The 56,858-nt window shown below is 61.5% G+C and carries 53 protein-coding genes and 2 pseudogenes (1 of these 55 running past the window's edge); 17 read left to right on the plus strand and 38 right to left on the minus strand.

Features of this window, described 5'->3' with window-relative positions; translation table 11 throughout:
* Positions 1-305 (minus strand): DUF736 domain-containing protein (locus C8J33_RS12400; RefSeq protein ID WP_245507164.1); only part of this gene is annotated, 305 nt, incomplete at its 3' end.
* 626 nt (positions 306-931) lie between these two features.
* On the opposite strand from C8J33_RS12400, the gene ltrA reads away from it, so the two are divergent.
* Entirely contained in the window at positions 932-2,458 is a 1,527-nt protein-coding gene (gene ltrA, locus C8J33_RS12405; protein ID WP_110803123.1) for a group II intron reverse transcriptase/maturase, read from the plus strand.
* A gap of 467 nt (positions 2,459-2,925) precedes the next feature.
* On the opposite strand, the gene C8J33_RS27905 is transcribed toward ltrA, so the two are convergent.
* The 14 genes and pseudogenes from C8J33_RS27905 to C8J33_RS12475 all read right to left on the minus strand — a co-directional run bounded on the left by C8J33_RS27905 (position 2,926) and on the right by C8J33_RS12475 (position 14,396).
* A complete protein-coding gene (locus C8J33_RS27905) occupies positions 2,926-3,414 on the minus strand; it encodes a hypothetical protein (protein WP_422038131.1) in 489 nt (162 codons plus the stop codon).
* A gap of 31 nt (positions 3,415-3,445) precedes the next feature.
* The gene (locus C8J33_RS27910) at positions 3,446-3,595 is read right to left on the minus strand and encodes a hypothetical protein (RefSeq protein ID WP_343289803.1); all 150 of its coding nucleotides are present in this window, start codon (positions 3,593-3,595) and stop codon (positions 3,446-3,448) included.
* A gap of 590 nt (positions 3,596-4,185) precedes the next feature.
* Positions 4,186-4,590, minus strand: a complete 405-nt coding sequence (locus tag C8J33_RS12420) for a type II toxin-antitoxin system VapC family toxin (protein ID WP_132664554.1) — start codon at positions 4,588-4,590, stop codon at positions 4,186-4,188.
* Positions 4,590-4,835 (minus strand): type II toxin-antitoxin system VapB family antitoxin, encoded by a 246-nt coding sequence (locus tag C8J33_RS12425; protein ID WP_110729215.1) that lies wholly within the window; start codon positions 4,833-4,835, stop codon positions 4,590-4,592. Before C8J33_RS12425 ends, C8J33_RS12420 begins: the two co-directional genes overlap by 1 nt.
* A gap of 83 nt (positions 4,836-4,918) precedes the next feature.
* Positions 4,919-5,113, minus strand: a pseudogene (locus C8J33_RS12430) (hypothetical protein); the annotation flags it as partial.
* Positions 5,114-5,397: 284 nt separating this feature from the next.
* A pseudogene (locus C8J33_RS12435) lies at positions 5,398-6,600 on the minus strand (plasmid partitioning protein); the annotation flags it as partial.
* Positions 6,601-6,714: 114 nt separating this feature from the next.
* Entirely contained in the window at positions 6,715-7,362 is a 648-nt protein-coding gene (locus C8J33_RS12440; RefSeq protein WP_422038263.1) for a plasmid pRiA4b ORF-3 family protein, read from the minus strand.
* 85 nt (positions 7,363-7,447) lie between these two features.
* Complete coding sequence (locus tag C8J33_RS12445) at positions 7,448-7,678, minus strand: hypothetical protein (protein WP_132664555.1); 231 nt, start codon at positions 7,676-7,678, stop codon at positions 7,448-7,450.
* A gap of 120 nt (positions 7,679-7,798) precedes the next feature.
* Complete coding sequence (locus tag C8J33_RS12450; protein WP_165917059.1) at positions 7,799-7,942, minus strand: hypothetical protein; 144 nt, start codon at positions 7,940-7,942, stop codon at positions 7,799-7,801.
* 268 nt (positions 7,943-8,210) lie between these two features.
* Positions 8,211-9,242 carry an ABC transporter ATP-binding protein gene (locus tag C8J33_RS12455; protein ID WP_110803096.1) on the minus strand — a complete coding sequence of 344 codons (1,032 nt, stop codon included), beginning with the start codon at positions 9,240-9,242 and terminating at the stop codon, positions 8,211-8,213.
* The gene (locus C8J33_RS12460; RefSeq protein WP_132664556.1) at positions 9,239-10,945 is read right to left on the minus strand and encodes an ABC transporter permease; all 1,707 of its coding nucleotides are present in this window, start codon (positions 10,943-10,945) and stop codon (positions 9,239-9,241) included. Before C8J33_RS12460 ends, C8J33_RS12455 begins: the two co-directional genes overlap by 4 nt.
* Before the next feature lie 55 nt (positions 10,946-11,000).
* The gene (locus tag C8J33_RS12465; RefSeq protein ID WP_110803098.1) at positions 11,001-12,023 is read right to left on the minus strand and encodes a Fe(3+) ABC transporter substrate-binding protein; all 1,023 of its coding nucleotides are present in this window, start codon (positions 12,021-12,023) and stop codon (positions 11,001-11,003) included.
* A 310-nt stretch (positions 12,024-12,333) separates the two neighbouring features.
* Positions 12,334-13,020 (minus strand): response regulator, encoded by a 687-nt coding sequence (locus C8J33_RS12470; RefSeq protein ID WP_110803099.1) that lies wholly within the window; start codon positions 13,018-13,020, stop codon positions 12,334-12,336.
* The gene (locus tag C8J33_RS12475) at positions 13,017-14,396 is read right to left on the minus strand and encodes a sensor histidine kinase (protein WP_132449364.1); all 1,380 of its coding nucleotides are present in this window, start codon (positions 14,394-14,396) and stop codon (positions 13,017-13,019) included. The genes C8J33_RS12470 and C8J33_RS12475 overlap by 4 nt, the downstream gene beginning before the upstream one ends.
* 230 nt (positions 14,397-14,626) lie before the next feature.
* On the opposite strand from C8J33_RS12475, the gene C8J33_RS12480 reads away from it, so the two are divergent.
* The 3 genes from C8J33_RS12480 to C8J33_RS12490 all read left to right on the plus strand — a co-directional run bounded on the left by C8J33_RS12480 (position 14,627) and on the right by C8J33_RS12490 (position 17,841).
* Positions 14,627-15,571, plus strand: a complete 945-nt coding sequence (locus C8J33_RS12480; protein ID WP_132664557.1) for a helix-turn-helix domain-containing protein — start codon at positions 14,627-14,629, stop codon at positions 15,569-15,571.
* A gap of 180 nt (positions 15,572-15,751) precedes the next feature.
* A complete protein-coding gene (locus C8J33_RS12485) occupies positions 15,752-17,500 on the plus strand; it encodes a methyl-accepting chemotaxis protein (protein WP_110807996.1) in 1,749 nt (582 codons plus the stop codon).
* A gap of 56 nt (positions 17,501-17,556) precedes the next feature.
* The gene (locus C8J33_RS12490; RefSeq protein WP_132664558.1) at positions 17,557-17,841 is read left to right on the plus strand and encodes an ArsR/SmtB family transcription factor; all 285 of its coding nucleotides are present in this window, start codon (positions 17,557-17,559) and stop codon (positions 17,839-17,841) included.
* Between the two features lie 46 nt (positions 17,842-17,887).
* Here C8J33_RS12490 and C8J33_RS12495 read toward each other — a convergent pair whose 3' ends face one another.
* The 5 genes from C8J33_RS12495 to C8J33_RS12515 form a co-directional block, all read right to left on the minus strand.
* Positions 17,888-18,289 (minus strand): response regulator transcription factor, encoded by a 402-nt coding sequence (locus tag C8J33_RS12495; RefSeq protein ID WP_110803104.1) that lies wholly within the window; start codon positions 18,287-18,289, stop codon positions 17,888-17,890.
* A 4-nt stretch (positions 18,290-18,293) separates the two neighbouring features.
* Positions 18,294-19,535: a PAS-domain containing protein gene (locus C8J33_RS12500; RefSeq protein ID WP_110807997.1), complete on the minus strand. Its 1,242-nt coding sequence runs from the start codon at positions 19,533-19,535 to the stop codon at positions 18,294-18,296.
* A gap of 457 nt (positions 19,536-19,992) precedes the next feature.
* Complete coding sequence (locus C8J33_RS12505; RefSeq protein ID WP_110803155.1) at positions 19,993-20,175, minus strand: hypothetical protein; 183 nt, start codon at positions 20,173-20,175, stop codon at positions 19,993-19,995.
* Between the two features lie 174 nt (positions 20,176-20,349).
* Positions 20,350-21,117, minus strand: coding sequence for a metallophosphoesterase (locus tag C8J33_RS12510; RefSeq protein ID WP_110807998.1), 768 nt, complete (start codon positions 21,115-21,117; stop codon positions 20,350-20,352).
* Positions 21,118-21,654: 537 nt separating this feature from the next.
* Positions 21,655-22,695 (minus strand): LacI family DNA-binding transcriptional regulator, encoded by a 1,041-nt coding sequence (locus C8J33_RS12515; protein WP_110807999.1) that lies wholly within the window; start codon positions 22,693-22,695, stop codon positions 21,655-21,657.
* Positions 22,696-22,784: 89 nt separating this feature from the next.
* Between C8J33_RS12515 and iolG the strand changes: the two genes are divergently transcribed.
* Genes iolG through C8J33_RS12535 form a run of 4 tightly spaced genes read left to right on the plus strand, consistent with a single transcriptional unit; the run spans position 22,785 to position 27,006 of the window.
* Positions 22,785-23,792 carry an inositol 2-dehydrogenase gene (gene iolG, locus C8J33_RS12520; protein ID WP_165910800.1) on the plus strand — a complete coding sequence of 336 codons (1,008 nt, stop codon included), beginning with the start codon at positions 22,785-22,787 and terminating at the stop codon, positions 23,790-23,792.
* A 26-nt stretch (positions 23,793-23,818) separates the two neighbouring features.
* Positions 23,819-24,733, plus strand: a complete 915-nt coding sequence (gene iolE, locus C8J33_RS12525) for a myo-inosose-2 dehydratase (RefSeq protein ID WP_110808000.1) — start codon at positions 23,819-23,821, stop codon at positions 24,731-24,733.
* Between the two features lie 24 nt (positions 24,734-24,757).
* Positions 24,758-25,930, plus strand: a complete 1,173-nt coding sequence (locus C8J33_RS12530) for a Gfo/Idh/MocA family protein (protein WP_132664560.1) — start codon at positions 24,758-24,760, stop codon at positions 25,928-25,930.
* A gap of 29 nt (positions 25,931-25,959) precedes the next feature.
* Positions 25,960-27,006, plus strand: a complete 1,047-nt coding sequence (locus C8J33_RS12535; RefSeq protein ID WP_132664561.1) for a Gfo/Idh/MocA family protein — start codon at positions 25,960-25,962, stop codon at positions 27,004-27,006.
* 7 nt (positions 27,007-27,013) lie between these two features.
* Here C8J33_RS12535 and C8J33_RS12540 read toward each other — a convergent pair whose 3' ends face one another.
* The 16 genes from C8J33_RS12540 to C8J33_RS12615 all read right to left on the minus strand — a co-directional run bounded on the left by C8J33_RS12540 (position 27,014) and on the right by C8J33_RS12615 (position 43,682).
* A complete protein-coding gene (locus tag C8J33_RS12540) occupies positions 27,014-27,919 on the minus strand; it encodes a MurR/RpiR family transcriptional regulator (RefSeq protein ID WP_110808003.1) in 906 nt (301 codons plus the stop codon).
* Entirely contained in the window at positions 27,916-28,305 is a 390-nt protein-coding gene (locus C8J33_RS12545; protein ID WP_110808004.1) for a tautomerase family protein, read from the minus strand. The genes C8J33_RS12540 and C8J33_RS12545 overlap by 4 nt, the downstream gene beginning before the upstream one ends.
* Before the next feature lie 21 nt (positions 28,306-28,326).
* Positions 28,327-29,139, minus strand: coding sequence for a 5-deoxy-glucuronate isomerase (gene iolB, locus C8J33_RS12550; protein WP_110808005.1), 813 nt, complete (start codon positions 29,137-29,139; stop codon positions 28,327-28,329).
* A gap of 14 nt (positions 29,140-29,153) precedes the next feature.
* Positions 29,154-30,071: a myo-inosose-2 dehydratase gene (iolE, locus tag C8J33_RS12555; protein WP_110808006.1), complete on the minus strand. Its 918-nt coding sequence runs from the start codon at positions 30,069-30,071 to the stop codon at positions 29,154-29,156.
* 27 nt (positions 30,072-30,098) lie between these two features.
* Positions 30,099-31,934 carry a 3D-(3,5/4)-trihydroxycyclohexane-1,2-dione acylhydrolase (decyclizing) gene (iolD, locus tag C8J33_RS12560; RefSeq protein WP_132664562.1) on the minus strand — a complete coding sequence of 612 codons (1,836 nt, stop codon included), beginning with the start codon at positions 31,932-31,934 and terminating at the stop codon, positions 30,099-30,101.
* Position 31,935: 1 nt separating this feature from the next.
* Entirely contained in the window at positions 31,936-33,873 is a 1,938-nt protein-coding gene (locus C8J33_RS12565; protein ID WP_132664563.1) for a bifunctional 5-dehydro-2-deoxygluconokinase/5-dehydro-2-deoxyphosphogluconate aldolase, read from the minus strand.
* A 77-nt stretch (positions 33,874-33,950) separates the two neighbouring features.
* Positions 33,951-34,736 carry a TIM barrel protein gene (locus C8J33_RS12570; protein WP_132664564.1) on the minus strand — a complete coding sequence of 262 codons (786 nt, stop codon included), beginning with the start codon at positions 34,734-34,736 and terminating at the stop codon, positions 33,951-33,953.
* Positions 34,737-34,744: 8 nt separating this feature from the next.
* Complete coding sequence (locus tag C8J33_RS12575; RefSeq protein WP_110802785.1) at positions 34,745-35,755, minus strand: Gfo/Idh/MocA family protein; 1,011 nt, start codon at positions 35,753-35,755, stop codon at positions 34,745-34,747.
* Between the two features lies 1 nt (position 35,756).
* Positions 35,757-36,659 (minus strand): sugar phosphate isomerase/epimerase family protein, encoded by a 903-nt coding sequence (locus tag C8J33_RS12580; RefSeq protein ID WP_132664565.1) that lies wholly within the window; start codon positions 36,657-36,659, stop codon positions 35,757-35,759.
* Between the two features lie 28 nt (positions 36,660-36,687).
* Positions 36,688-37,626, minus strand: coding sequence for a sugar ABC transporter substrate-binding protein (locus C8J33_RS12585; protein ID WP_132664566.1), 939 nt, complete (start codon positions 37,624-37,626; stop codon positions 36,688-36,690).
* A gap of 82 nt (positions 37,627-37,708) precedes the next feature.
* Positions 37,709-38,728 carry an ABC transporter permease gene (locus C8J33_RS12590; RefSeq protein WP_110802782.1) on the minus strand — a complete coding sequence of 340 codons (1,020 nt, stop codon included), beginning with the start codon at positions 38,726-38,728 and terminating at the stop codon, positions 37,709-37,711.
* Between the two features lie 28 nt (positions 38,729-38,756).
* On the minus strand, positions 38,757-40,295 hold the full coding sequence (locus C8J33_RS12595) for a sugar ABC transporter ATP-binding protein (RefSeq protein WP_132664567.1): 1,539 nt from the start codon (positions 40,293-40,295) through the stop codon (positions 38,757-38,759).
* Positions 40,296-40,359: 64 nt separating this feature from the next.
* On the minus strand, positions 40,360-41,301 hold the full coding sequence (locus C8J33_RS12600; protein WP_132664568.1) for a sugar ABC transporter substrate-binding protein: 942 nt from the start codon (positions 41,299-41,301) through the stop codon (positions 40,360-40,362).
* Positions 41,302-41,548: 247 nt separating this feature from the next.
* Positions 41,549-42,577 carry a LacI family DNA-binding transcriptional regulator gene (locus tag C8J33_RS12605; RefSeq protein WP_132664569.1) on the minus strand — a complete coding sequence of 343 codons (1,029 nt, stop codon included), beginning with the start codon at positions 42,575-42,577 and terminating at the stop codon, positions 41,549-41,551.
* 431 nt (positions 42,578-43,008) lie between these two features.
* On the minus strand, positions 43,009-43,443 hold the full coding sequence (locus C8J33_RS12610; RefSeq protein WP_132664570.1) for a type II toxin-antitoxin system VapC family toxin: 435 nt from the start codon (positions 43,441-43,443) through the stop codon (positions 43,009-43,011).
* Positions 43,443-43,682, minus strand: a complete 240-nt coding sequence (locus tag C8J33_RS12615; RefSeq protein WP_132664571.1) for a type II toxin-antitoxin system VapB family antitoxin — start codon at positions 43,680-43,682, stop codon at positions 43,443-43,445. Before C8J33_RS12615 ends, C8J33_RS12610 begins: the two co-directional genes overlap by 1 nt.
* A gap of 805 nt (positions 43,683-44,487) precedes the next feature.
* Here C8J33_RS12615 and C8J33_RS12620 point away from each other — a divergent pair.
* Positions 44,488-44,961 (plus strand): RNase H family protein, encoded by a 474-nt coding sequence (locus C8J33_RS12620; protein ID WP_245507165.1) that lies wholly within the window; start codon positions 44,488-44,490, stop codon positions 44,959-44,961.
* Positions 44,962-44,964: 3 nt separating this feature from the next.
* Here the strand turns inward: C8J33_RS12620 and C8J33_RS12625 are convergent, their stop codons facing one another.
* Entirely contained in the window at positions 44,965-45,291 is a 327-nt protein-coding gene (locus C8J33_RS12625; RefSeq protein ID WP_207904033.1) for a hypothetical protein, read from the minus strand.
* A 237-nt stretch (positions 45,292-45,528) separates the two neighbouring features.
* On the opposite strand from C8J33_RS12625, the gene C8J33_RS12630 reads away from it, so the two are divergent.
* Complete coding sequence (locus C8J33_RS12630) at positions 45,529-46,158, plus strand: hypothetical protein (protein WP_132664573.1); 630 nt, start codon at positions 45,529-45,531, stop codon at positions 46,156-46,158.
* Between the two features lie 27 nt (positions 46,159-46,185).
* Here the strand turns inward: C8J33_RS12630 and C8J33_RS12635 are convergent, their stop codons facing one another.
* Positions 46,186-46,551: a VOC family protein gene (locus C8J33_RS12635; protein WP_132664574.1), complete on the minus strand. Its 366-nt coding sequence runs from the start codon at positions 46,549-46,551 to the stop codon at positions 46,186-46,188.
* Between the two features lie 245 nt (positions 46,552-46,796).
* Between C8J33_RS12635 and C8J33_RS12640 the strand changes: the two genes are divergently transcribed.
* From C8J33_RS12640 to C8J33_RS12670, 7 genes are all read left to right on the plus strand, one after another.
* Positions 46,797-49,469, plus strand: a complete 2,673-nt coding sequence (locus C8J33_RS12640) for a LuxR C-terminal-related transcriptional regulator (protein ID WP_245507166.1) — start codon at positions 46,797-46,799, stop codon at positions 49,467-49,469.
* A gap of 120 nt (positions 49,470-49,589) precedes the next feature.
* Complete coding sequence (locus C8J33_RS12645) at positions 49,590-51,278, plus strand: hydantoinase B/oxoprolinase family protein (RefSeq protein WP_110802773.1); 1,689 nt, start codon at positions 49,590-49,592, stop codon at positions 51,276-51,278.
* Positions 51,275-53,338, plus strand: a complete 2,064-nt coding sequence (locus tag C8J33_RS12650; RefSeq protein WP_132664576.1) for a hydantoinase/oxoprolinase family protein — start codon at positions 51,275-51,277, stop codon at positions 53,336-53,338. The genes C8J33_RS12645 and C8J33_RS12650 overlap by 4 nt, the downstream gene beginning before the upstream one ends.
* Complete coding sequence (locus tag C8J33_RS12655; protein WP_132664577.1) at positions 53,339-54,424, plus strand: ABC transporter ATP-binding protein; 1,086 nt, start codon at positions 53,339-53,341, stop codon at positions 54,422-54,424.
* Positions 54,425-54,456: 32 nt separating this feature from the next.
* Positions 54,457-55,629: an ABC transporter substrate-binding protein gene (locus C8J33_RS12660; RefSeq protein WP_132449401.1), complete on the plus strand. Its 1,173-nt coding sequence runs from the start codon at positions 54,457-54,459 to the stop codon at positions 55,627-55,629.
* An 81-nt stretch (positions 55,630-55,710) separates the two neighbouring features.
* Complete coding sequence (locus C8J33_RS12665; RefSeq protein WP_110808017.1) at positions 55,711-56,568, plus strand: ABC transporter permease; 858 nt, start codon at positions 55,711-55,713, stop codon at positions 56,566-56,568.
* Positions 56,565-56,858 carry the 5' portion of an ABC transporter permease gene (locus C8J33_RS12670; protein WP_132664578.1) on the plus strand. The gene runs 507 nt beyond the window's last position, so only the first 294 of its 801 coding nucleotides appear in the window; the start codon lies at positions 56,565-56,567; its stop codon lies beyond the right edge, outside the window. Before C8J33_RS12665 ends, C8J33_RS12670 begins: the two co-directional genes overlap by 4 nt.

Below are 56,858 nucleotides of genomic sequence, written 5' to 3' on the forward strand. Positions count from 1 at the left end.
CAGAGGCTTGAGCTGCATGCGGGGAAACTCGCACGTGCAGTTCTTAGGGGGGCGCGGCCTGGAAACGGGCCGCGCCTACCCGACTCCAGCTTGACGGAGAGATATTCGCGCTGCGTCTCGCGGGCGGTCTTCTTCCAGGCCGCGCCGAACTCGGTGGCGCCGGCGAAGATGCGGAAGTCGGGGCCGCGCTCGCTGTCGCCCTCGGTGGCGACGAACTTGGCCTTGACGTTGAGGGTCAGGGTCTTGACCGCGCCGGTGAAGCCCGCGCCGTTTTCGTTCTTGGTGAAGGTGCCGATGGTCGCCATGGTCGTGTTCCGTGCGCCAAGAGTGACGGCTGGAAACCGTCACGCGCACTTTTTGCCCCTGCGGGGTGGGAAACCCCGACGCCAACGTGCCGCAAGTACGGGGGCTGAAGCAGACGGGTGAGGTAAGCCGGGTGCCTCCGGCAAGCCATAAATAAGCAGAACCCGTCAAAGTCGGAGGGTCAGGGACTTCCGCCCATGGTCCGTCCGGCAAGCATGCCTGCTATGGGAAGAGTAATCGAACCGATGTTTGAAGCCTCGTTGCAACATGGAACCTGTCAAACCGGAAGTGGGCAGGTCGGTCGAAAGACCGGAGGAGCGCCGATCCCCGCTGGATTACCGGGGATCAGGGGTGCGCGCTATCGCGCGCGTCAGCCAGCGGCCCAGCTTGCGGTGGCCGTTGGTCGGAATTCTCACGGGGTAAAGTCGGTCCCTACGGCAGGCGAAGGGACATCAGGTGAACTTGGGAACCTTGCCGTGTTCTCTCTCGCAGGATTGCGCGAGATGATCGAGGCGACCGATGATCGGCGCGGCAGGGGGCGGAGTCTTCGTAGTAGTCCGAGGGCGGGAAAGCCGTCCACATGGCGAAGGGAGACAGTGAGTGAAGCAAGCCGGCAGGAGGTGGGCCGATGAAGCCAGACGCGGTGAATACTGTGTTCGTCCTCGACATGCAGCGCAAACTTCACAGGTGGAGTGTCGCGGACGCCGACAAGGTGTTCGCGGATCTGTTCAACATCGTATGCGACCGCAGGACACTCTCGGAAAGCTGGCGACGATTGTCCCGTAACAAGGGCAGTCGAACACCAGGAACCGATGGCGTCACGCGGAAGACGGTCGAAGAGCGGCCGGGCGGCGCTACGCAGTTCATCGAGGATATTCGAAACGAGCTGCGCGGCGGCACATATCGGCCAGAGCCTGTCAGGCAAAGGCTGATTCCTAAACCGGGTAAACCCGGCAAGGTACGTCCACTCGGCATTCCGACGCTCAAAGACCGACTGGTACAAATGGCTTTGAAGCTCGTGCTGGAACCAATCTTCGAGGCGGACTTCTATCCGTCCTCATACGGCTTCCGGCCCGGCAGGAGCACCCATGATGCGCTGGCGAACATCCAGCGTCATCTGCACCCCACACCCAGCGGCACCTCCGAGTACCGCATTGTGATCGAAGGGGACATCAAGGGCTGCTTCGATGCCGTCAATCATCACGTGCTGATGGAGCGCGTACGCCGCCGTATTGGGGATCGCAATGTCCTCAGGCTCGTACTCGCCTTCCTGAAAGCTGGTGTCATGATCGAGGGCTCCGTCCATCACCCTGTCACGGGCACCCCGCAGGGCGGCATCATCTCACCGTTGCTGGCCAACGTCTATCTGGCTGCCATCGACGAGAGATATGGACGGTGGTCGATGCGTCCTCGCGAGCGTCCGCAGAATGCAGCCGACCGGCGGCTCTATGACCGCCGGAGAAACAGGCCGACATTCTTCGCCGTTCGTTATGCCGACGACTTCGTCGTGCTGACGGATGGGACGCTCAAGGACGCCGAAGCCGAAAAGCTGGCGCTGGCGCAGTTCCTCAAACAGGAATTGCGCATGGAGCTATCGATGGAAAAGACCAGGATCACCCAGGTCGGGGAAGGCTTCGACTTCCTCGGCTATCGGGTGGTGCAGACCAAGGCTCGCCGCACCGGTCGTATGGTCGGCAATCTCTTCATACCGAAGAGCAAGCTGAAGGATTTGCGCCACAAGATCAAGGTCAGGGTGAAGGAGACCCCGACAGGTCAATCCCTTGCCGATCTCATCGAGAGCCTCAACCCGGTCATCACCGGCTGGCGAAATTACTACCGCTACGCCACATGGGCCACGCGGGACTTCTCCGGTCTGGATTGGTGGCTATGGGAGCGCATCGGGCGATGGCTGCGCAAAAAGTATCGAAAGGCGACATGGCGTGAGCTGTGCCGCTGCTTCCGCGCGACGGCGCCTGACAGCCGCTGGCGATGGGTCGACAGACCGAAATCGCTGCGGTTCTTCCGGGAAGGTGGATCGATCCGCTTCCCGTTCCGGGGCATACGAATACCAAACGGATGGAACGACCCTGACGAGAAGTTCCGAAAAGGAGCCGATCGATTCTGGGCATCGTTCAACACCCTCATGTCCGTTTGAGGGCCACCCGTGGCAATGGCCACGCATGGAGAGCCGGTAGCTTGGAAACTTGCACGTCCGGTTCGGCGAGAGGGGCGCAGAGACCACCTGCCGCGAGGCAGGCAGGCGCTGTGCTCCTACTCTACTTTCGGTTTGCTCGAGCCGCGCCCCTGCGCGACCTCGATGGGGTGTCAAAGACCGCTGGCGATCGCCACCGCATCCCGAAGGGACCGAAATGGAATGCAGGACGGCCGAGAGCGGCTTTCTTGGATCGCGAGGAATGCGAGCGCAGAGAGCAGGGAAGAAAGTCGCAGAAGGCCGTTGCGGTCAGGCGATCGAGACGCAGTCGTCCTGCGGTCACACCCATACATCGAGGACGTGCCGGGGCGCACCGATCATCAACGCAGAAGGATCCCGACCGAGGTGTGTCTATCATCGACGGTTTGAAGCACAACCAGCGGGGACACCGCCATTGATGCAGGCTCTTGCTACCGCTGCACGACTGCCGAACTCGATTCCGTTGAACGTACCGTCGACACCGCCCCTTCGGACAATGGCAGGCGAGAGCAACGCTCCCCCGAAACCCCTCGAACGCGCAACATGGCAAGCAACCTTGCCGGGAACTCAAGTTTCCCACCTCGACATCGGCTAACTGCGAACGAGGCCGACGGTGGCGCGCGCCCTGCAAGGTTCAGCCCGAAAGGTGCGGCGGTCGACAGGTCGGCCTCGTCGAGAGGAGCCTCCGAACGGTGGAGGCAGACCTCGCCCCGGAGACCGCGCAAGCCGGTGCGGATCGCCCGATCGACCGCGACAGCATCGCACCAGACTTCGGGATCCTCGTCGCGCATCGTCCGCCATACGGCTTCGAAATCAAACGGGCAGCCGATGCAGGCGCTCTTCGGTGGAGGGGGATAGCTGTGCCGGTTGAGCCAGCGCAGGCAATCGTGCCGGGTCATATGCCGCTCGATCAGCGGCATCAATCGACCTGCCACGCCTCGCGCGCAGGTTTCATGGTACGACCTCGTCCAGCGAAATTCCGAGCCATTGCTCGACGACGGGATGCTGGGACGAGCGCTGGCGTGTCAGGCCCGCAAGCTCGCGGACCTTCATGCGGATCGGCACAATCTTGACGTCGCCCGCGCCTTGGCGGCGGATCATGCAGATAGAGATCGTTCCCGTTGGCGTGCCCGTGTGGAAACCTCGACCAGGTCGCCGTCCTCGTCCTCGTCGAGGATGGGCACCTCGGTTCATGCAGGCGTCACGATCTTCGTGAAAGCCGGGATCGACGCCCAGCCTTCTCCGCTTGCGGCCTCCATGAGGCTGTCGCGGATGTTCCCGGCCGAGACGATATGGACCGGGAACGGCAGGACGTTCGGCGACACCAGCAGGCGAGATGGTCTTAGTCCGTTCGCGGCTCCCAGCCGGTATCGACGAGATGGCGCAGTCGGGCATTGGCCCGATCTCGCCACTGGCCGCCATCAGCGCCAGCGTCGTCGATTGCACGCCAGCGCCGAGGCTGAGAACGCGCAAGTAAGGAGTCGGAGGTGTGAGGCCCCGCCCCGGCGGTGGACCTGCCGGTAGGAAAACCGTGGATGCGTTTGCTCCCATCCGTCTTGCAGGAGCGTGCCGTGCCCCGCTGGAAGAGGATGCGGAGCGCGCGGGTCGCGTCAAGAGCCTGTCAACGTCCCGATCAGCGCCTCTGACGAAAGCCTGTGAGCCGCAGAGCGCAAGGATATCTGGGTTGCAGCCTACGGCACGACGTCCAGATCGGTCTTTCTGAACTCGTCGGCCGTCGCCAGGATTGGCACGCGATAGTATTTGGCGCAGGCATAGTGCAGGCAGTCGCCGAGATTGAGACCATGCCGCCCGGCGCGATAGCGCTGCGCCGCTGAAAGCGACAGGGCGACCGTTTGTTTGGCCGGCGGCAGATCCCGGATCTCGATTCCGCGCGCCTCCAAGAACTCAAGAACGATCGGCTCCACCGCCTCGACGCTCAGCCCGAACTTGTCCGGCCGAGCGAGGCCGATAACGGACTCGAGAATGGCGACCGGTGAGGTGATACGCTTGGAGGCGCCTGCCAGCGATGTGGACACCCGCTCCGCCTCGGGCTCGTCGGACAGAAGCGCGATGATCGCGCAGGCGTCGACATACATCAGCGGTCCTCCCACATCTCGTCGAAGATTTGGCCGTCGAGCGGCTTGCGTGCCTCCTCCGTCAGCGCGACACCGTGCTTCTCACGCAGCCGCGCGGCCGTCTGAAGCGCCGTCTCGCTGTTGCGGCGGCGCTCGATCGCTTCCTTCATGGCGATGACGATCGCCTCGGTGATGCTGAGGCCTGCCATCTGCGCGAACTTGCGCGTGAGCGCATCGGCCTCCGGATTGTTGACGTTGATCGGCATGAGGCCCTCTATGTAGATCAGCTAAAACTAAATGTAGATGATTGCGTCTACATTTCCAAGAGTGCTGGAGAGTGCGGGCTTTGTCAGAGCGAGAGCGCCCAGTGGACTGGCGGGGCCGAAGCCCTACCCGCGTTGGCTGTGGCGAGCGCCGCCATCTGGAGATCGGCAGCCTTGCGATCGACGGTTGCACCGGCGTTCTCGATCTGGCGCTCGAAGGGCTTCCAGCGCTCGCCGACGATCTGCTCGTAGGCCGCGACCGCGCCCTCGGCGGCCATGCGCGCCCTCGATCCCGCGATGGCCTCCCGGCTGCTTGCGGATCAGATGCACGGCATTGTTGGTGTTCTCCCAGAGTGCGAGCTTGCGCCTGTGATGCACCGGCGGTCTTGCCGTACCGTCGGCGTAGCAGATGATCGCGCCGAGTAGCGCGAGGTCGTGGATGTGCTGTGCGGACATGAGGTCCTCCCTGGTGTGGCGCGATGCGCGTGAACTTGAAACGGAACCGCCGCCGGCTTGCGGCCGGCGGCGGGTATTCGTTCGGAAAAAAGAAGAGGGAAACGCGCGGCTACTCGGCGGCCTCGCGGAAGGCCTCGGCCACGTCGGACGCCGCCGTGCCATCCTGTTCGTCGTCGGTGACGATGCTGGCGTCGTCCGCACCTTCGTCGCTCGCCGCGTCGTCGCCCTCGAATTCGGCCGGATCGTCCGGCAGGCCGTCAACATCGACCTCCCCGTCTTCCGATGCGCGGTTTCGCGTCATCCATTCGGCAAGCGCCTCCGCCTCCGAAGCAAAGAGCGCGGACGGGTGGACGAACGGCGCCTCCCCGAAATGCTCCACCAGAGCCGCACGCGTGTCGCGGACGCGGGCACGCGGCAGGACGGGCGTGTCCTTGCAGGAGCCTTCGAGCGCGCCACCCGACAGGCACGATAGGAAGGCCTCGGTGCCCATGTCCGGCAGGAACGTGGCCGCGCCGATCGCCTCGCGGGCGATTTGCGCGACGATCCCGCTGTTCGTCTGGTTCACGCGAGCCAAGAGCACATCGATCAGCATCTAGCGGGCCGCAACGCCCAGCGTACCCGGATCGAATTCCAGCGTGCCATCCTCAATGACAAGCTGCACCGCATGGCGCGCGAGGCGCTTGCCGCCATAGCTCGTCGCGCTCGAGCCCGACTGGACCTTGCCGTCCCGGTCGAGATACCAAGCGCTGCGGTCGGACTTGGAAGGCTTGCCGTAGACGCGCTCGGCTTTGGGCGGCAGCTTCACCTCGCCCCACTGCGTCGTTTCCACGATCGCGCCGCGCTTCGGCAGATGGTTTGCCATCCACTCGTTCTGCACCCCGAGAAACGCCTCGACATCGGTGGTGTAACGGCTGTCCTGGTCGGCGGGCGCGAACAGGTCCTCCTGCCAGACGATGCCGTAGGCCTCGGCGACAGCGTCGTAGAAGCTCGCATCCTTCGCCAGCATGCGCGTCTTCGTCAGCCCCTGCGCGACGCTCCACCAGGTCACCTGCGGATCGCCCTTCTTTAGCTTGTGCTTCTTCCAGACCTCCACCTGCTCCTCGCGCGAGGCTGCGGCGATCGTACGCAGCTGCCGCTCGTCCGGCATGTCGCCTTTGGCCATCTGGTCGAGCATGGCAGGTAGAACGTTAGCCAGAAGCCGGAGCTTGCGGATCTGGCGCGCAGGAAAGCCGAGGGCGACGCCGATCGCCTCCTCGGTCCAGCCGAGCGCGACCAGCCGCTCGATCGCGCGCCACTGGTCGACCGGGTTGAGCGGTTAGGTTTTGTGTCAGGTGTCCTTTTGGCTGGATTACACTGATTCTAAGCACTTTTCAGCTGTGAGCGGTAGTTCGATTGTATCTTTGGCTTCGAAACCCTCTCGCGTCTGTCAATTACGAGCTTCGCGACGGAACCGGTAGCCGCCCTTTGATGCGCGCATGGCCTTGGCGATCGCCTTGTTGATGTCATCGAGATTGCAGGTCTCCGGGTGAAACTTGCGACCCACCCACCGGCGCATGGCATTATGTTCCTCGTGGTCAGGATCGAGCCAGGCTTCGAGGAAGTCAGCATAGCCTGAAGTCCCACCAACATCTTCGGGAGGTCCGGAACGTTTACCTGCGATACAGCGAGGATATTTGGCATTCTCCTCGCGCGCGACGCGCTCCAGGCGCAGCAGATGACGCCAATTATCGCCAAAGTCGTATACATAGAGGATCGTGAGAGGGTTTTCCTCGGGATCGTAGGGAAAGTGAAGGTCGATCATCCTAACCTCGGTCGCCTCGAAGGTCCGGCTGTCGGACAGACCATCCTCATCGTACTCTGGTGCCCCGTAGATAAGGCCTCCGATATTGAACTGATGCAAATGACTGTCAGTCCAGCCAAAGGCGGCCTGCAGCAACTCGTGGAGTTGAGCGAGGTTGAGAATGATGGGCAGTTCGAGCGTGCGGCTGATCATGGGCTCGATGCCGAGGATATGAACCTCGGCGCGCACGATGAAGCGGTCTGGATCGAAGGGGTCAAGCATGCGGCAGATCATGCCGCGCACGAATGTTGCGGGCAATAGATAGGACGACAATTGTCCTTCGACGAGCGCAGTAACCAACCTGCAATCGCAGACGACATCAGGATTTTGGCCCGCGCGGGAGAGGCATCGGCTTCATGGCGCGATCGCGCTTAGTGATCAGGCAGGCATTAAGACGCTTCTGCCGCTCGACCTCCGCCTCGGCGTCGAGGATGCGCTTCAGCAAGGCGGCATTTTCCGTCACCATACGCCGCTCCTCGATCTGCAAGACCTGGATCAGAGCGCGCTGCTGGGCGAGCTTGTCTTCCGGGCCGCCAGCAAGATCGAACATGAACTGCATTTCTCGCAGAACAAGACGTTATCGGCATATGCAAGCGAAGCATCGACCCTTTCACGGATCAAGGCCTAGCCTGCGAGCGCGTCATCTTCGGATGGCGCCCTGTTCTTTCGCCTACGTGCATTCTCGATACAACTCGATCGACGGCGCGTGCGCATCGATCATCTCGCGGACCTTGCCTGCAATCGGCAGGTTGGCCTTCTCCGCCTCCCAAACGGCGTGGAAACGCTCGACCGTCTCGCGTGCCGTGTTGAGCACCAGCTTTCTGACAACTCCGTCTTGGCCGCGAGATGCGCCAGTTTATTGGCGCGCTTAATGATGGCCTTATAGTCGGTAAAATCCGCATGTTCGATAAGCGGCGACTTTTTGGCACGCTGCTTGATATCCATTTCCCTCTTATCAATCCATCAATCGAGCATGCTGTCAGGCAGTTTTAGATTGCGGCAATTCGTTTCTGGCCGCGATTCCATGGGTTTTGGCAGTGACTGAGCAGTGGTCGGAAAATGGAAGAATGGCCTGAGCCGTATCAGAAGATCAGGACCTTTTCAGGCGAGACCGAGATAAAAACGACGTCTGCATCCTCGGGCAGGCGGGCTGAGGTTGCGCAGGTCAACGGTTGGTCAAGACCTTCGACGTGAAGCATGACATGCTCTGTTGCCCCGAGAAAGACGCGTCGCCGAATGCGTGCTCGGATGGCCCCGGGACTTGTTGAAATGTTGATCGCATCCGGTCGTATATAGAGCGTCGTCGCGTCCTCCGGCGCCAGAGCAGGCGGCGCGGCGAAGGTTCCAAGAGGGGTTTCCACCCTGCCGTCGCGCAAGAGGCCGGGTACCGCATTCAGCGCGCAGAAGAACGCCGCCGCATAGGCATCGAACGGCCGGTCGTAGAGATCGTAGGCCGTTCCCACCTGCACGATCGCGCCCCCGCGCATCAGCACAACGCGGTCTCCAGCCGACAGAGCCTCCTGCGGATCATGCGTCACCATGATAACGGTGGTTCCGGAGGCGCGCAGGACTGACAGGGTTTCGTCCCTTACGCGCTGGCGCAGACCCTGGTCGAGGTTGCTGAACGGCTCGTCCATAAGGATGATGCCGGGCTCGGGAGCCAGCGCCCGGGCAAGCGCTACCCGTTGCTGCTCTCCGCCGGACAACGCATGGGGAAACCTGGCGGCCAGATGCGCGATACCGAGCCGGCCGAGCAGATCTTCTGCGCGGGCTGCCGCCTCGGTACGCCTGCGTTTCTTCAGGCCGAAAAGGACGTTGTCACGAACGCTCAGATGCGGGAAAAGCGCGTAGTCTTGGAACATGAAGCCAACGTTGCGGGCTTCAGGCTCGATGAAACCATCGCCATCGACGGGGCGCCCACTGAGGAAGACATGTCCGGAATCCAGCGTTTCCACGCCGGCGATGACTCGAAGAAGCGTCGACTTTCCGCAGCCGGAGGGCCCAACGAGCGACAGGATCTCTCCTTGGTGGATATCGAGGGACAGATTATCGAGGGCAGTGGTGCTCCCGAACCTGCGTATCGCCTTTTGCAGCCGCACGGCCGGTTCCGTCATGTTCGCGTATCCTCGATCGCTTCATTTTTTCGCGACGACGTCGATGATGCCGACCCCGCGACACCGACGCGGGACAGGAAGACAACAGGCAGGACAGAGATGGCGACGATTGCGAGCGCTGCGATAGAGGCTTCCTCATAGGTGCCGCGCGCGGCCTCGCCATAGAGATGAGTCGCGAAGGTTTCGACATTGAGCGGACGCAGGAGGAGCGTAGCCGGCAGTTCCTTGACGCAATCGACGAAGACCAGCAGCGCGGCGGCCGCTATGGCTGTCTTCGACAGCGGTAGGTGAACATGCCGGAACGTTCCCGAAGGCGACTGCCCGAGCGTGCGGGCGGCATGGTCGAGCGAAAGCGGGATGCGCGAAAGCCCCGCTTCGATGCCTCCGGCCGAGATGGCCAGGAACCGGACGGTCAGGGCATAGACCACGGCAGCGCCTGACCCCAGGAACACGAGGCCGGTGGAGATGCCGACCCACTGGAGCGCAGCGCGGTCGATAAGCTGGTCGGCACTGCCGAGCACGATCAGAACGCCGATGGCAACGACAGTGCCCGGGGCGGCATAGCCGAGGGTGGACACGCGCAGAAGCCAGCCGGTGTCCGGGCGCAGGCGCGCCGCATAGACAATGAGAAGTCCCAGCGTGATCGTCACGGCCGTCGCCAGCGTTGCAATGACGATCGTGTTGACGGCCTCATGGAGGAGGCGAGCGGAGAGCGACGCGAACTGGTAGCGTTTCCACGCTTCTATTGCGAGGTAGATGGCGGGCGCAACGAAACCGAGCAGCACAGGCACAAGCCCGGCGGCAAGCAGCAGCACGCCCTTCGACGGCGCGACCGAAACCGGTGTCATGCCGCGGTTGCGCCGGGTATCGCCGGCGTAGCGCTGCCTGCGCCGGGCCCATCGCTCGAGCGCTACCAGTCCGACGACGATAAGAAGCAGCATGAGCGCAATCTGCGCAGCCCCGGGCAGGTCCGTGCGGGTGATCCACGTCGTGTAGATCGACACCGTCATCGTCCGCACGCCGAGAAACTCGGCCGCCCCCACATCGTTCAAGGTTTCCATCAACGCCAGCGCGATGCCAACGGCCACGGCAGGCCGTGCCATGGGCAGGGCAACACGCCAGAAAACGGCACGCCTCGATATCCCGAGCGTTCGGGCGGCATCGATCAGATTGCCGGGCTGCGTCAGAAACATCGCCCGCGTCGGAATATAGACATAGGGATACAGGACGAAACCGAGAAGCAGAATGCAGCCTGCCATGGATCGGATATCTGGAAGGCGGAACTGCCGAGGGCTTTCATAACCGAGCATCCAGCGGACGGCGCCTTGGACCGGGCCGATCGGGTGGAGAATGTCGAGATAGGCATAGGCGATGATGTAGGTGGGCACCGCAAGCGGCAGGAGCAGCGCCCCTTCGAGCACACGCCGCCCGGGAAAGGCGTAGGCCGTGACCAGCCAGGCAGCGGCGGTACCCAGCGTGGCGGTGACAAGGCCGACGCCGGCAAGAAGAATCACCGTATCCACCAACGCCACCGGTAGGATGCTCGATACCAGATGCGCCCAAAGCCCGGGAGATCCCTTCAGCGCTTCGAGTGCGAGCCCTACGAATGGCAGCGCGACGACAAGCGCGACGACACCGGCGCAGGCCAGCCAGCGCCTGCCGGAACGTCTGAGAAGGCCGGCGGCCGGTGAACTGGCGGGCATCGCGGTATCCAGGGGTATCGGAAGACGGCGCCCACATGAGCGCCGTCTTCGCGGGTCAGTTGTCGAAGCCGACCTTGTCGACCAGCGCGCTTGCTTCCTTACGGTGACCGACGATCTCGGACAACGGTGTCTTGTCGATCGTCAGGGGACCAAACGCGGCGATGATAGGATCGACGGCAACGCCGGCTTTGACGGGATACTCATAGTTCGCCTGTGCGTAGATCTTTTGCGCATCGTCGGAAACCAGGTATTCCAGTAACTTCACGGCCTCGGCCTTATTGGGGGCATGCTTGGCGACGGCCGCGCCGCTGATGTTGACCTGGGTGCCGCCATCCTTGAACGTGGGCAGTACGACCTTGATCGCCTGCACCCATTTCGCCTGCTCCTCGCCACCCTTGCCCGACGTCATCAGGCCGACATAGTAGGTGTTGGCGATGCCGATATCGCAAATTCCGCCGAGAATATCCTTGGCGACATCGCGGTCGCCACCGGCAGCCTTGCGGGCAAGATTGTTCTTGACGCCCGAAAGCCATGCCTCGGTTTCGACCGCTCCATGATGGGCGATGTAATCGGCGAACAGAGCGGTGTTGTAGGGATGCTGGCCCGAGCGGATGCAGACCTTGCCCTTGTACTTCGGGTCGGCGAGATCCTCGTAATGGAAGGTCGTCAGGTCCAGGTCCTTGGCGGCGTAGAGCACGCGGCCACGCATGGACAGGCCGAACCAGTGCCCCTTGGCATCACGCAGCTGCGCGGGAACGGCGGCGGTCAGCACGTCGGAATCGACGGCCTGTGTGACGCCCCGTTCAGCCAGATCGACGAGGTTGCCGGCATCGACGGTCATCAGAATATCGGCGGGCGAGCTTTCGCCTTCGGACGCCACGCGTTCGGCAAGGCCGTCCTTGAGGAACACGGTATTGACCTTCGTCCCTGTCGCTGCCGTGAAGGCTTCGAGAAGCGGGGCGATCAGCGCGGGTTCGCGGGTCGTGTAGACATTCAGGTCGGCAGCCGCGGAGGTCGAGGGAGACAGCGCCAGGAGGGCGGCGACGGCGGTCGCGGTGAGGAAGGAATGCGCGTGCATGGAGTGCTCCTTGGATAAGGTTCGGGAGAGCCGCTAGGCGACTTCCTGCGATGCTTCGATAGGGACGACCCGGCCAGGCTTAATCTGTTCTCGATCACTCCACTTAAACGGATGAGCAGGCCCGATCCATGCGGACCAAGGTCCGTATCGGGAAGCCTGCGGGACAATTCCGTGGGAACGGCGACGAGCGATGTCTCCACGTCGGGAGAGAATGGCGGGGCCAGTGTCGAGACGCCGCTGCATCTCGACACATTCATGGCGCACCTGTCGCTTTATCAGGTACGCGTCCATGGATACGATGCTGCTTCGTTCAAAGCTTCCCGCCCTGCTGCCAGTCGCGCAGGACCATCGCAGCTTCTGTTCTGTTGCGCGCCCGCAGCTTCCTGAGGATGCGGGTCATCACGTGTTTGATCGACTTTTCCTGGAGAACCAGCAGACGCCCGACCTCCTTGTTACTGTGCCCTTCTGCAACGAGCGACAGAATCTGCTCTTCCCGCGGAGTCAGCTTGGGCATCGCGTCAGCAGCAGGGAGGTCTGTATCGACACGTAACGCAGTGACCTGCGCTCGGGCCGGCGGGCGGAGAGCTAGGCTTTCCGGCACGCAGGTCTTCCCGTTCGCAACGCTGCGCAGCACCCGATGCAATTCGTCAACCTCGACACCCTTGAGCACGTAGCCACTGGCTCCGGCCGAGAGCGCATCGACAACGTCCGTTTCTCCGGCGGACGCCGTAAGGATGACGATCAAGGCGTTCGGGTCGATCTGGCGAATGGCGTGAATGGCGGCATGGCCGCCTCCCGGCATCGAAAGATCGAGCAGACTGATGTCGGGCCTGTGCGTCCGAAAGAGCGCAATGGCGTCGTCGGCGCTGGCGCCCTCTCCGACGATCTCGATGCCGGCCTCTTCTTCCAGACCGCGAACAACGCCCATGCGGAACATCGGGTGGTCATCGACGATGGCGACGCGAAGCGCGCCTGTCTCTATTGCAGTGCCTCTCATGGCAGGAACATCCTGACCAATGTTCCCGAAGGCATGCCGTTCGATGCCGGGGTGATCTCCATGCGTCCGCCGAGACTTATGATCCGTTCTCTTAGGCCGGCCAGACCGAGCCCCGGCCGATCCGGGTCCGGCTCGCTGGAAAAACCGATGCCGTCGTCTTCGACGCAGGCCATGATGCCGGTGTCATGGGGAGAAAGCTCGGCCTTGATACGGCTTGCACCAGCGTGCCGTGTTGCATTGCTTAAGGTTTCCTGCAGGAAGCGGTAGAGGCAGATCTTGGCACCCTGCGTTTCTACCGCGACATCGGCAAGCGCCGACTCGACTGTCGCGCCCGAGTGGAACGCATGCGCCTTTATGGCGCGCAGTGCGACCTCCCGACCCGACAAGCCTTCCAGTTCCGGGAGCCGCAGATCCTGGCAAAGGCTTCGGATTTCGGCAATGGCATCATCGATGGAGCGGCGAACAAGCGTTTCATCGTCGGGGCGCCCCTTGCCCTTGCGGATGGCCTCCAGCCGCAGGACGGCAAAAGCGAGAAGCTGGGCAGGTCCGTCATGGAGATCCGCGGAGATGCGGCGGAGGTAGCGCTCGTTGAGGGTCACCGCACGTTGAGCAGCCTCGTCCACCGCGTTGCGCAGCGTCGTATTGGCGGCCAGCAGTTGCGAGAGATGTTCCACCTGATCGTCGAGCCGCCGGCGCTGGCGGTCAATACGGTTGCTGCCGCGCGCGACGATGACGAACAGAAGCGCCAGCATGGCGATGGTCACGCCGGCAACCACCAGCCAGCTCCGAAGGCGGGCGCGGGAAAGAGCCTCCCGGATATCCGCCGAGGGCCTGTAGAATTCCGCAACGCCGATGATCCGGCCGGTTCCGGCATCGCGGATAGGGCTGTGAATTTCCAGAAGCTCCTGGCCGCTATCCCGCTCGACAAGGTGCTCTGCGCCGGCCATCTCGTCGAACGCCGCCACCACCTCACCGTTCAGCGCGGCGAGCATTTCCGGCTGGAGAGCGAACCGCTGTCCGACCAGCCCCGGATCGCTGCTGAAGGCGACGTCTCCCTCCGGCGTCCAGATCTTGAACGAGAAGAAGCGTTCGGACAACGGCCCGGTCTCGACTGCCGCCAGCAGGTTTTTCTGCGCGGGGGGATCGAGCGCACTCTGATGCGCCAGTGTTTGGGAAAGCGGCGATACGATGCTGTCCACAAACAGTGCCGTCGCATCAGCCCGGTTCTGCACGATCGCCATTTCGATATTCGCCGTGACCCAGAGCCCGATGGCCGCCATGCCGGCCATCAGGACGATCAGTCCCGCGATCGCAAATTGCCAGGCAAGACTTAGCTCGGCGCCAAGACGTCGAAGGGAGAGAGGAACCGCTACCAAGATGGTCTGTGCTCGCTCACGTGTGGGACCAATGGCTGTCGTTGGCGAAGGTCGAATGGCAGACGTCCCAAATCGAGAAACATTGACGGCATTTCTACCCCTGCCGCAGCTGAAACAAAACCGGCACCAGGCCAGTCGTTCGAAGCGCCAATTTAAGCCACGGCAAACATAGCAATTGCAATACGGAAACCCGTTCTATGTTATGTTAGTAAAAATAGAGGTAACTCGTTATGTCGCAGCTGGAATTTTTCGACAATGACCAGGCAAATGATAGCATCAGGAGGCTTGCAGCCCCTGTCAATCTTGAGCCTATGGAGAAGGGCAAATTCCATATCAAAGGTCGGATCGAGCAAACCGGCGGCCTGACGATCTTCGGATTTGCGTCGATCACGGGATACCATGCCCGATACATCCGCGCCTTGGATGATTTCGTTTTCGCCGTCCAGCGCGGAAGCGTTGACCTCGATGAGCCCTTGCGGATCAGAGGCCTGAATGTTCAATCTACCTTTGTGGTCGATCGCAGGGCTTCGGATGGGAAATCCATACTGCCTATGTCGTCTCAGACAGGCGTCAGCATTGAGGCTACCACATTGTTAAAAGCAGTTTCTGACCGACTTGGTGAGGAACAGGTTGCCCGTATCGCCTTCGATCCAGGCGGGATGTCCCTACCCCTCCACATCGCCTGCGAGAATATCTGCTACACGTTGCAGATGGGGCTGTCCGAACACGGCGGACTGGCTGGGAACCCGCTTGTGATTGCTAATCTCCAGGACGCCTTGATCAACACAATCTTATACGGCGCCCGGCATTCCTATTCAGCGGCGTTGCTGCATGGATCCATCGAGTTGCCCCGACTGGTCCGTCGGGCTATGGAGTTCATGGACGCCAATGCCCATCTGCCGATTACAACGACGGATGTGGCTGTTGCCTCGGGGCTTAGCATACGATCGCTTCAGCTGACATTCCGGGAGCGATTGGAGACCACCCCACAGCATTACCTTAGACGGATACGGCTCAAGCGTGCCTATGCTGATCTGAAATCAGGCCAGGGGCAGGGGGTCGGAGAGATCGCGCGGAGATGGGGGTTCCACTCATCTGGAGAGTTTGCCCGACTCTTCTTTGCCGAGTTCGGTGAGAAGCCCGGCAACCTTTTTCGAGAGGGAAGCCGGCGTTAAATTGGCGAGAAGGTCACTGGTACGCAACGGAGATCTGAATTCCGCATAATTACGTTAGTATCTTCTATCATTTACATATTCTCAATTTTTGACCCCACTTTTAGTGTGCAGGCATACCTTTCCGCACGGCAGATCACACGATCTTGCGGATGCCTTATTGCCAGCTGAGGGGAGATCTGCATGTTTGGCGTGAATTTCGGAGCGGGAGCAATATTGGATGCTCTTCAACGTTCGCAAGCTATTATCGAATTCAAGATCGACGGAACCGTCATAACAGCTAACGCTAATTTCTGTCAGACGCTGGGTTATGAGCTGTCTGAAATCGTTGGAAAGCACCATCGTCTGTTTGTTGATCCCGTTGAGGTGACATCGCCCGACTATCAGGCTTTCTGGGCAAAGCTCGCCCGAGGGGAGTTCGATCAAAGGCAGTACAAACGGATCGGCAAAGCCGGTAAGGAAGTATGGATCGAAGCGTCCTACAACCCGGTGTTCCACCGCGGCCGGCCGGTCAAGGTCGTGAAATTCGCAACCGATATTACGCAGCAGAAGCTTCAAGCCGCAGAGCATGCAGGCAAGATCGCGGCGATTTCACGTGCTCAGGCGGTGATCGAGTTTACACCTGAAGGTCAGGTACTTGCGGCCAATGATAATTTCCTCACCTTACTTGGCTACTCGGCCAGCGAGATTGTCGGGGGCCATCATGCCATGTTCTGCGACGCCACTTATGTTGGAAGCGATGAGTACCGGCGTTTCTGGTCGAACCTTGCCTCAGGAAAGCTGATTGCCGATGAATTCATGCGCATCGGGAAAGGTGGCAGGCGGGTTTTTATCCAGGCCTCATACAATCCAATCTTTGACATGAATGGCAAAGTCTTCAAGGTGGTCAAGTTTGCAACGGATATCACCGAGCGGGTGAACAACGTCGAACAGTTGGGCCTTGCACTTAAAGCGCTTTCACAGGGTGATCTGACGCATTCGATCGCCGTACCTTTCCTACCGGCCCTCGAGCAGCTGCGCGGCGACTTCAACCAGACCTCCTCCAGCCTCTGTTCTGCCATGCAGACAGTCTCCCAAAACGCAGCAGCCATTGCGTCCGCCTCTCGGGAAATCCAGTCCGCATCGGACAACCTTGCAAGACGCACCGAGCAGCAGGCCGCTTCTGTCGAGGAAACGGCCGCCGCGCTTGAGCAGATCACGACGACTGTTGCCGACTCCAGCCACCGTGCAAAAGACGCCGGGCAGCTCGTGCGCAGCACCAAAGGCAATGCCGAGCAATCGGGGCTGGTTGTAAGTCAGGCCGTTTCCGCCATGGAAGATATCGAACGGTCCTCCTCGGAAATCGCAACCATCATCGGTGTAATCGACGGGATTGCCTTCCAGACCAACTTGCTTGCGCTGAATGCCGGCGTCGAAGCGGCCCGTGCAGGTGATGCCGGCAAGGGCTTTGCCGTTGTCGCTCAGGAAGTTCGCGAACTCGCCCAAAGGTCGGCTGTGGCTGCCAAAGAGATCAAGGATCTGATCGCTAAGTCGGGCGGGTTCGTCAAGAACGGGGTGGCTCTGGTCGGATCGACGGGGAGCTCCCTGCAGAACATCGTGGAGCAGGTGGTTGAAGTTGACCGCAATGTCAGTGCGATCGTGGTGGCCTCGTCAGAGCAGGCAACCGGCCTGAAGGAGATCAGCACGGCTGTCAATACCATGGACCAAGCGACACAGCAGAATGCAGCCATGGTCGAAGAGACAAGCGCCGCAGCCAGCCAGCTTGCAACGGAAGCAGGCCAGCTTTTCGAACTGCTATCGCGGTTTAAAGTCGGAATAAACAGCGAAGAGACGTCGTTCGGCGCCGGTGCGATGCGACAGGCCCCCAGTCCCAGCGCTTTACAGAGTGCAACGCCCAACAGATTGGTGGCGACCCGTCGAAGGATGGCATGAATTCTGATCGGCGTGAAAGGACGTCTTGTCCCTGCATTTTTGAAGATGACCCGTTTATGACGGATCGTCTCTTCAACGCAATTTCGGATTCACGCCGTCGCTACCTGCTGGAACAGCTCATGGTCTCTCCGATGACCGTCAAACAGATGTCTGATCGTCTTCCGATCAGCAGGCCCAGAGTCTCGCAACATCTCAAGGTCCTGCGCGATGCCCAGCTGGTCCTGGTACAGACCTGCGGAACCCGTCGCGTTCACATGATCAACAACGCGGCTTTTCAGCCCTTGCAGACGTGGATTGACAATTTTCGTAACCCCTCGATCCGAGAGAGAACACTCATTTAAACTTCCGTTTTAGCGTCTGTCAGGTTCAGAATAAACCTGACAGACGCTAAAATACGCGTCCCATTTTCCTGTCATTCTCCAACCGTGCAACGCAGCCCTGTATCTTCGCCATGAGCAAATCGAAATCGACCGGCTTGGTGAGGTAATCGGCCGCGCCTGCTTTAAGCGCTGTGATCATGTTTTCCTTGTCGCTCAGTGCCGTCAGGAAGATAAAGGGAATGTTTGCGAGTTGCTCGTGGTTCATCTGAATTTCGGCGAACAACTGGTGCCCACTCATTTCGGGCATGGTGATATCGCACACAACAATATCAGGCCACTTGCCGATGATCAAATCAAGAGCCTGCTTTCCATTGGCGGCTTCGAGAGTCGTAAACCCCGCCTCACTGATCTCTTCGACCAGAAGATTGCGGATAGCATCTTCGTCTTCAACACAGAGGATCGTAATCATTGGTTTAGCCCACTTTCGCCTCATCGCATGCGGCGATGAGCATCGGATTGGTGACAGGAAGAGTTACGGTGAACGCGGTCCCTTGACCCTTGCGGCTTTCGAGGAAAATATTCCCCTTGTGTGCCTCAACGATCTGTTTCACGAGATTGAGACCAATTCCCGTCCCCGCAATCCCGGTTGAGGTCCTTGCACGGAAGTAGCGCTGGAACATTTTCGGTAGGTCGTCGGCATCGATGCCGACCCCCGTGTCGGCGACAGTCACGCTGGCGCCGTTCCCTTCCGAATGCCCGGTTATGTATATGTCGGGAGAAACCGGAGCGTATTTCACAGCATTTGAAATCAGATTTGTGAACACCTGTTCCATTGCCGCAGTATCGGCAAACACAACAGGCGGAAGATCGTCTAGTTTCAGGTGGAAGTGGTGCGTGGTGGCGATGGATTGCTGCCGCGCGACACACCGCTCAACAACCTCCCTGAGGGAACATGGGCGAAATGCATATGTCATGTGCCCGTGCTCGATGCGACCAGCCGACAGGAAACTCTCCATCAGGTCAACCATCCGCGAAACTGCGCCGCGGATGAGACCGACCTTGTCTTCAATAAACTCACTCGTGACGGCATGCTTGCGCCGCTGGAGCCGCTGGGCAGCGCCGTCAATGATAGCAAGCGGTGTCCGGAATTCGTGAGACGTCATTGTCACAAACTGGCGCTGTAGCTCGTTGGTGTGCCGCTCCTGACCGAGCAGTCTTCTGAGTTCCTCCGCCTGTCGCTCAATCTCTTCGGTTCGAAGCAGGACCAGTTCCTCAAGTGTCTCCTTGTGCCGGAGAAGGGCCTGCTCGGCTCGTCTGTTCACGGTGACATCAAGGTATGTCAGAACGCATCCGCCACCGGTTTTTGGGGCAGAGCGCATCTCGATGACGAGACCCGTACCGACTTCGCGATCGAAGCGGTGCTCCTCGAAGCGTCTGACTTGGCTGAGGCGCTCGCGCACCTTTTCCTTGGGATCACCCGGCCCATATTCGCCACGGCATGCGTTATATCGGAACACGCCCTCGAAGTTGGAACCAGCCGGGAACATGTCTTCGGACAGATCAAGCAACTCATAAAATTTTCGATTGGTCACGAGCATGGTGAGGTCGTTGTCGAGCACGCAGATACCACCCGGGAAGTTGTCGATTGTGGCATGCAACAGACCCGTGGCATTCTCACGACCGTCAATGGCGTTTGCGTCGCACCGATTCGACATCGATATCTCCTGGGAAAGTATTTTTTAGTATTTTTAATGCGAGAGCATGCTCTTGTTTTCGTTTTACTCACCATACGTTATAGGTGCGTTAAATTTGAATGACAGATTTATCCGTACTCCCGACCAACGTAGTTCCGCGCGGGAATGAATAGATACTCCAATCCCAATGAAGTCTTGACCAATATTTGCTGATCATTTCATTATATCTAAAGTGACCAGCGGTCTAAGAGCGCGAATTCCTTGATGGAAAGGTTTCCACCCATGCCCGATGCGTCGAGCGCGACTTCAAGGCGTCTCAGCAGGTCTGTGTTGGATTTCCGCGTGTAAATCAACTTATGGCTCCTAACCGACGCGACAATGACTGTAAGTCATAATGGCGCTTTAGGAGCGGAGCTGCCTTATCGGGGGGTATGGCTAGATTTCCAAAGATGACACGGCTGAGGTCGGCGGCGTCGGCTCAAGGAGCCTTGAACACGTCAATCATCAGCTTTTTCAGAATGTGGTCGTTAAGCAGCGCGTCGTCAGCCGTTCCCGCCTCGAGGACGTCGAACCCTTCGTCCGCAAAGTAGTCCGCGGCATCCATCCTGATCAGGATTTCGTCCTCGACGACAAGGGGGGTGCGGACGAAAACTTGGACCACCAGCAGCTCAGTTCCGCGTGGAAACCAACATCCTGAAGATCAAGTCCGTCGTGAGGCACCACTGGCTTGCCGACTGTGCCTCGCGACGGGCCAAAAACCGTAAGGTTGGCGGGCCGCGCCAATAATCTAACGTTGACGACCTGATCCGACGGCCGGGCTCTCGAATTTGATGACCTAGACATGGACGACAAGCCGAGGATCGAAATCGGTCGCTTCTCCTGGATATCCCCGTGGATTGGAAACCACCCTCGTTTCACCCACGCGGTAGTCCACGCGATGGTGGACGTGTCCATGCACCCACAACGACGGCTGGGTTTCGATCATGAGGTGTTCTAAATCCGAAGCGTAGCAGGCCGACAGGGGATCGCCCTGGAACTCTGAGGCGATGGACCGGGGCGACGGGGCATGATGGGTCACGACCACGGTCGTCCTTGCGTTCGTTTCCGGCAGCGACGATCTGAGAAAAGCTCGTGACTCTTGATGCTTCCGATAGGCATGGATCGGCTTGAACTTCTGATACGGAAGCTTCGAGAACTTGATCCTGCGGTAGTCGTTCATCCCTGCTTGGGCGACATTCATCGCAAACTCAGGATCGCCTCCGTTGACCCGGAAATCTGTCCACAGCGTCGCGCCCACGAACCTAATGTCCTCGACTTCAACGGCATCGTTATCGAGGAAGTGGATGTTGGGATAGCGGCTTTGAAGCAACCGAGCATCGCGGACGCTCTCCTGCACGGAGGCACCATAGAATTCATGGTTCCCTGCGGTGAACACGACGGGTATCGAACTAGGCACGTTGCTCGCCAGCCATTCGATGCTCGGGACGACACCCCGCGTTAGCAGGTCGCCAGCGCATACCAATACGTCGACGTCGTCCGGCGGTGGCTGATTGAAAGCCTCGCCGAATTCAAGATGCAGATCGGAAAAGACCCAGATCTTCATTTTCCCTTACCCCGGCGCGATGCGGTCCATTCCCCAAATGTCCGAAGACTGGGAACAGGAACCCGGAACGCCATAACTCACTTCGACCCAATGGACTTGGGCACCCCTATTTGCGCGGTTGAGTTCAATGCACCCGCACTTGAAGCCTGCGGTCTTTGTTCATAACAAGAACACATAGAGAACAGCACACTGCGTGTCCATGGGGCATTCGAGGATAGCCAGAAGCCCAAGGGTTTGTCGCGTTTGCTTGGTATTTCTCAATTGACGAGGGCTGTCGGTGTAATGACTCAGCTGGACAGATGTGACGTTTCGCGTGTGATAGCATTAGAACGCTCTCGCGCGTCATCCGGCCCTTGATGGCTCCGCGCCCCAGGCCTTGCAATTTTGCGGCTGCTTTAGGAGCGGAAATAATTTCCGCTCTGGACGTGTTTAACTGGTCCGGCGCCTTGAAGGGATACGAACCGCCGACTGTTTGCCGCTGTGAAGTATGACATCGAGCTAGCTTGCAGCAGTCGTTGCGCTTGGCTTTATCGCTTATTACGCATTCTCAATCATGTAGATATCGATCGGCGTCACGAGGGACGCTGGAGGATGGTCGTTCCTGCCGAAATATGATGCCAGTGCCTGAACGGCGGTTTGCACTTCGAGTTCGGGTCGTTGGTCGATGATGACATCGATCAGGCCTTGGCGAATGAGCTGGCGACGGTCGTCGGTCAGTTCGTGCGTGATGAAAACGACCTCGTCGGCGCGTCCGAGTGTCTTGAGCGCCGTCACAACCGTCTGAGCGCCGGCGGAAGCGTTGTAGATGCCGCGGATCTGAGGATTTCTGCGCAGGGCGTCGAAGACGAGATCGCCTGCCGTTTCGGCACGTTCCAGACTCTCCAAAACGTCCGTTACCCGGCAGTGCGGATAGCGTTCGCGCAACACGGCGCGAAAGCCCATCTCGCGCTCCTCATGACCGATCATGCTCAACATGCCGGATATGATGACGATTTCGCCGCCTTGCCTGCCCATCAGGCGCGCCATCAAATCTCCGGCGACCCGTCCTGCTTTCCGGTTGTCGGGCCCGATATAGCCGATGCGATCCGCGTCCCGAATATCGGTGGCAAGCGTCATGACGGGCTTGCCCTGCCCGCCCCAGGCTCGAAGAGCAGTCGCGACATCCTCGTTCTGGGAACTGACGATAATCAATGCATCGCAATGCCCGCCCAGAGCCTGGATCAGCGCGACAGTGGCGGCGGGGCGAACCGGGTCGATGTGATGAACCTGAAACTGCAGGTTATACTGTGGGTAAAGTCGCGTCGCCGTCTCAAAACCATCCTGCACGACCGCGTGGAAAGGATTTGCACGCGACTGAAGCAGAACGGCGACACGCAGCGTCCGCGCAGCGCGCGGGTCGATCATGCGGTTGATCTTCAGCCGTCTCGCCTGTTCGAGAACACGCCGCTCCTTGTCCGGGCTCACGCCGCCGCGCCCGTTCAGGACACGATCGACCGTGGCCAGCGACACGCCGGCTGCGATGGCGAGATCTCGCGATGTCGGCTTGCCCACGGCACACCCCGTTTGAGGAGATCTCATCAAGATCGACGTATCCCCTCATTAGCACCGCGCTAGACTGCCGACAACGAACGAGGCCGAGACGGCTCGCGTGGATCGGGAGGATCTTCATGCTAAATCTCGCCGTCTTCGGTGCAGGGCGCATCGGGCATGTGCATGCGACGAACGCCGCAAGCCTGCCCTCGGTGCGGGTGCGCTATCTTGTCGATCCCATCGCGAGTGAGGCCCGGTCGGAGCTTGCGTCAAGAGTCGGCGCCGACGTCGTCGAGGCCGCGCAGGTCTTCGCCGATCCGTCGATTGATGGTGTCGTCATCGCGAGTTCGACGGACACGCATGCCGCTCTGCTGATCGAGGCCGCGCGTGTCGGCAAAGCCATCTTCTGCGAAAAGCCTGTGAGCCTCGATTTTGCGACGGTCGAGACGGTTACGGATGCTGTCGAGCGTTCGGGCGTGCCCTGCCTGCTTGCCTTCCAGCGCCGCTACGATCCCGATTTCCGCTTCGTGCGGGATCGGATTGCGGAGGGCACTGCGGGACCGCTGGAACACATCGTCATGCACACGCGCGATCCCGCACCCCCGCCCCGTGCCTATGTCGAGCGATCCGGCGGCATGTTCCGGGATCAGGCGATCCATGACTTCGACATGGCGCGCTACCTGCTGGGTGAGGAGATCGTGACGGTCTACGCCGCCGGCAATTGCCTCATCGACCCCGCGATCGGCGCAGCCGGCGATATCGATACGGCCATGGTCACGCTGACATCCGCATCCGGGCGTTTCGTTCAGATGATCAACTGCCGCCGTGCACCCTTTGGTTACGACCAGCGTCTTGAAGCGCTCTGCGCCCGTGAAGTGCTCTATGTCGAGAACCGCCCGCAGCGCGGGGTCATCATCGCCGATGCCGATGGATTCAGGGCCTCCCCGCCGATGAACTATTTCATCGAGCGCTTCTCGACGGCCTATCGCGCCGAGATGTCCGCGTTCATCGACTTGATCCGGACCGGCGCCGAACCGCTGGCGACGATCCGCGACGGTCTGGAAGCGCAACGGATCGCGGAAGCCTCGGTGAAATCCGTCGCCACCGGCCTGCCCGTCCGGATCGGCTCCGACTGGCAGCCCTGACACAGTCCTTCATACCGGAGACCATGATGAGATCTGAAACCCTATCGGCGCTTCCGTCCGGAGTCCGCCTCGCCGTGAGCCCTTTGTCCTGGGCCAATGATGTCCTGGAGGATCTTGGCGCCGATATCCCGGTCGAGACCTGTCTGGATGAGGCCGCCCGTGCGGGCTACGACGGTGTGGAGCTTGGCCGCAAACTTCCGCGCACAAAAGAATTGCTGGCGCCCCTGCTCGACAGCCGGAAGCTGTCGCTTGCCTCCGGTTGGCATTCCGGTCAACTCGCCGAAGGGAGCGTCAAGGACGAAATGGCCGCCGTCGCGGCCCATGCCGATCTGTTGCGCGCCATGGGCTCCACGGTCATGGTCTACGGCGAAACGGCCATGATGACACCGGGCGCACCTCTTGATGCGCCGATGTCGCAGAGGCGCCAACTTCCCGGAGTGGATGTCGCGGCCTATGCGGCAAGACTCACCGACTTCGGCGCCAGGCTCGCTGGCGAGTATGGTCTAACGCTCGCCTATCATCATCATCTCATGATGGTCACTGAAACGTTCGATGAGATTTCGATGATCTTCGACGCGGCAGGGCCATCGGTCGGGCTTCTCCTCGACACAGGCCACGCGGCGGCGGCAGGCTTTGCCTACCCTCAGCTGATAGAGTGTTTCGGCGACCGCATCGTCCATATTCACATGAAGGATGTCCGCGCGCCGGCTCTTACCGTGGTTCGCATCCGTGACCTGAGCTTCAACGAAGGGGTGCGAAGCGGCATGTTCACCGTCCCCGGAGACGGCGCGCTCGATTTTGCGCCACTGGCGCGATTCGTCCGGGAAACCGGCTATCGCGGGTGGCTTGTGGTCGAGGCAGAGCAGGATCCGGCGGTCGTGCCGCCTTTGCCGGCCGTCACTGCGGCTTTCCACCATATCCTTGCGCATTTCTCGGCCTGATGGCCCCCCTTGAGGACAACGAAGATGCCAAAAGAGACGCTGAATATCGGTCTGATCGGCTCCGGCTTCATGGGGCAGGCCCATGCCGACGCCTATCGTCGCGCGGGCATGCTGTACCGGGATCTGCCGGCGGTTCCGCATCTGAGCATGCTCGCCGATGTCACGAACGAGCTTGCGGCAGATGCCGCCCATCGCTTCGGGTTTGAGCGGAGCACCGGTGACTGGCGGACGCTTGTGACCGACCCCGACATCGATGTGGTCGACATCACCTCGCCCAACGCGATGCACCATGAGATGGCGCTCGCCGCCATTGCCGCGGGCAAGCATGTCTATTGCGAAAAACCACTCTCGGTGACGGTGGCGCAGGCCGAAGAGATGGCCGACGCGGCACGAAGGCAGGGCGTGAAGACCATGGTCGCCTTCAACAACACCAAGACCCCTGCCGCAATGCTCGCCAAGATCATGATCGACCGTGGCGATATCGGCACGCCCATGCGGTTTCGCGGATGGTTCGATCAGGGATTCTTCAACGATCCGGACCTGCCGTTTTCCTGGCGGTGCACACGCAAGGAGGCGGGCTCGGGAGCGCTTGGGGATCTGGGCAGCCATGTGATCTCGGTGGCGCAATATCTGGTCGGCGATATCGACCAGGTCATCGCGCAGACGCAGACCTTCTTTCCGACGCGACCCGTGCCGCAAAGCGGTTCCGGCTATGGGGCGACGTCGGACACGGATGCGCCGCGCGCGACTGTGGAGAATGAGGACCAGATCCAGACGCTGATCCGCTTCAGCAATGGTGCGGGCGGTACGATCGAGGCATCGCGCGTCGCTGCCGGTAAGGTCTTCGGCATCTACTGGGAGGTTTCCGGCACTGAGGGCACGATCATCATGGATGGGGAGCGCTTCAATGAGTTGAAGATCACGCGCTTCAACGATCCGAAGCCGGACCGTGGTTTCAAGACCATCCTTGCCGGAAGCCAGGTGCCGCAGTTCGGCGCCTTCTTCGGGTTCGACTTCGCCGGCGGCGGTCTCGGCTATTTCGACGTGAAGGTCATCGAGGTCCGGGATCTCATCGAGGGCATCTGCAACAGCGCGGACTGTTTTCCGAACTTCGACTTCGGTCTGGCCAACGAACGCATCATCGACGCGATGGAACGCTCCGTCGAGACCGGGTCCTGGCAGAAGACCGCCGGCTGACGCGCTATTGACGAGAAGGAGGAGCCCTCATGTCTTTCCCAGAAACACTGCCCCTGCCCCGGACCCGGCCGCCGATGGAGGCACCCCCGCTTCGCTGGGGTATTCTCGGCTCGGGATGGATCGCGGCGAAGTTTGTCGAGTCGGTTCAGGCGCATACGCGCCAGGCGATCGCGGCGGTCGGCTCCCGATCGCCTGAAGCCGCCGAAAGGTTTGCGGCGACCTGGCAGGTTCCTCGCGCTTACGGCAGTTACGAGGCACTCGTCGTCGCGGACGATATTGACATTATCTATGTCGCCACACCGCACAACAGGCACCATGAGCATGCCATGCTGGCAATCGCAGCGGGAAAGCATGTTCTCGTCGAGAAGCCGGTGGCACTCAATCACGCGCAGGCAGCGGACATGGTGGCGGCCGCGCGGGCGAAGAGTGTGTTCTTCGCCGAAGCGCTCTGGACCTATTTTCTTCCGAAATTCGACGTGATCAGCCAAGTCCTTGATGCCGGCGTCATCGGCGACATCCTGTCCGTCTATACGGACTATGGCGAGTACCTGCCACGCGACCATCGGATCTTCGATGCGGCGCTTGCCGGCGGGCCTCTTCTCGATCTCGGGACATATCCCGTCTCGCTCCTCGCCAAGCTTCTTGGCACGCCCGAGCGCATCGTCGGTCTGGCTACGCCGGATCCAGCCGGCGTCAACGGACAACTCTCGGTCGTCATCTCCAACGAGCGCGGCGCCCTTGGCACCATGTCGACCTCACCTTACGGTTTCAGCCCGACGAACGCGGCGATCATGGGCCGCCGAGGCACGATCCGGTTCGAGACGGAGTTTCACCTACCGGGCAGCTTCGAAGTCTGGTCCCTCGATGGCACCCGTCGCCTGCGCTACGAAGAGCCGAGAGGTGCGCATTTCCAGGGTCTTTTTTACGAAGCCGCCGAGATCGCCTGGGCGATCTCGGAAGGAAAACGCGAGACCGCGTGCCGACCCGCCGAGAAATCGCTAGCCACCATGCGGCTGCTCGACGGCATACGGCAGGCGCTCGGCATCGACTTCACGCAGGCAGGGCTGGTGGAATAGGCCTCCGTCACCCGCTGGTCGTCTGCAACGACGCACGAATGCCGTTCGCCAGGGCGTCGCCGAGTACGATGCCTGCAGTCACGCGTGACAAGGCGTCTCTCCCGGCACCGGCGAGATCGAAACGAACGCTGGCGAGTGCTGCCGTGGGCGATAATGGCGTGTCGGTCATGCAGACAATCGGCATCTGCAGCTCTTTGATGGCCACGACATGAGCGGCGAGCGCGCTGCTGACCGGGGCTGTCTCCAGGATGACGGCCGCATCTCCGCGTCTTGCAAGAGCGAGGATATCGATTGCGGAGGCCATGTCGGTCAGCAGAATCGCTCGGATGCTCATCGCGACAAGACGCCGGTGGAAGAAGCTCGCGAACGGCAGAGCGTCTTTGCCTGCGAGAATGAAGATGCTATCCGCCGTCGACAGCATGTCCGACGCAGCCCTCATATCGGCAAGCGGGATGGTCTCACCCATCACGTCGATCGACATGCGGCAGGCCTCGACCGTCTCGTGAATGGCATTCCAGTGGCCGCAAGCGGGGCCAACCTTCAATGCGACATGAGATGTGGCTTTGGCAACGATTCTCGTGCGTCCCGCCTGCTGGAACACCGACTGAAGATCGCTGAACCCACTATATCCGAAAAACTGCCCAAAGCGGACGAGCGCAGACGGCGAAACCTGCGCAGCTTTTGCAATCGATGCGACGGTGCCGAACGCGATGTCATCAGGATGGTCAAGGGCAAAGTGCGCAAGCGTTGCGATCCGCTTGGGAAGGTCTGCGTGCCGCGCCAGCATCACGGCTTTCAGCGTATCGAGATCCGGCGGACGGTAGTCCCTGTCACCCGATAGGGGTGTCCGAAACGAACGTGCGGAGGCAGACGCCCGACGACCTCGCGGGACGGGGTCCAGGCGACCGGTCATAGATCACCCGTCACGAATTGAGCGACACCCGCGCCGAACGACCAGTCCTCGTCACCGTTCTCGACGAAAGACACCATGAGATCGGATGCCGGAATGCCGCATCTTTCAGACAATTGACCACCAAGGCCCTGATAGAATGCGAGCTTTTCGGATCTCGGCCTCGGCCGCGAGACGACTTCGATCAGGACGAAACGATCCGTCCGCGTGAAGCCGAGGCCTGTGTCCAGCGCGCGAAAATGCGTGTCTTCGTGTTCGAACACGATCTGGTAGCGATCCCGCTCCGGCACATGAAAGGCGTCCAGCATGACCGCATGCACCGTGTCGAGAAGCCGTGTGATGTCGGCCTCCGACCGGCCCTTGCGAATGTGCAGCTTGATCAGCGGCATGATACGTCCTTTCGGCAGCGGCTACGCCGTGGTGTCGCGATCGATGATCCACTGGACGGCCGGATCGGGAACGAAACGCCAGTTCCGCAACGGACCTGCCATGACGTTGAGGTAGTACATTTCGAAGCCATAGGGCGCGCCGCAGGGGTGATGGCCGCGCGGCACGAGGACGACATCGTGCGACTTCACCGCGATCGTTTCGTCCAGCGCGCCATCTTCCGTGTAGACCCGCTGGACGCCAAAACCCTGGTCGGGATTGAGCCTGTGGTAATAGGTTTCCTCCAGATAGGTAATCCGCGGAAAATCGTCCTCGTCGTGCCGATGACTTGGATAGGACGACCAGTTGCCGGCGGGCGTAAAGACTTCGGTGACCAGCAGGCTGTCGCAGTCGTCGTCCGCCTCCATCGCGATATTGTTGATGAAGCGCTGGTTTGCGCCGACCCCGCGCGTGGTGAGCGTGATCCGGTCCGGCCCGATGCGGTGGGCCTTGTGGCCGCCCTTTCCCGGAGCCAGGCAGACGGCGATGGTGCAGTCCGTGATCGCCTGCGCCTGCCATGTCTCATTATTCGGCACATAGAGGCAGTGCGGCGGCGTGCGCTCGAAGACGTTCATTCGATCGCCGAGTTCGCCCCAATCCGTGCCCGCCGCCTGAAACCGTGCCTTGCCCTCGACCATCACCAGAATGGCCTCCATCGCACCGGTCGCCTCGCCGATCGTGTCGCCCGCGCGCAGGCGGTACAGGCTGAAGCCGACATAGCGCCACCCGGCCGACTGCGGCGTGATCTCGTGGACCTTGCCGTGCCCGCCAAAAGGCCGGCGTCGAAGCATGCTCATCGCTCTTGCCCTCCTTATTCGGCTGCCTTTGCGGCGGATGTGTCGAGCCCGGCGTTGCGAGACATCGCCTTTAGAGCCGTCAGGCCCATGTTCTGGTAGAGGAACGGCTCCCGAACGGCACTGTCCTGCTCGGCTTCGATGACGAGCCAACCCGCATAGCCGTGCTCAGCTGCGATCTTCAGCACCGGTTCGAAGGCGACGCAGCCTTCCGGATCACCCGGCACGGTGAAGACGCCGAGGCGCACGCCATCGAGAAACGACAGGTGCTCCGAGCGAACGCGCGCCATGATCTCGGGCCGGATGTTCTTGGCGTGAATGTGCGTAACGCGGTCCATGTATTTCCGAGCGACTTCCTGCGGATCGGCACCGCCGAAGGTGCAGTGACCCGTGTCGAGGAGAAGCCGCGTATGAGGCCCGGCCATGCTCATGAAGCGATCGATATCGGCAGCGCTCTCGATGATCGTGCCCATGTGATGGTGGTAGCCCATCTTGACGCCCTGATCGGCGGCATGCCGGGAGAGCGCCTCATACCCTTGGGAAAACCGTGTCCACTCGGCATCGGTCATGATGGGTCGGTCGTTGACCGGCGTGCCCTCGCTGCCATGAACGGTGTTGGAGCATTCGCAGGCATTGATGTGGTCGCCGCCGGCGGCCTTGGTCATGTCGATGAAGGTCTGCAGGGCCGCCTTCTCCGTCTCCACATCGTTGACGAGGAGATTGGTGGAGTGCCACCCGCCGACGAAGCGCAGGCCGAACGTGCCGAGCGCGTCCTTCAGTGCCCCGCCCTCGCTCGGCATCTTGTGGCCCTTCTCGATGCCGTCAAAGCCGATCTTGCGGCAGTCCGACAGGCAATCCTCGAGTGTCAGATGCGCGCCGATCGTCTGATCGTCGTCATTCGACCAGGCAATGGGGTTGGTTCCGTAGAGTATCATGGTCGTTCCTTCCGGCCTGTCGAAATGTCAGTTGATGCGCTGGCGCGCGGTGTTGGCCTCGTAATGCGCGCGGGCCTGGGCGAGCTTGTCGGTATCGCCGACCGCGGGAACGGCGACATCCCACCAGGCGCCGCCGATACCCGGACCGGTTTCCGCTTCCGTATCGATGACGATCACGGTGGGGATCTGGCGATCCCGCGCCAGAACGATCTCGCTTTCAAGGGCAGCGATGCCATCGACCTTGACCGCATGTGCGCCCATCGAGCCGGCATGCGCCACGAAGTCGATCTCGGGCTGCACCTCGATGTTGCTGTCCTTGTACATATTGTTGAACTCGGCACCGCCGCACTCCTGCTGAAGCCGGTTGATGCAGCCGTAACCGCGATTGTCGGTGAGCACGATCGTGAAGGGGACGCGCATCATGACGGCGGTGGCCAGTTCGGAATTCGCCATCATGTAGGAGCCGTCGCCGACGAAGCAGACGACCTCCTTTTCCGGCGCTGCAAGCTTGATGCCGAATGCGCCCGCGACCTCGTAGCCCATGCAGGAGAAGCCGTATTCCATATGGTAGCCGCCCGCTGCGGACCGCCAGAGGATCTGCAACGCTCCCGGCATGGTGCCGGCCGCGCACATGGCAACCGTCTGTGGCCCGGCCACGCGCTGCACCGCCCCGATGACCTGAGCATCCGAAGGCAGGACATTGGCGCTCGCGGGCTCCGGTGCCGCCGTCACCTGATCTGTGGCCTTGAACCATGCATCCCGAGCCGCAAAGTCCGGATCGGCGAAGCGGTGCCCACCGAGCCCCTTCGAAATCCGCTCCAGCGCAACCTTCGCGTCGGAGACCAGCGGAATTGCGCCATGCTTGGCCGCGTCGTAGCCGGTGAGGTTGATGGACACGAGCTTGCGGTCCGCCTTGCCGAAAATCGTCCAGCTTCCCGTCGTGAAGTCCTGGAAGCGCGTTCCGACACCCAGAATGAGGTCGGCCTTCGCCGCAATCGCATTGCCGCAATCCGTGCCCGTTACCCCCGGAGACCCGAAGTTGAGGCGCTCCTGCCAGTCCATCGCCCCTTTGCCCGCCTGCGTCTCGACGACGGGGATGTTGTGCTTTCGGGCAAAGGCGAAAAGGTCTGCATCAGCACCCGAATAGAGCACGCCGCCGCCAGCAATGATCAAGGGGTTCTCGGCCCCCTTCAGCGCCGCCACCACATCCTCAACCTCCCGCATGTCGGGCTCCGGTCGCCGGATGCGCCATGCCTTCGTGTCGAAGAAGGACAGAGGATAGTCGTAGGCCTCCGCCTGAACATCCTGGCAGAAGGCGAGCGTGACGGGACCGCAGGTGGCCGGGTCCGTCATCACCTGAAGGGCGCGCGGCAGTGCGGTCAGAAGATGCTCGGGCCGGGTAATCCGGTCAAAATAGCGGCTGACCGGACGGAAGCAGTCGGTGACGCTCATCGTGCCGTCGTCGAAATCCTCGATCTGCTGGAGAACCGGATCCGGCCAGCGATTGGCAAAGACGTCTCCAGGGATGAAGAGGACCGGCAGGCGGTTCACATGGGCGAGCGCTGCGGCCGTCACGAGATTGGTCGAGCCGGGGCCGATGGACGACGTGACCGCCATGGCTTTCCGGCGGCGCTTCGTCTTGGCATAGGCGATGGCCGCATGCGCCATCGTCTGCTCGTTCTGTCCGCGCCATGTCGGCAACTTTGCGCCGATGCCATGCAGGGCCTCGCCGATACCGGCGACGTTGCCGTGGCCGAAGATCGCCCAGACCCCTTCGATAAAGCGATCCCCATCCTCGGTCATCTGCACGGAAAGCCAGCGAAACATCGCTTGTGCCGCGGTCAGGCGAATGGTGTCGGTCATGTCAAATTCCTCCCTGCGACGGAACCGTCGCTTCGTTGTCCTGCGCCACCGCCCGCGCCGTCTCCCAGAGTGCGCAAAGGCGGCGATAGCGCGCCTGCATATCCTGCACGGCATCCGCATCCGTGATGTCCCCGGCGAGCCATCCTCGCGCAGCGTCGGCGAAGATCGTTCGGCCCACAGCAAAGCCCTTCACCAGCGGGAAGCCGGCGGCGATCTTGAAGCTGGCCGCAAGTTCGTCCTCCGGCGCATCGAGGCCGAGGACGACGATGCCGCGTGTCTTCGGATCGTTGTCGGTAATAGCGGTGCAGGCCTTCTCCCAGGCAACGCGGCTCGCCATCGGCTCGAGCTTCCACCAGTCGGGATAGATGCCGATCTCGTAGAAGCGGCGGATCAGCGTGGCGTTCGTGTCGTCATCGACCGGGCCGACCTTCGACGGAATGATCTCCAGCAAAAACTCCAGCCGGTTGCGCCGCGCGGCCGCAAAAAGTCGCCTGACCGTTTCCTCCTGCGCATCCCTCAGGTCGGTCGCATCATCAGGATGGCAGAAGCACAGGACCTTCACGACATTGTCGAGCGGCCATTCATCCAGGCCGCCGAAGTCGGGACCGATCTCCGGCTCGAGCGTCAGCGGACGCGATCCCGGCCACTCCACCGGGCGGCCGATCCAGAGGCCGGTGCCGGATGCCGCATGCAGAGCGCGCTTGCCGAGACGGTTGTCGCAGAGAATGCCGTATCCCGACCGACCGTCCTGCACGTCGAGCGCCGCTTGAAGGCAGAGCGCCTTGAACCGGCCGATCTTGTCGGGCGTGGCCCCCGGCATGGCTTCCAGCTGCATACGGTGATCGAAGGCGAAGACACGCATCGTCGACCAGTCCGCGTGGCGGTTGGTCGCCCAGTGGATCTGCTCAAGTTCCAGATCCTGACGCAGAGCCTTGGTCTTCACCCCTCGCTCGAGAAAGAACGTAAGCTCTGCCAGCGAGGGATAGGCCGGCGTACAACCGTGGCGGCTGACGGCAAAGGCGCCGCAGGCATTGGCATATTGAAGGGCACGCGGCCATGCGGCATCTTCAAGCCAGCCCTTGATGAGGCCGGACATGAACCCGTCGCCGGCGCCCAGCACGTTAAAAACCTCGATGGGATAGCCCGGGCCGGTCTCTCCGCCGTCGAGATCGTCGGGAATATCGCCCGTGAAGGCGACGGCCCCTGCCGCACCGCGTTTACAGACGAGCGTCGCGCGCGAGACGGCGCGCACCGCACGCAACGCCGCGATCGTTTCTGTGGAGCCGCCCGCGATGTGGAATTCCTCTTCCGTCCCCACGATGAGGTCGAAGAGATGCAGTGTCGATTGCAGCTTGGATGTGACGGCCGCGCTTTCGACGAACCGGCTTTCGCCATCGCCATGGCCGGCAAGGCCCCAGAGGTTGGGACGGTAATCGATATCGAGCGCGGTTCGGCCCCCGTGCTTGCGGGCAAGCGTTAGCGCCTTCAGAACGGCCTTTTCGGTGTCGGGGTGGCTCAGATGCGTGCCGGTGGCAACGACGGAGCGCGCGCGCGCGATCAGGGCTTCGTCAATATCATCTTCGCACAGGGCCATGTCGGCACAGTTCTCGCGATAGAAGATCAGTGGAAATGTCTCCTCGTCGCGGATGCCGAGAAGCACGAGCGCCGTCAGCCGCTCGGGATCGGTCTTCACGCCCGTGACATCGACACCTTCGCGCGCCAGTTCCTCGCGGATGAAGCGCCCCATATGCTCGTCGCCGACCCGCGTGATCAGGGCGGACCGGAGGCCGAGCCGGGCCGTTCCCGCAGCCATATTGGTCGGCGAGCCGCCGATATATTTGCGGAAGGACCCCATATCCTCCAGACGTCCTCCGATCTGGGCGCCGTAAAGATCGACAGATGATCGACCGATCGTGATGATATCCAGTGACTTTTTCATTTCATCCTCCAGCATCGGCCGTGGTTCCAGGGATCGACCGTGCCTGCACCTGCGCGCAGACACAGCCGCTCGTTGCGTCAGAGATGGGCCGAGACGTAGACGATGCTCTCACGGACCGCCGCTTCCGGATCGGTCAACGCGTGGACCTCTTCGGCGAAGGGCTCAAAGCTGAAGACCCCATCGAAACCGGCGGCGATCAGCGCCTTGATCTGGGCCACGTTCTCCAGACGGTCTGCGCCATCCACCAGCACGCGGTGCGCGTCGATCATGTCGTCCACGGCAACCGCCGGATCGACCACGCCCGAGATGTGGACGAGGCCCGTGCGGCTCGGAAAGAGCTCGGTTTCGCCGGCAAGGTGATGATGGAAGGTGTCGTGCACCAGTCTGTAGACATCGCCGCCACCTGCTGCGTCGATGGCGCGCAGGGCTTCCGCCTTCGTTCTCAGGGAGGAGATCGGGAACCCCAGAGGCTCGACGAGGCCTGTCAGACCGCGCTCCTGAAGGATCGGCTTCATGGCTGAGAGGGCCGCCACGAGATCATCGAACAAAACCTTTGTCCCGTCGTTCAGCGGGCACATGACCAACGCCTTTGCACCGCTTGCCGCAGCGTAGTCGACAAGGGCTAAAGCCTTAGCCGGCAGGTCCCCCGACCAGACGTTGAACGGGTAGAGCGCGTTGATCGAAACGATCTCGACGCCGGCCTTTTCCGCCGCCGCCTTGACGTCGGCGGGATCCATCGTGTTGACGACATCCGGAATGTCGTTGCGGATCTCGACCTCCGTCAGGCCGAGACGGCGGGCTGCGGAAAAAAAGTCCTCAAGAGACAGGTTCGGGGCCGTGATGTGGTTGATGGCAAAACGCATAGGAGCCCTCAGTTATAAAGCGCCGGACGGGCGGGAAGGTTGATGGCGACGGCTGCCCCTTCGGCATCCTGCGCACTGACGCAGGCATCCGACGTGATCGCGGCGACATAGCCGTCCCAGGAACTCGGGCCGGAGGCGGTGCCCCTGGCGGCTGCATGGATGAAGTCCTGCAGTTCGACGTCGTAGCTGGCGATGAAGCGGTCCTTCCAATCGGTCAGGATCTCGCTTTGCTGGCGCGCACCAAGCCGCATGGGGATCGCCATGGGATCGGGCAGGTTCGCGATCCCGTCCTCGCCGACGACCTGGCACTGGATGTCGTAGCCGTAGTGGCAGTTCACGAAGATCTCGACGTCGATGATCGTGCCCTTGGCGGTTTCGAGAATGACAATCTGGGGATCGCGCAACTTGGCATGGCTGCGGGCGGAGGCCCGCGGAAAGAGAACGCGGGCGGAGACGTAGTCGTCGTCGAGCAGCCAGCGCAGCACGTCGATCTCGTGGATCATCGTGTCGTGGATCGCCATCGGGGTGACGTATTGCTCGGGAACGGCGGGGTTGCGGTGGGCGGCATGCACCATGATCGGCGCGCCGATCTGGCTGTCGACCACCTTCTTCAGGGCGACGTAGCCCGCATCGTAGCGGCGCATGAAGCCGACCTGCACGAGGCGTTTTCCATGGGCAACCTCCGCATCGACGATGCGCTTGCCGCCGTCCGCCGTGGTGGCCAGCGGCTTCTCGCAGAAGCACGGCTTGCCGGCAGCGATCGCTGCGAGAACGTATTGCTCGTGTGTCGCGCCCCAGGAGGTCACGAGAACGGCATCGACATCCGGCGACGCGATCAGCGCCTCGCCCGTCTCGAAGATGGCGGCATCCGGTGCGACGTCTGCCTTGACCGCTTCTGCCGAGGCCCGGTTGACGTCGCTCAGAGCGACGATCTTCGCGCCGCCGAGGACATGGTTGATGCGGCGCGCATGATCGCGCCCGATGGCGCCTGTGCCGATAACGCCAATTCTCACAGTCATTTCAGACCTCATTCCAGTATTTGGCGACATAGCGCCGGGTTTCGTTGAGCATGAAGCGCGCGCTGTCATCGACGCGGTCTTCCCAGGCGAACACACAGTTCGAGAGGACACCGTCGAATTTCATGTCTGCGAGCGTCGCGAAGAACGTATCGAAATCGATCTCGCCCTGGCCGAAGTCGGTGTGCTGATGGACGCGCACCTTGGAGCCGGGAGGGTTGACGATGTAGCGGAGCTCCGACGACTTGTTGTGGTCGTAGGTGTCGGCCAGCCGGACATGCACCAGATGCCCCTCCGTGGCGCGCAGATTGGCGACCATGTCCGGACCGTAGAAGAACGTGTGCGGCGCGATGAACGACGCTTTGACGGACGGCGAGTTGATCGTCTTGATGATGTCGACGGCCGGCGCGATCTGTTCGATCCAGTCTTCCGGGTGCGCTTCCAGCGACAGGACGAGGCCCTCCTTCTCGAGGAGCGGCACGAGAATATCCATCGCGCGGAAGAACTGGGCCTCGCAGGTTTCGGGACGATGGAGGCCGGAACGATCGTTCAGGCTGCGCTCAGGCGATCCGCCACGGCCGAACTCCGAGACGAGCATCGGGCCATCCATCTCGACCGCGATCTCGATGACGCGTTTCCAGTTGTCGATCGCGTTGTCCCATTCATCCTGATAGGGGCTCGCCCAGCGATACATCGGCTGGAGCGTGGCGAGGCCGACACCATGATCCTTCAGCGCCGTCTTGAAGCTGGCGACGCGCTCCGGATAGACTTTCGGCCTCGTCCACCAGGAGAGAAAATCCGGACGCGGGGACAGTTCGACGTAATCGTAGCCGAGATCGGCAACCTTGCGGCAGGTGTCCTCCAGCGAAAGGTGCCGGAACATGTGCGGGTCGAGTGTGTGTTTCATGGGCTTCTTCTCCAGGGCCGCTGTCGTTTCACTTGTAGGTCGCCATGGTGTCCGGCGTGACGAGCTCGAAGGGCACCCAGAGGGCCTTCTCGGTCGGTTTGCCCAAGGCCATCGCGACGGCCGTCTCGACCGCGACCTCCCCCTGCCTGGTCGCATTCTGGAAGACCGTCAGGTCGAGGTCGCCCGAGGTCATGGCGGCAAGGCCGTCCGGTGTGGCATCGATGCCGGCGATCACGATGCTCTTCATGTCGATGCCGGCGGACTTCAGAGCCTGGGCGGCACCGATGGCCATCTCGTCATTATTGGCGATGACGGCATCGAACTGCACGCCTGCGGTCAGCCAGGACGCGGTGAGATCCTGTGCCTGGGTCCGGTTCCAGTTGGCCGTCTGCTTCTCGATGATCTCGATCTTGCAGTTGGGCCGCGCGAACACGGCCTCGACATCCTTGGTACGGGTCAACGCAGCATGGTTCTCCAGAGGGCCCATCAGGATGACGGCGCGACCTTTGCCGCCCATCAGCTTGCAGGCTGCCTCTGCTTCCATGGTCCCGGAATCAAGCTCGTTGGAGCCGACGAAAGCGGTGCCATCCGGCAGGCCGCTATCGAGCTCGGCCGGCGGATGGTTGACGTAGACGAGCGGGATTTTGGCGTTTCGCGCCGCCTGCGTAATCGCGGCCGTCGCGTCTCCATCGACGGCATTGACGATGATGGCGTCGACGCCGTTGGCGATGAAGTTCTCGACTTGGCTCAGTTGCTTGGCCGGATCGAGCTGGGCGTCTTCGGTGAGAAGCTCGATGGTCGTATCTTTCGCTGCGCCGGCGCGAATGCCGTTCAGCAGGATCGTCAGGAACGGATTGTCGAAGGACGTCATGGACACCGCTACCTTCGTCTCGGCAAATGCCGGCGATGCAAGAAGGCCAGGTGCTGTAAAAAGGCAAAGTGCGGTCGTGATCAGGAGCTGTCTCATCGGAGGTCTCGCTAATTGAAGGTCGTTTGGTGGTGATGTTGGACGCTGGGAGGCCGGCCCCCTTGGAAGACGTGCCTCGGTTTCAGGCCGTCTTCACGCGCTTTCGCTGTCGGTAGACGTCGGCCACGACGGCGGCGACGATGATGATGCCCTTGAGCATTTCCTGGTAATAGGCATCGAGCCGGAGGAACGTGAACCCGGAAATGATGACCCCGAAGATGACCATGCCGATCATGGTCCCGAGGATGGAGCCGCGACCGCCCGACAGGGAGACACCGCCGATGACGGCCATGGCGATGGCGTCGAGCTCGTAGCTCGTGCCCATCCCGGCCTGAGCGGTCAGGCCGCGCGAGGCGACGACGATGCCGGCCAGAGCCGAGAGAAGGCCTGCCACTGCATAGACCTTGACCGTGTGACGCTCGACATCGATGCCGGAGACGCGGGCCGCCTGCTTGTTTGCGCCAATCGCATAGGTGAACTTGCCGTAACGGGTGTAGCGCAGGACCACATGCATGATGGCGGCGACGATGAGGAAAATCAGGACGGGAGCAAGCCCCTTGCCGATCGCGGCAAAGCTGTCTGTGGGAAAGCTGATCGGTTGACCTTTGGTGTACCACTTCGCAAAGCCCCGTGCGGTGACCATCATACCCAGCGTCGCGATGAACGGCGGAATGCGCGAGTAAGCGATGAGGAGCCCGTTGATCGCGCCGCAGACGACGCCGACCAGAAGCCCGGCGAGAACCGGCACGATGACCGGAAGATCCGTCAGTCCGGGATAGACCGCCCGCTCGAATGTGCCGACCTGGGCAAGGCTCATGGAAATCATCGCCGTTGCCCCGACGATCGATCCGGAGCTGAGGTCGATGCCGTCGGAGATGATGACCTGCGTGACGCCGATCGCGATGATGCCGATGACCGAGACCTGCAGGATCATGATGGAAAGCCGCTGCGTGTTGCCGAGGAAGCTCTGCCCCTGCAGGATCCAGCCGAGAATTTCAAACGTCAGCGAGATGCCGACGAGCACCAGAAGGATCGTCAATTCCGGCGGAACGCGCCGTCGCGTCTGCTGCAGCTTCGGAACGGGTTGCGTGATGGTGTTCATGTTCGCTGTCTCCTCCCGCGGTGCACGACTAGCGCGCAGCGAGGTCCATGATCTTGACTTGAGTGGCTTCGGCGCGGTCGAGAACACCGGACACGCGACCTTCATGCATGACGACGATGCGGTCGCTCATCCCCAGCACTTCCGGCAGTTCTGACGAAATCATCAGCACCGCGACCCCCTCCGCCGCGAGACCGGTGATGAGCCGATGGATTTCCGACTTGGCGCCGACGTCGATGCCGCGCGTCGGTTCGTCGAGGATGAGAATGCGCGGCTTGGTCAGGAGCCAGCGGGCAATCAGCAGCTTCTGCTGGTTGCCGCCCGAGAGGTTCTCGACAGTCTCGTAGAGGTTCGGGGTCTTCACCCTCAATTGGCGGGCCATGTCCTCGGCAAGCTTGGTCACGGTGGACTGATCGACGAAACCGCCTTTGACGTGCGACCGCGTGATCAGCGCCGACTGTATGTTTTCCAGGCAATTGAGGCTCAGGAAGCAGCCCGTCTCCTTGCGATCCTCGGTGAGGAAGGCAAAGCCCTGCGCCATGGCAGCGCTCGGGCTCCCGATGGTCACCGCCGTGCCGTTGACCAGGATCTCGCCGGATGTGGCAGGCGTGACCCCGAAGATAGCTTCGGCGACGTTCGACCGTTTCGACCCCACAAGCCCTGCAAGCCCCAGGATCTCCCCGCGCCGGAGCGAGAACGAGATGTCGTGGAAGACGCCGGGAATCGTAAGATTGCGAACCTCGAGGATGACCTCGCCAATCGGGCACTCGATCTTCGGAAACATGTCGGTGATATCGCGCCCGACCATCATGCGGATGATGTCGTCGCGGTTGACGTCCGTCGACAGATGGGAGCCGACATATCTCCCGTCGCGGAATACGGTGAACTCGTCGGCGATCTCGAAAAGCTCGTTCATCTTGTGGGTGATGTAGACGATGCCGATCCCGCGTTCGCGCACGTCGCGGATGATCGAGAACAGGCCTTCGACCTCGCGATCGGTCAGGGCGGATGTCGGCTCGTCCATGATGAGGATCGAGCTATCGTAGCTTACGGCGCGGGCGATCTCGACCATCTGCTTCTGAGCGACCGTCAGCTCCGACACCTGCGCGCGCGGATCGAGCGTGATGCGGAGGCGGGCGAAAAGATCGGCGGTCATCTCCGCCATCCGGCCGTGATCGATGAGGCCGAAGCGGTTTTTCGGTTCCCGCCGGATCCAGATGTTTTCGGCGACCGTCATCCAGTTCATCAGGGCCAGCTCCTGATGGATCATCGCGATGCCCTGCTCGAGCGCATCGAGCGGCGACTTCAATGTAACGACTTCCCCGCGAAGGCGGATTTCGCCGGCATCCGGCTGGTAGATACCAGCGATGATCTTCATCAGGGTCGATTTTCCGGCACCGTTTTCCCCCATGAGGGCGTGCACGGTGCCGCGGCGAACGCGCAGCTGAACGTTATCGAGCGCGACGACACCCGGGAACTCCTTGCGGATACCCTCGATGGAAAGGAGACCGTGGCGCTCCGTCTCTTCGATGACGTGCTTGATGGCTTCGGCAGTTCGCGGACTGACCATATGCAAACCCTCCATGGTGGGATCGGGAAAGGCGTTCCCGCCTCCCCCTTTGTCGCGAAGAAGGTTAGTTCTTGGCCTGATAGTCCTTGAGGTTCGAAGGCGTCACGAGCTCGAAGGGGACGTAACCCTTCTTCTCAACCGGCTCGCCGCGTGCGATCTTCAGCGCGGCATCAACGGCACCGCGGCCTTGGCCAGCGGCGTTCTGGAAGACGGAGACATCCAGCTCGCCTGCGGCCATGGACGCCAGAGCATCCTGGGTCGCGTCGATACCGGCGACGATGACATCGTCCATCGCGCGCCCGGACGACTTCAAGGACTGAATGGCGCCGATCGCCATCTCGTCATTGTTGGCAATCACGGCGTCGAACTGAACGCCGGCGGACAGCCAGTTGGTCATCAGGTCGGCGCCCTGCGTACGCGACCAGTTGGCAGTTTGCTCCTCGACGACCTTGATGAAGCTGCACTCCGGCGTGGCAAGGACATCCTTGATATCCTGGGTGCGCATACGCGCTGCCTGGTTGGACAGTTCGCCCATCATCACGACGGCTTTCGCCTCGGTCTTGCCGGCAGCCTTCAGCATGCGGCAGACTTCCTTCGTTTCGAGCGTGCCCGACTCCTGTTCATCGGATGCCACGAAGGCCTGCTTCTCGGGAAGGTCGTCCACATTTACCGGCTGCCGGTTGACATAGACCAGCGGGATGCCGGCAGCAGCCGCCGCCTGCGAGAGCGCGACGGTCGCATCGGTATCGACCGGGTTGACGATGATCGCATCGACGCCGGACGCCACAAAATTCTGCACCTGGCTCAGCTGCTTGCCGACATCGTTCTGCGCGTCCTCGATCTGCAGCGTGACGTCCTTCAGATCCTTCGAGTAGTCCGTCATGCCGTTGCGAAGAACGGTCAGGAAGTTGTCGTCGAACAGCGCCATCGAGACGCCGATGGTCTCGGCCGAGGCCGTTGTCGCGAGCATCGTTGCGAGCGCTGTCGCCAGGAAATATTTCTTCATCGGGTTCTCCTCCACTTTATTCGTGTTGCCGCCGTTACGCGGCTGTTTATGGGCATGCGTGTCCGATGCCGCTGGCGAACCAGTGACGGGAAACAAGGATCTTGTTGCGTAAGCGGTGAGCTCCTACCTCGTCACCGCAGGGGGACAATTCCGCAGTCGGCCCGACGGGTCAACACGTCATGAGAGGGTCGAGCCGTCATTCCTGATAGAAACGCTCTCGCGATGCTGACGTTTTTCTATCATTCCCTCATAGACTCTCAGGAACCCAGAGAAGGGCCGGAAAGAAGCGCTGCCCGGGACTTTCCGCCATGCCGTGTTCGATCGTGTGCACCATTGTCGCAATCAGGTCGGCACAGAGTTCGACCAGCGGCGTCTGGAAAACGCCCGAGATTCGGCGCTCGAGCAGGGCCTGCCGGGATTCCGGCGTGAGTTCGTTGACGAGGCAGGCGATCTTCTCCGAGCGCTTGCTCTCCTTCAGCGCCTCGATAGCACCCTCCATACCACCGCCCATGCAGTAGACGCCAACGAGATCGGGATGGTGCGACAGCGTATCCATCAGGAGTTCATAGGTCAGCCGCCGGGTTTCTAAATTGATATGAGCATCGAGAACCTGAAACTGCGGTGCGAACTCGCGCATGTAAGCGCGAAAACCCATCTCACGGAGCGAATGTCCGTGAAACCGGTGGCCACCGAGAAACAGGACCACCTTTCCCGGCGAAGGCGACAGTTTGGAGATCATCCAAGCCGCACTTCGGCCGACCTTCATATTGTTAGTCCCGAGATAGGCTTCCCGCACGCCTTGCGCTAGATCGGTCAAGAGGGCAAACGTCGGAATGCCCTTAGCCTTCAGCGTCGAAACTGCGGCCGTCACATCATAGTGATCCGGCCCGGTCACCGCGATGGCCGAAACCTTGCCGGCCATGCCGAGCATCAGTTCCGACAGTTCGCTCGGCTCGCCTGAAATGGCGTAAGCGATCGTCAGGCTGACATGGCGATCCTTCACGGCCGCCGCCGCCGCATTCAACTGTTCGGCGAAAGCCTGATAGAATGGCTGTCGCTCCTTCCGCAGAATAATGCCGAACCGATAAGACGGCAAATCAGCCATCATGCGCTGACGGATAATTTTAGCGCCGTGAAAGCCCAGCTTCTCCGCCGCTTCGTAGACCTTACGCGCGGTCTCCTCGCGAACAGGAAGGCGACCATTCAAGACCCGATCGACTGTGGCGACACTCAAGCTGGCCGCCTGAGCAACATCGGCGATGGTAGGACGTTTCATGAAATATCTCGGATGATCGAATGTTTAGCAGAATGACAGCCCCTCTGCGATCAATCCAATCATTGTTGAACTCATCAACCAATTTTCATATCTGCCTCGCTGGAGCATGGCTGTGAAATAGGCCTAGCGCCTTGAAAAGGTTCGAACCAACGACCCCGTCGTCCAGTAGCCATGCCGGTATTAGTCATCTTGTTGTGACAAAAAAGTCGTTCTTTGGAATGGCTGGTATCAGGCCGTGTCAGGACGGTCCGGTTGTGGCGACGACTAGGCGGTAAGCTGCCGCTCTGCAGCCGCCCATCAAAAGACCTCCCGGAGCAATATGCAATGTCTTGATAGCAGCCATCGCCTTCGGCGCGGCGGCATGGGGAGCATGTGTAGAGAATTTGCGATACGTCTTCGGACATGACTACCTCGCGCGTTGCTATTGACGGTCACCAGCCTAGATCAGTTTCGGCAAAGTCGTTGCCCTTGTAAGCGATCTTCGTGCGGTAAGCCCTGGCGCAGGCATAAGTGAAGCAATCGCCCATATTCAGTTTTGCCGAGTGATTGACGATCTTCCCAAACTGCTGTGCAGCGTCAAGCGCCTTGGTCCCCACATCTCCCGAGATCATAGCCTCTTTGGCTTCAAGGTCCGCGAAGAACTGATCGACCATCCTTCGCGCCTTAGCGAGCATGTCAGGCGTAGCAGGACGGTCGCGGCCTGTCGCCTGTGCCATGCGCCGCGTCAGCGAAAGCGAGGCTTCCAAGCGAACCACGGCCGACACGTAAAAGGGGCCACCGTGCTGTTCGAGCCGCTGCATCACCTCGCCGGCGTCCTCTTCGCCGGAAAGGATTGCGACGGCCACGGAAGCGTCCACGAATAGCATCAGTCTTCGCCCCACATTTCGTCAGTTTCGCGTTTGTGGTCCCCCGGCGCAAAGGGACCGGCGTCCCGCGCCATCGCGAGGGACTTGGCCAAGCGCTCGCGCATGGGCAAGCTGCCCTTGCGGCTGGCGATCTCGCGCCGGAGGGCAGTTTTCACGGCATCAACCTTAGATGTCTTGGTCAAGCGGATCAGCTCTTCAGTGAGCATATCAACTTCCGGATCTTTGATGTAGAGCGGCATGATGCATATCCTTTCGAGGATATTATAATATGCTTGAAAGGATATGCTCGCAATGGCCTCCAGATTTTTCCATCGGAAAAGTTGCTTTGCCCCTTGCGTAGCCTTGCAGCGTTCTCGCTACGCAACTTCAAAGAACGTTCAGAATATATCTTCATTAAGCACGAGCTCCCGCACAAGCGGGGTTGGGGGTCTATCTGAAAGTTTCAAAAAATGGCTGGCCCGACCTGGAAAGCTGCGGTTCCAATCCGCGTTAACGGCAGATGGCTACTCTAGTCGGTGTTCATGATCCTGACGGTGCAGGCCAGTTGGGCTGTCGGTTCCGGAATGGAGAGCCCGGCCAAGTCGTTCGGCGTTGGCGACAATCTCAAGCGGAAGGTCCAGCAGCTCGTCATTGGGATGCTCGATACGCGCCGGTGCGACGCGGGTAGGGCTTCCTCAACAGTCAGATCAGCCGATATCCTAATTTCCTATCGTACTTAAATATAGAGGATTTTGTCGATTTGCCATGGCCTTTGGCCGATCTCGGCATAAATCGATTACGCCATCGTTCATCACCCCAGTCGCAATCGATCACTCAGTTGGATTATGGATCATAGAACCTGAGACCATCACTCCTATAGTGAGGCACGGGGCATGCCGACGGATGATATTGTGCAACCATCATGCACATTGCTCGCATACATTTCGGGAAAAGTAAGATTTGAGTGGAGACGGTCCCAAGCGGTACATCAACAGTCGGCTGATGGTCTCAACATCGTGACGAGAGCCACGACATATCAAGATCCGGGATGTTTTGGAGGCAGACTTGTTAGACGTTTACGCGGACGGTTCCTTCCGCCCGAAGTCTTCGACCGGTGGGTGGGCGTTCGTGGTTTTCCAGCACGGGCAGGAGATCCATCGGGCGCTTGGGTTTGCGACCGGGATGTCGAACAACACTTTCGAGCTTTTGGCTGTTTTGAAAGCAGCGGCGTGGATCGCAAACGAACGTGCCGACACGTCCGCCACCATCTGGACGGACTCGAGCCAGACGGTGAAAGGGTGTCAGATCTCCAGGGCTATCTGGAGAAACAACGGTTGGCGCCGTATCGAGGCAAATCCAAAGAAGCGAAAGCGTTTCATACAGGACGCCGCGTTATGGCAGGAGCTTGACCGTCAGCTCACCGCCAACCCTCGCATTCGCATTGCATGGTGTCGCGGACACGATGACATTCCAGGCAATGAACTGGCCGATGCAATGGCGCGGACGGCGGCAATGGCAACGAACGTCACCATCGGCTAGACGTCACATCCTCTTTTCCGCGCCGAAGGGTTCAGCGTCCAGAGCACTCGGTAGAGACCCAGCGCATGCGTGAAGCGCCTCGACGACCATCCGCAGATATTCTCCACGTCTGCCATCTCCCGCCTGTGCCGCTTCGCTCGACAGCTCGCCCCGTATCCTGTCGATGAAGCCCAGATGATCGAATGTGTCCGACCGCACGTTCACCTCGACCTCTTCGACGTAATGCGACACCAGCAAACCCAGATCGAGGTTCCTGTCCGCCTGGTACATCAACGCCATCTGTTGGGCGAGTTTAACCATCTGCACGTATGGTCCGAGCGCAGCGCTCATGACATTCTCCTCTGTGGCTTGCTGTCCCGATCACCGATAGGTAGCGGAAAGGACGTCGAACTGCTCTGAAGATGGGGATGTCGGATCGCGAAGCTATCTCTGCCCGAGATAAACTTTCCGTCAGAAGCGCCGCATGCAGCCAAGGCTGTCCGCACGGCAGACGCCCGTGATCGCGGAGCAAGAGGGGAAAACGCTCCCTGCGTTGACTTGGTCGGATCTGAGGCCCATCTCACCGCCATGTCGAAGCGCGAGAAAGATGACGTCGAACTCCTGCGGACCTGGACGTTGCCGTCAGCGGCGACGCTCGGCTCATCGGTGCGCGCGAAAGGCATTCTTCTGGAAATGCGCGCGCGACTGCCGGCATCATCGAAGAAACTGCTCGTTCTGGAGTCTGGGGAACTTGTTCTTGCGATGCCCGCCAGTGCGAAGACCGAATTCAACGCAGCCGCCGGCGTTATCTCTGCAGCGATGAAAGATATCGAAAGCCTCCCGGTGATCCCGCGCGAAATCCAGGACATTCTGACGATCAAGCCAGGCGAGAGACACCGCTGGCTGGCGGACGGTCGCCTTCCGAGTGCCGGAACAAGAACAGTCCGACTGGCAGGCCGCGCCAAGAAGATCACCTTTCATGTCTTCGATCCCAGGGTTGTCGAAGACCTCCTCAATAGCGGGAGGGTCGATGAATGGCGAGAGGACGACCTGGCCGCTGCCGCCGAAAACCGACGGCGGGCGGCTTACAAAGCCAAGCTTACCCGTTCGTTGAGAAAGGGTCGGAGTGTGGTGGCGTCACCACCGGCGGGACCGGATGAGGCAGCTGCAAAACTGGATGATTGGGAAGCGTTCGGCCGCGACGGGCTTTTGCGTTGATCTTTAAAACCAACGTGTTCGCCCTCATCATAGTGATTGAACTGCGATGCGGTTACCTTCGCTATCAGCAATTTCGGCGACAAACCCAATCTCGTTCACCGGTATCTTTGGAAACAAAATCTCGCTCCCATACCCAACAGCCTTGGCCAGAACGTCGTCAACGTCTGCGACATTAAGATAGATGATTGCTCCATCTCGGGTGGGAACGTAGACATCGCCTTGGGCAAGCGCTGCGCTGGCACCACCTCCACCTTCTTCGAAAGGGAAATAGGCCATTCTGTTGTCGTGGATTATGACAACGTCTCCAAAGTTCACCCCGAACACAGCACTGTAGAAGCGCATGGCTCTATTGAGATCTGTTACAGGAATTTCGACGTGGGCAATTACGTTCACTCAAGGGCTCCTACGACATGGCCTCTGCCATTGCTGACTGCGCCAAACTCCGACCGAGATTCCGGAGAATAAATGCCCTTGGTAGACTTTGCCATGGAACATCTATCTCGCCTTCACCTGCAACCCGCAATGGAAGACGGAGGCTGAAGCCGTCCGGGTTTCCAAACAGGCTCCGAGGCCATAAGATCGCCCAGTTCGCCCCTGTTGCGAGCCGTTCTTCATGCCTGGAAAAAATGCCGAGAGCCGTGCTGCCCACATCGTCGCTACGCCGGCAAGCCCGCTTTCGACCGCCCTCGATCGCGGGCAAAGTCGCACGCCCCCGGCTTCTCGATCTCCTGTCGCTGCCCCGGCAACGACGGCTGACGATCCTTGTCGCGCCGGCCGGCTATGGCAAGACATCGCTTGCCGCGCAATGGTATCACCGGCTTCTGTCACAAGGCCTCACGCCCGCATGGATTTCGCTCGGGCCGGATGACAGCGACCAGAGCCGGTTTCTGCTAGCGATGGTCGAGGCCCTGGACCAGATCCTCGACCATCCGGCCAAGCCGATCGATGCTGGCTCCGTGTCCGTCGCAACGCTCCTGTCCGTGCTCGTCACGCGTCTGCAGCGCGTTCAGCCGGAGGCGACCCTGTTTCTGGATGATTATCATGCGTCCCAGACCGATGGCACGGAGGCGATCGTCGCACGGCTGCTGTCGCATGACGAGCTCGGGCATATCCGGTTCGTGCTCGTTTCCCGCAGTGCGCCACGATTTCCGACATCGGCCCTGCGCCTTGCCGGGGAGGTCAAGCAGATCGGGCTTGCCGAGCTCGGATTTTCCGACGACGAGGCGCAGGCCTTCTTTGGCGGCGATGGCGCCTCGCTGAGCGGCCCGCAGTTGAAGAGCCTGAACGAGCGTGCCGAAGGCTGGGCGGTCGCCCTGCAGATGATGCGGATTCTGCTGGAGGAGTCCGGCGCCGATAGTCCGGCCATCCTCTCCGCGTTCAGGGACCGCAGCGGCGACATGGGACAATATTTGTCGGAGCAGGTCTTCTCAAGCCTCTCAGCTCCCTTGCAGAGACTGCTTCTCGAAACGTCGTCCCTGCCGGCCATCAGCCGGGGGCTCGTGTCCGCGCTCTGCGATGAAACGGTCGTCGGAGCCTTTGCCTCCCTGCGCGAACAGGCCCTGCCCATCGCGGTGCTCGATGACGAGGGACAATGGCTGCGCCTGCATCCCGTTCTCACGGGGTTTCTGAAGGAGGAGGCCGTTCGTCTCGGCATCGACAGCAGCGCGATCCTTGCCCGTGCCGCGCGCTGGTTTGCCGGAGAAGGCGATATCGAGGCCGCGGTCGAGCATGCCTTCGCCGCCGGCGCGCCGGAGCTTGCCGCGGAGATCATCGAGGCGGCCGGAGGCTGGCGGCGGGTGTACACGACAAATCGAGGCGGTGCGGCCCTGTTCCGCAAGCTGTCGGACGAGGCGGCACAGATCGATCTACCGGCCTACCCTCTCACCACGCTCGGCCTTGCCGTCGTCAGCGCCAAGACGGCGCAGCTCGATGCGGCGGATTATTACCTTGAGATCGTGTCCCGTGGAGCCGACACCATGGACGAAGGGCTGGCGAGTGCGCTTCGGGTCGTGCGCGTTCTTGTGTCGCTCTACACCGACCGCTGGGTCAGCAGCGCAGATCTTGGAGAACTGGAGCGCGACCTTGGCCGTCACTCCGGCCGAGAGCTCGTGCATCGCGCGCTCTCGCTCAACATGCTCTCCTATAATTTCCTGATTCGCACCGACCTCGATCGCGCTTTGCATTATGGCAATCTCGCCATGCAGGCGTTCCGGGATGGCGGTGCGGATTTCGGAGCGTTGCACCTCTATACCCATATCGGCCAGGCCTCCTTCTTCAGCGGCGATATGATCTCGGCGGAGGAAGCCTATGACCGCCTGATCACCGAGGTCGCTGCGCATATCGGTCGTGGCAGCGATTTCGATGCCGTCGGCCATGTGCTGAAATGCGAGGTCCTGTCGATGCGGGGGGACATCGTGGAGGCCGGACGTGCGCTTGCATGGGCGCTGCCGCACGTCGAACGGCATGACACGTGGCTTGATCCGCTGGCCGCCGGCCTGCTGGCGCAGCAGCGCGTTCTCATCCTTTCGGGCGACACGATCGGTGCGCACGCGGCCATGGACCGGGCGCGGTCAACCGCAAGGCGGCGTGGTTTCGACCGGCTGGTCCGGATGATCGATGGCGAGCGCGTCGCGCTGCTGATCGCGTCGGGCGATCTCGCGGAAGCCGCGCGCTATGCCGAAGCAAGCGGGTTCGGCGAGAAGGCGGCGCGGGCGGACCAGCCGAACGACCTGTCGCTGCGGCTGCGGGGAACGGTGCCCGCCCTTCTGTGGGTGCGGATGCATCTGGCGCAGGGCCGCCTCGACGTGGCGCGCGATCTGCTCTCCCTGCTGGAAACGAGCCAGGCCCGCAAGCCGCATGTTCTACGCCAGATGGAGCTGCGTCTTCTCGGCATCCGGCTGGCGATGGCTGCCGGCGACAGCACGACCGCCGCCAGCCAACTTTCGGATCTCGTGCTCGGCCTGCCCGTCATGGATTATCGCGCCGTGCTCCTGTCGGAAGGGCCCGCCTTTGTCAGTGACATCCTTGCGCTCGCCCGCGCAGCACCGGTGCCCGGCGTCGTCCTGCAGCGTCTGTTGCAGGCGGCCGGATCGCCGTCTCCGGTCGTCACGAAGACCGGCGGCCTGACGGAACGCGAACAGGCCGTGATGCAGCTTCTGAGCGCGGGTCTGGGAAACAAGGATATTGGCCGGCGACTGTCCCTCAGCGACAACACGGTCAAGTTCCACCTCCGGAATATCTTTGCGAAGTTCGGCGTGACGACCCGCACGGGCGCGGTGGCGGCAGCACGCACAGCCGGCCTGCTTCCCTGACGTTCTGACCCTTGCCCACCCGTTCGGGCGGGTATCGCTGGCCGCATCCCACCCGTCTGGCTGGCTATGCCGCGTTCCCATCCCCTCCTACGCTGTGTTGCACGAACCAAGGGGGTCCACATGCTGTCCGGACAGAACGCCGTCGATCCGGTGACGCAGGAAATCATCGAGGGCAAGCTCGTTGCCACCGTGGATGAGATGGGCATCGTGATGGCCCGCACCAGCATGAGCCCCGTGATCTACGAAGTGCTCGATTTCGCCTGCGGCCTCCTGACCCGGGATGGCGAGCTCGTCGCGCAGATGAACGGCATCACGCTCTTCACGGGCACGTTCGGCGTACAGGTCAAGGCGTTGATCGCGCAATTCGGCGAACAACTTGCCGATGGCGACGTGCTTCTGACGAACGACCCCTATGCCGGGGGCACGCATGCCTGCGACTTCGCGATCGTCAAGCCGCTCTTCGTCGATGGCGAGATACTGGCATACGCGATCAACGTCGCCCACTACCTCGATGTCGGAGGCTCCGTGCCCGGCAGTCTTGCGCCCAACGCCACGTCCGTCTTTCAGGAAGGCCTGCGGCTTCCCGGCGTGAAAGTGATGCGGGCCGATGCGTTCTGCGACGAGATCCTTCACGTCATCGCCGCCAATGTCCGGATGCCAGAGATGGCTCTTGGCGATCTCAACGCGCAGATCGCCACCGTTCGCGTCGCCGGTCGTCGGATGGCGGAGCTTGCGGCCAAGTACGGTGCGGACGTGGTCGAGGCAGCTTTTGCGCATCTTCTCGCCACCAGCGAAGCCAGCGCGCGCGCAGCGATCCTCGCCTTACCGGACGGCGTGTATACGGCAACGGACGTGATCGACGGCGATGGCGTCACCGACGCACCGATCGAGGTCAGGGTCACGATCACCATTGCGGCGGATCAGATCGTCGCCGACTTTACCGGCTGCCCGCCCGCCGTCGCCGGGCCCATCAACTGCGCACGCGGCGCGCTGCAATCCGCCGTCAAGACCATCGTCAAGGCCCTCATCGACCCACAGGCGCCATCCAACGAAGGGTGGTTCCGCCCCCTCGACGTCGTCTGTCCGCCGGGCACGGTGTTCACGGCGGAACTGCCCTCGCCGACCGGCTGGTACTACGAGGGTTCGGTCCACGCGTCGGAACTGCTCTGGAAGGCGCTGGCGCCGCTCCAGCCCGGACGGTTCTCCGCCGGGTCCTATTCCAGCCTCTGCGTCGTCTACATTTCCGGCCGGGATGAAACCGGCATGCCCTTCATCCACATCGAGCCGCAACATGGCGGCTGGGGCGCAACGCCGGACGAGGACGGAGCCGGCGCGCTGATCGCGCTGACGGATGGCGACACCTACAACTATTCCGTCGAGGTGATCGAAGCCCGCTTTCCGCTGCGGGTTCGCCGCTACGCGCTGAACGTCGAAGGCGGCAGCGGCGCCGGGCGCCGACGCGGCGGTTTCGGCATCATCAGGGAGTACGAGGTGCTCTCAACGGAAGCATCCGCCTATGCCAGCTTCGGCCGAACGAAAACCCTCCCCTGGGGCGTTGACGGCGGGGCGGAGGGAACCGCAAATCGGCTCGAGATCGAACGGCACGCCGGAGGCCTTGATGTTCATGGACGCATCGCGCATCTCGATCTCGCGCGAAACGATATCTTGCGGATCGTTACCGGTGGCGGTGGCGGCTGGGGAGATCCGAAGGAGCGCGAACGGCCAAGGATCGAGCAGGATCTGCGTGACGGACGGGTGACGCGGGATGTGGCGCTTGAGATATACGGCTACGAGGAAGCGGCATCATGATCAGACTGGCAACGGATGTCGGCGGGACGTTCACCGATCTCGTCGGCTACGACGAGCGCAATGGCCGGCTTTTTACCGCAAAGAGCCTGACGACGACGGAGGATCAATCCAAGGGCGTCCTCGACGCGATCTCCGCCTGCGAGGCGACCGACGGCCTTGCCACCCGCGACGTGACGTTCTTTGCCCATGGCGGCACCACCGTGATCAACGCAATCACCGAGCGCAAGGGCGTGCGAACCGCACTGGTCACGACGGCGGGGTTTCGGGACGTGCTGGAGATCGGGCGCGGCAACCGGCCGGACCTCTATAACCTCCAGTTCAAAAGCCCCGAACCTTTCGTCCCGCGCCACTTGCGTTTCGAGGTCCGTGAACGGATGGACGCCAGAGGAAACGTGGTTCTTCCGTTCGAGGAGGCCGATCTGGCGTCGATCATTGCGGCCTGCAAGGCCGAGCAGATTGAGGCCGTCGCCATCCTTTTTCTCCACAGCTACGCAAACCCGCTGCACGAGGAGATGTGCGCCCGCCTGCTGGTCGCAGCGCTCCCGGAGGCGACCGTCTGTGCAAGCCATGCCGTTTCCCGGCAATGGCGCGAATATGAGCGGTCGAACACCGTCGTGTTGAATGCCTACGTCCAGCCGATCATTCAGCGCTATTTCGAACGGCTGGAACGCGCCCTGATGGCGCGCGATCTCACCTGTCCCTATTACGCCATGCAGTCGAACGGCGGCATCTCCACATTCGACCAGGCGACCGCGCGCCCGCTGACGCTGGTGGAATCCGGACCGGCCGGCGGCGTCGCCGGGGCAGCCTGTATCGGGCGCCTGCTGGGCGAGAGCGAAGTGCTCCACCTCGATGTCGGTGGCACGACAGCCAAGTGCTCGCTGATCCATGAGGGGCGGCCGACGCTGAACGTCGACTACAAGCTCGAACATACCCGCATTACCCCCGGACATCCGGTCCAGGTACCGGTGGTCGATATCGTGGAGATCGGGTCGGGCGGCGGTTCCATTGCCCACCTCGACAAACAGGGCCGCCTGCGCGTGGGGCCGGAAAGTGCCGGCTCTTCCCCGGGACCTGCCTGTTACAATCGCGGCGGCACCCGGCCGACCCTGACCGATGCCCTCGTCGTCATCGGCATCTTCGACCCGCAGAGTTTTGCCGGCGGGACGATGCGCCTCGATGTGCCCAAAGCGTCCGAGGCGATCGCATCCGTCGCCGGTCCCCTCGCCATGTCGGTGGAGGATGCCGCACTGGCCATCATCGAGATTGCGCATGCCAGCATGATCAACGCTTTGAAGCTAGTGACGGTGCAGCGCGGCCACGATCCGCGCGATTCCATCTTCATCATCAGCGGCGGCGCCGGCCCGGCGCTGGCTAGCCGCCTTGGTCGCGACCTTGCCGTCAAGGCGACCATCGTCCCGCCGCATTCCGGCATCTTCTCTGCCTGGGGCATGCTGGCCGCCGAGCCGCGGGCGGATTTCCGGTCGACCTGGTTCGCGCCTCTGTCGCACGAGGCTCTTGCAGCCCTCGCTGAGCGCTTTTCCGGCCTCGAAAGGGAAGCGACGACCTACTTCGCCAAGGACGAAGACGCCCCGATCCGCTTCCTCTATCAGGTCGAGGCGCGCTATCGCGGTCAGGAACACGGCGTGTTCGTGGGCTTCTCCGTCGACGATACCGTGGAAAGCTTCTCCGAACGGCTGCACGCGGCGCATGAGCGCGCCTATGCCTTCCGTCTGACGACGACGCCGGTGGAGATCACGACGATACACCTCGAAGCCGTCCTCGAAGGCCCTGTGATCACGCTGTCTGTGCAGAGCCCGGCCGGGCGATCGCTCGAGGCGGCGCTGAAAGGCGAACGACGGGTCTATTTCGGCCGGGATAGCGGATGGCTGCCCTGCCCCGTCTATGATCGCTTGGCGTTGCCCATCGAGCAGGACATCCCCGGCCCGCTGCTGGTCGAGGAGGCGACGACCACCAGCCTCGTTCAACCCGATCAGGTGCTGAACCTGACCGCAAACGGCATCATGGTCATTCGCGAAGCCGGACGGGGAGGACGCTAGATGGCGATTGCAATCGACATACAGTCGGTGAGCCGCTCCTACGGCCCCATCACGGCGCTGGATGGCATCGATCTCTCGATCAAGGCCGGCGAGTTCTTCACGCTTCTCGGCTCCTCCGGCTGCGGAAAGAGCACGCTCCTGAAGCTCATCGGCGGGTTCGATCGCCCGAGCGAAGGTTGCATCCTGTTCGATGGCCGCGACGTGATCGACGTTCCCGCCAACCAGCGGCCCGTGAACACCGTTTTTCAGAGTCTCGCGCTGTTCCCGCACATGACGGTTGCGGAAAACGTCGGCTATGGTTTGAAACTGCGCGGTCTCTCCGGGGCCTCTCTCAAGGCGAAGGTCGAGGATGCGCTGGATCTGGTCGAGCTTCCCGGCTTCGGCCCACGCACGATCGGCATGATGTCCGGCGGACAACGCCAGCGGGTCGCTCTTGCCCGCGCCCTGGTCATGGAACCGGGCATCCTCTTACTCGACGAGCCGCTGACGGGCCTCGACGAGCGCCTGCGCCAGCAGATGCGCGACGAGTTCGGCCGGCTACACCGGCGAACCGGCGCGACCTTCATTCTCGTCACGCACAATCAGGATGAGGCGCTGAGCCTATCGGATCGCATGGCGATCATGCACAAGGGCCGGATCGAGCAGCTGGGTGTGCCAGCGCAGTTCTTCGAGCATCCCGCCAACAGCTTCGTCGCCCGCTTCGTCGGCATCGATACCCTGCTCAAGCCGGAGCGGATCGAGATGCGGGATAACGGTCCCCACGCCATCGTTGGTGGCCAGTCTCTGCGGCTCCGAGCGCCAGTGGCAACCCTGGGCGCCGACAGCCTCGTCGCCGTTCGACCGGACAGGTTGCGGATTTCGGAGAGCATCGACACCGCAGATCTCGTTCTGACGGTCGTGGCGACCACGTTTCGCGGGCTGCAGACGGATGTGCGCCTTACCTTTGCGGACGGCCAAAGCCTCGTGGCCGTTGTTTCCAGCGACAGTCCCGCGGCGACGATGAAGCCGGGCACGCAGGTACCGCTTTCGCTTCTTCCGGATGCAGCGATGCTTCTATCAGGTTCGGGAATGCCGCCGGCCGCTTGACGCGCCGGAGGTTAACAAAAAGGGGAACGACCATGACGAGACGTCCAGTGCCTTCCGCATTCGCCAGCAATATCGGCCGGCGCCAGATCCTGAAACTCATGGGCCTCGGGGGCACGGCTCTGGCAGCCGGCGGCCTCGGCCTTGGGCAGCGCGCCCTTGCACAGGAGGCGGGAACGGTCGCCTTCTGGGCAACCGCAACGCTCGACATCGCCGACAAGTGGCCGGAATTCGCGACCCAGGCCGGCGTAGCCCCGGAATTCACCGACAACGGCAACGATCTCGGCCCCGTCATCGCCCGCCTTGCCGCGGGGAACGCCAACGATCTGTTCGACGTCGGCGGTTTCCAGGGCGGCGCGGAAAAGGAACTCGCCCGTCAGGGCGCCATCGTTCCATGGGACCTCTCGAAGATTCCGAACTACGAAAGCGTCTGGTCGTGGGCCAAGGACATCGCCTATCTCAAGCAGGACGGCAAGCAGTACGGCATTCCCACCGTCATCAATGCGGACTCGATCATCTATCGGCCCGACAAGCTCGGCAAGATCGACAGCTACGGCGCCATCTTCGACCCGAAGCTGAAAGGCCGCGTGGCCATGGAGGATGCCTGGATCAACAGCGCCATCTTCACTGCCATGTACCTGAAGGAAAGCGAGAACCAGCCGATCAAGGACCCGGGAAACCTGTCGGAGTCCGAACTCGGCCTCGTCATGGAATTCCTGATCAAGCACAAGACCGACGGACAGTTCCGCACCTTCTGGAACGGTTGGGAGCAGGGCGTGCAGCTCGTCGCGGACGAGGAAGTTGATGCTATGACCGGCTGGGAACCGATCGTCTACGAAGGTCGCAAGCGTGGCCTTCAGGTGGAATATGCCGCACCCGTCGAGGGCTATGAGGGCTGGGGCAACAATACGGTGCTGCTGAAGGGCGCCGAAGACCGCGGAACGGCTGAAGCGGCGCATCGGTTCGTCGACGGGCTCCTGGGCGGCTTCTATGGTTGCGAGCTCGGCAAGGCGCGCGGCTATATCGTGCCGACCGACAAGAACCTCGACTACGCCAAGGCCCACCCGACGGAATATGCACCCGAAGAGGTCGAAAAACTTGCCGAGCACGTCAAGGCGAAGTTTGCGGGCAAAGTCTTCTGGCAGAACGCGCGGCCAGACAATTTCCAGCTCTACGAGGAATGGTGGCAGAAGCTGCGGAATGCCTGATCGCGTGACGGAGAGCTCCGCGATCTCCAGAGAAGGCCGGCGGCAATCCTTGCCGCCGGCGCCGTCAACCGGATCCCGCCCATGAACCGTCGCCCCCTCGCCCTCATCGCATCGCCGCTCCTTGCCATCCTCATGCTCGGCGTCGTGCCGCTGGTGCTGGTGCTGGTCTGGAGTTTCTGGACCTGGGATCCCGCCACCTACTGGATCAAGCCGGATCTGAGCCTTGCTGGGTACAGCGCGATCCTCGACGCGGGTCGCTGGACGGTGATCGTCTCGACCCTGCTCAAGGCTGCGGGAACAGCCGCCTTGTGCGTGGTTCTGGCTTTTCCCATCGCCTATGCCGTTCATTTCCTCAGCGGGCCGCGCCTGCAGACCTTGCTTCTCGCTCTGATCACGATCCCCTTCTTTACCTCCTACCTCATACGCGCCTTTTCCTGGCGGCTGGTCCTCGGGCGAACCGGCATCGTCAATACGACGCTCCAGCAGCTCGGCCTGACGCAAGCACCGCTGGACTGGCTGCTGTTCAGCAACTTTGCCGTCGTGGTCGGACTGGTCGCCTCCTATCTTCCCTTCGCGGTCTTTCCGCTCGTGCTCGCCTTCAGACGCGTCTCTCCGGACCTGATGGCAGCCGCACAGGATCTCGGCGCCGGTTTCTGGCGCGCTGTCCTCACAATTCTTGTGCCGCTGACCATGTCCGGCATTTTTGCCGGCTTCCTGTTCGTCTTCGTCATGGTGGCCGGCTCGTCCACGGAGGTGCAGATGCTGGGTGGCGCCGGCGCCTCCATCGTCTCGGTGATGATCAACGACGTCATGCGGGTCGCCAACTACCCCCTCGCCTTTGCGATCTCCACGGTCGTCCTCGCCGTCATTTTCGCGCTCGTGCTGATCGGCAATGCCGCCTTCGGACTGGCATCGCTGTTCGGGGAGGAGGAACGATGACCGTCCACGAAGGTCTCGGCAACCGCATCGTCCTCTGGGTCATCGCCGTTCTCGGCCTGCTGGTGATCTACGCGCCGCCGCTCTATCTGCTCGCGATATCGTTCAATCCGGCGCTGCAGCCGGGCCTGCCGAGCCTGTCGGCGCTCAGCCTGGACTGGTATATGGCGCTTCCACGGGAGAAGGCCCTGATCGGCGCGCTCCAGCAATCCTTCCTGATCGCGTTCGTCACGGCTGTTCTCGCAACGTTTCTGTCGCTTCTGGCCGCCCTCGGTTATGTCGAGCTGCGGCTC

It is taken from the genome of Rhizobium sp. PP-CC-3G-465 (genome assembly GCF_004343445.1).
In the GTDB taxonomy this organism is placed as follows: Bacteria; Pseudomonadota; Alphaproteobacteria; order Rhizobiales; family Rhizobiaceae; genus Ferranicluibacter; species Ferranicluibacter rubi.

What these genes read in the sequence shown, in the direction of transcription:
- ltrA (WP_110803123.1), top strand. Translation starts at nt 932, where the DNA reads ATGAAGCCAGACGCGGTGAATACTGTGTTCGTCCTCGACATGCAGCGC.
- C8J33_RS27905 (WP_422038131.1), bottom strand. Translation starts at nt 3,414, where the DNA reads ATGCCGCTGATCGAGCGGCATATGACCCGGCACGATTGCCTGCGCTGG.
- C8J33_RS27910 (WP_343289803.1), bottom strand. Translation starts at nt 3,595, where the DNA reads ATGATCCGCCGCCAAGGCGCGGGCGACGTCAAGATTGTGCCGATCCGC.
- C8J33_RS12420 (WP_132664554.1), bottom strand. Translation starts at nt 4,590, where the DNA reads ATGTATGTCGACGCCTGCGCGATCATCGCGCTTCTGTCCGACGAGCCC.
- C8J33_RS12425 (WP_110729215.1), bottom strand. Translation starts at nt 4,835, where the DNA reads ATGCCGATCAACGTCAACAATCCGGAGGCCGATGCGCTCACGCGCAAG.
- C8J33_RS12440 (WP_422038263.1), bottom strand. Translation starts at nt 7,362, where the DNA reads ATGATCTGCCGCATGCTTGACCCCTTCGATCCAGACCGCTTCATCGTG.
- C8J33_RS12445 (WP_132664555.1), bottom strand. Translation starts at nt 7,678, where the DNA reads ATGTTCGATCTTGCTGGCGGCCCGGAAGACAAGCTCGCCCAGCAGCGC.
- C8J33_RS12455 (WP_110803096.1), bottom strand. Translation starts at nt 9,242, where the DNA reads ATGACGGAACCGGCCGTGCGGCTGCAAAAGGCGATACGCAGGTTCGGG.
- C8J33_RS12460 (WP_132664556.1), bottom strand. Translation starts at nt 10,945, where the DNA reads ATGCCCGCCAGTTCACCGGCCGCCGGCCTTCTCAGACGTTCCGGCAGG.
- C8J33_RS12465 (WP_110803098.1), bottom strand. Translation starts at nt 12,023, where the DNA reads ATGCACGCGCATTCCTTCCTCACCGCGACCGCCGTCGCCGCCCTCCTG.
- C8J33_RS12470 (WP_110803099.1), bottom strand. Translation starts at nt 13,020, where the DNA reads ATGAGAGGCACTGCAATAGAGACAGGCGCGCTTCGCGTCGCCATCGTC.
- C8J33_RS12480 (WP_132664557.1), top strand. Translation starts at nt 14,627, where the DNA reads ATGTCGCAGCTGGAATTTTTCGACAATGACCAGGCAAATGATAGCATC.
- C8J33_RS12485 (WP_110807996.1), top strand. Translation starts at nt 15,752, where the DNA reads ATGTTTGGCGTGAATTTCGGAGCGGGAGCAATATTGGATGCTCTTCAA.
- C8J33_RS12490 (WP_132664558.1), top strand. Translation starts at nt 17,557, where the DNA reads ATGACGGATCGTCTCTTCAACGCAATTTCGGATTCACGCCGTCGCTAC.
- C8J33_RS12495 (WP_110803104.1), bottom strand. Translation starts at nt 18,289, where the DNA reads ATGATTACGATCCTCTGTGTTGAAGACGAAGATGCTATCCGCAATCTT.
- C8J33_RS12500 (WP_110807997.1), bottom strand. Translation starts at nt 19,535, where the DNA reads ATGTCGAATCGGTGCGACGCAAACGCCATTGACGGTCGTGAGAATGCC.
- C8J33_RS12510 (WP_110807998.1), bottom strand. Translation starts at nt 21,117, where the DNA reads ATGAAGATCTGGGTCTTTTCCGATCTGCATCTTGAATTCGGCGAGGCT.
- C8J33_RS12515 (WP_110807999.1), bottom strand. Translation starts at nt 22,695, where the DNA reads ATGAGATCTCCTCAAACGGGGTGTGCCGTGGGCAAGCCGACATCGCGA.
- iolG (WP_165910800.1), top strand. Translation starts at nt 22,785, where the DNA reads ATGCTAAATCTCGCCGTCTTCGGTGCAGGGCGCATCGGGCATGTGCAT.
- iolE (WP_110808000.1), top strand. Translation starts at nt 23,819, where the DNA reads ATGAGATCTGAAACCCTATCGGCGCTTCCGTCCGGAGTCCGCCTCGCC.
- C8J33_RS12530 (WP_132664560.1), top strand. Translation starts at nt 24,758, where the DNA reads ATGCCAAAAGAGACGCTGAATATCGGTCTGATCGGCTCCGGCTTCATG.
- C8J33_RS12535 (WP_132664561.1), top strand. Translation starts at nt 25,960, where the DNA reads ATGTCTTTCCCAGAAACACTGCCCCTGCCCCGGACCCGGCCGCCGATG.
- C8J33_RS12540 (WP_110808003.1), bottom strand. Translation starts at nt 27,919, where the DNA reads ATGACCGGTCGCCTGGACCCCGTCCCGCGAGGTCGTCGGGCGTCTGCC.
- C8J33_RS12545 (WP_110808004.1), bottom strand. Translation starts at nt 28,305, where the DNA reads ATGCCGCTGATCAAGCTGCACATTCGCAAGGGCCGGTCGGAGGCCGAC.
- iolB (WP_110808005.1), bottom strand. Translation starts at nt 29,139, where the DNA reads ATGAGCATGCTTCGACGCCGGCCTTTTGGCGGGCACGGCAAGGTCCAC.
- iolE (WP_110808006.1), bottom strand. Translation starts at nt 30,071, where the DNA reads ATGATACTCTACGGAACCAACCCCATTGCCTGGTCGAATGACGACGAT.
- iolD (WP_132664562.1), bottom strand. Translation starts at nt 31,934, where the DNA reads ATGACCGACACCATTCGCCTGACCGCGGCACAAGCGATGTTTCGCTGG.
- C8J33_RS12565 (WP_132664563.1), bottom strand. Translation starts at nt 33,873, where the DNA reads ATGAAAAAGTCACTGGATATCATCACGATCGGTCGATCATCTGTCGAT.
- C8J33_RS12570 (WP_132664564.1), bottom strand. Translation starts at nt 34,736, where the DNA reads ATGCGTTTTGCCATCAACCACATCACGGCCCCGAACCTGTCTCTTGAG.
- C8J33_RS12575 (WP_110802785.1), bottom strand. Translation starts at nt 35,755, where the DNA reads ATGACTGTGAGAATTGGCGTTATCGGCACAGGCGCCATCGGGCGCGAT.
- C8J33_RS12580 (WP_132664565.1), bottom strand. Translation starts at nt 36,659, where the DNA reads ATGAAACACACACTCGACCCGCACATGTTCCGGCACCTTTCGCTGGAG.
- C8J33_RS12585 (WP_132664566.1), bottom strand. Translation starts at nt 37,626, where the DNA reads ATGAGACAGCTCCTGATCACGACCGCACTTTGCCTTTTTACAGCACCT.
- C8J33_RS12590 (WP_110802782.1), bottom strand. Translation starts at nt 38,728, where the DNA reads ATGAACACCATCACGCAACCCGTTCCGAAGCTGCAGCAGACGCGACGG.
- C8J33_RS12595 (WP_132664567.1), bottom strand. Translation starts at nt 40,295, where the DNA reads ATGGTCAGTCCGCGAACTGCCGAAGCCATCAAGCACGTCATCGAAGAG.
- C8J33_RS12600 (WP_132664568.1), bottom strand. Translation starts at nt 41,301, where the DNA reads ATGAAGAAATATTTCCTGGCGACAGCGCTCGCAACGATGCTCGCGACA.
- C8J33_RS12605 (WP_132664569.1), bottom strand. Translation starts at nt 42,577, where the DNA reads ATGAAACGTCCTACCATCGCCGATGTTGCTCAGGCGGCCAGCTTGAGT.
- C8J33_RS12610 (WP_132664570.1), bottom strand. Translation starts at nt 43,443, where the DNA reads ATGCTATTCGTGGACGCTTCCGTGGCCGTCGCAATCCTTTCCGGCGAA.
- C8J33_RS12615 (WP_132664571.1), bottom strand. Translation starts at nt 43,682, where the DNA reads ATGCCGCTCTACATCAAAGATCCGGAAGTTGATATGCTCACTGAAGAG.
- C8J33_RS12625 (WP_207904033.1), bottom strand. Translation starts at nt 45,291, where the DNA reads ATGAGCGCTGCGCTCGGACCATACGTGCAGATGGTTAAACTCGCCCAA.
- C8J33_RS12630 (WP_132664573.1), top strand. Translation starts at nt 45,529, where the DNA reads ATGTCGAAGCGCGAGAAAGATGACGTCGAACTCCTGCGGACCTGGACG.
- C8J33_RS12645 (WP_110802773.1), top strand. Translation starts at nt 49,590, where the DNA reads ATGCTGTCCGGACAGAACGCCGTCGATCCGGTGACGCAGGAAATCATC.
- C8J33_RS12650 (WP_132664576.1), top strand. Translation starts at nt 51,275, where the DNA reads ATGATCAGACTGGCAACGGATGTCGGCGGGACGTTCACCGATCTCGTC.
- C8J33_RS12655 (WP_132664577.1), top strand. Translation starts at nt 53,339, where the DNA reads ATGGCGATTGCAATCGACATACAGTCGGTGAGCCGCTCCTACGGCCCC.
- C8J33_RS12660 (WP_132449401.1), top strand. Translation starts at nt 54,457, where the DNA reads ATGACGAGACGTCCAGTGCCTTCCGCATTCGCCAGCAATATCGGCCGG.
- C8J33_RS12665 (WP_110808017.1), top strand. Translation starts at nt 55,711, where the DNA reads ATGAACCGTCGCCCCCTCGCCCTCATCGCATCGCCGCTCCTTGCCATC.